Consider the following 57,671-nt stretch of genomic DNA (forward strand, 5'->3'; position numbering starts at 1 on the left):
GAACTACGCCGGCGCCATCAACCTCGCCGCACTACTCACATGGCTCCCGTGATCCGCCAGACACGTCCTAGAACCGGTCGCGCCCACCGGCGTCACGAGCGTGCGGCGCCGGACCCGCCGCTGCCACGCCACACCGTCCAGACGAGGGCCAGTGTGCTCGTGGTCAGGGCGGCCGTTCGCAGCAGGTTTGCCCGTAGCAGGCTGTCGATCGTGGCGTCGGACCGTCCGACGTGGTCCAGCCGGTCGTGCATGGGGATGGCCCAGAGAACCGTCGTCGCGATCGACACGACTCCGGCGACGCTGACGATCGCAGCCACGGGCCGGCTCACATGGGCCGGCCTGGTCCAGTAGAAGACAGCGCCGCTCAGGAACGACGCAAAGCCCGGCGCAATCACCACAAGCGGTATCGCCTCGTTGTACTGCCGGTGGTAACCGGCGAACTCCGCGTCCCCAACGGCCCGGTAGAGCGGGTACGAGGCGACCTGCGCCAGCCCAGCGCAGCCGAGTAGGCCGTGAGAGCCGTGAGAGCGGCGAGGTTCAGCTGCCGCCACCCATGAGGAAGGACGGCGCCGAAGCGCGGACGGACGGGCGCGATGTCCGACATGAGGACTCCAGCGGGCGATGAAGCGGTCCGGTCCCAGTCCCGCGGATCCTCCTCCCCCGCCCGCCGCGGGTCATCCTCACGTCACCTCGTCGCGTCGGCGTTCGAGCGCGTGCGAGCCCGGCTTCTTCGCTGTCGTGACCGACACGGTCCCCCGGGTGACGGGACTGCTTGCACGGACGCTGGAGACCTTCTTCGCCGACTCCGGGCCGACCGTGACGCGCGTAGCTGACGCCTGTCCCGATGGCGGCCCCCGGTGCGCTGGACCACTCCTGAGGTCCGACGATCAGAGCTGCAAGACCGATGCAGCGACCAGGTAGGCCGCCGACACGGCTTCCGGGTCGTGCAGATCTCCTGGGTCCTCCAATGCCGTCAGCGAGCGTGCGCGCACCGCGGCGCCAGGATCCTCAGCAACGAGATCGAGGCAGAGCCCAGCGACAGCGGCACCAGCGTCGTGGTCGTCCAGACCGTCGAGGGCGAGGCCGTCGTAAAGCAGGGTCGCCACCTCCTGGAAGACCTCGCGAGCCATCTCGAGGTCCACCTCGGGCCGTGCCTGGGCCACTGCCTCTGCGGTGGCCAGGAACTGATCGAACGGTGGACCGACGCTACCGGGCGGCATACCGCCAACGTCGCAGTGCGCCCACGTCCCGGCAAGGCAGATATGCGCTTGGCCTGCCCAGGCGGCTCATGCCGTCGTCGCCAAGCTGGCTCAGGACGGCGGGAAGCTACCATCACGGCGGAAGGCGTGTGCGTATGTAGCGTGTCGCCCCTCGGACACCGCGTTTGCACACGCCTCGGCCGTGCTCACCTCCGCGTCCACCTCGCCGCTGTCGGGGTGGCAGGTCAGGCGCAGACCCAGGTCGCGATAGAGGTCGCCGGCGTGGCCGTCGCCGTCGACAGGCTGCTGACCAGCGCGGACATGTCGGTGACGACCGATGGCGAGATCACAGCGGCCGAGCTCGGCCGGGACCTCGTTGTTGAGCAGCGCCAGATCGGTGCGCGCCTTGGCGAGATCGGCCTGGGCCTCATATGATCCAGGTGCTGACCACCGCCGGATCGGCGCCTTGGGCCAGCGCCGCCTTGAACCGGTTCAGCCGCTGATCCGCATCATCGATGCGCGCCGTGATCGCGTTTCGCCTGTTGCCCTCGGCGAGAGGGCTCTGGCCGTTGGTGCCCAGGCGTTCGACGGTTGCCTCCACCCGGTCGGGATCGAGGACGCTGTGCAGCCAGGCGTCCGTGGCGGCCACGAGGCCGTTCTCGCGCAGATAGGCGGTGCCGGGATGGTCGGCCGGCTGGGACGGGACGAGGTCGGTGGCGCGGCAGCGGTAGTAGAGGGTGGGGCCCGCGCCGGTGGCCGGACATGCGGCGGTCGCACAGTCCGCAGTGCAGGCCCCCGCGCAGTTGGTAAGGGCTCGTCGAGCGCCGGACGGTGCGGGGCCTGTCCAAGCCGCGATCAGGCCCGGCGGCGAGCACGGCATCAGCCTGGGCCAGTGCGGACGCGGCCGTGCGCGCCGCCAGCCAGCCGGCTGAAGTGGGCCTGGACCGCCTCAGAGGGTGTTGGGTAACCGACCCGGTGCGGTCGGCGACGGCCTGACTGATGGTGCTCGTTGACCGGCGTGGCGGCGGGGTGAGCTCCTTGGCGGGGTGATGGTCCGCGGGGATGTGCGTCTGTTCCTGCAAGCCGGTCTACGAGACCTCGCTGACCGATCGGCAGTGGGCGGTGATCGAGCCGCTGCTGCCGGTCCGGGATCCGCGGCACGGCGGCCGGCCGTTGAAGTTCGATCGCCGGCTGATCCTGGACACGATCTTGTACGTGCTGCGCACCGGCTGCGCCTGGCGGCATGTTCCGCATGATCTGGCGCCGTGGGACGCGGCCTACCGCTGGTTCGCCGCATGGACCGCCGATGGCACCCGGCGGCGGGTGCACGAGGCGCTGCGCGACCGGGTCCGGCAGGCCGATGATCGCGACCGGCAGCCCACCGCGGCGGTGCTGGACTCCGCCGAGGGCGGCGAAGCGATCGGCTACGACGCCGGCAAACGGGTCCGCGGCCGCAAGAGGCACCTGCTGGTGGACACCAACGGGCTGCTCCTGCACCGGGTGGTGCACTCCGCGGGCGTGCAGGACCGGGCCGGCGCCCGGTTGGTGCTGCGGGGCCTGCATGGCCGGTGCCCCGGCGTGCGGCTGGTCTGGGTCGACGGCGGCTACGTCAACGTCGTCGACGCCCGGCCTGATCTCCTGGGCCCGCAGCGAGGAGAACCTGGAGCTGGTGGTCGTGCCGCGCAACGCCGACGTGCGAGGCTTTCAGGTGCTGCCCCGCCGGTGGGTGGTGGAACGGACCTTCGGCTGGTTGGCGAGGTGCAGACGGTTGGCCCGCGACTACGAACGCAAGACCGCCCACGCCGAAGCGATGATTGACGTGGCGATGATCCGGCTGATGGCCGCCCGTCTGGCCGGCGAGGACGTCCAACCCTCCGGCCCCATCGAGACCGAAGCCGCTCGACGCCTCGCCGAAGACCTCAACCAGAACGAGTAGTCAGCCGGTTACCCAACACCCTCTCAGCCGACCCTCATCGCATCAGACAAGACGAGCGACGCTTCTCGACCGGGGCGCGGCGACGCCCACCTGACTTCGCGCAGGGAGACATCCTCGTGACTGGCGGGCCCGACCGGACGTCGGCCGGCACGGCCCCGGCGTGGGTGGTCGGGGGTAGGTCGTGACCAACGGGCGGCGGGAGCGGTCCCGCCCGGCGCCCTCCTCGCCGTTGACAGATCGGTGACATTGGTCGTGCCGTCCTGCACGAGGCGCTGCCACAGCCCGGCAGGCGCGGGGTCCCACCACGGAGGAGGAACGGGGACGGGAACCACCTCGCCGGTCGGCCATGCCTCCACGCAGGAAGGAGTGCGCCGTGTCCGAGCCCAAGAGCCCTGCGTCGGGCCTGGAGTACATCGACCTTGTCGCTGAACTGTGCTCGTTCAGCACGGATTTCGGCTGGGGGCTGGCGACCCAGGCTGCAACGGCGAGCGAGCAAGAAGACAGAACCCATAACAGCCCGCGGCCAGCGAGGGCGTGACGATTCTATCCGTAGGGCGCTGTCGCGGCGGGCGGCGCGGCGAGCGGCGTGACCGGCCCTGCGACTAGCGACGCCTGCGGCGTGGTGCTGACCGGTTCCTTGCTGGGCACCTTGTTCAGGATCTCTTGGGCGTTCTTGTCGACCGCACCGGTGATGACCTGCTGGGCTACGCCGAACAGGAACGCATAAGCCAGAATTTGCGGTTGATTGTCGAGCTGGGACAGGCCGGGGATGAACTCGCCATGGACGAAAAGCAGCCCGACCAACGCTGACAAGGCGCCCGAAGGAAGCTTGAGGAGGTTGAGCGCAACCGGGACATCGTACGGCGTTGAGGTTCCTTGGAGACCGCGGAGAAAGACAGCGGCCGACAGTCCGCCGCCGAGCATGCCGAGGAGCGCCACCAAGGTCACGTCGCCGGGGGCGGGGAGGCGGCGAACCTCCGTCCCAGGGGACGGCGGGGCGTCCTCGGACGGGCAGGCCACCCCGCTCGGCCCTTGCACGGGCTCAGGAACGCCGCCCGGGGCGGTCATCGGTTCTGGGCCGAAGCAGAGCGGGAGCGCGTCCGGTCGCCAGGCACCGACCAGGCACACGACGGTCACCAGAACCCCCAGCCCTATGGCGGTGGTCAACACGATGTTCCGGAAAGCCCGGAGGCGGTCGTGCTGGAGGTCCTTGAGTTCCATGCCCATCCTGGTAGCGCTCTGGAACTCGGCCCGGCGCTGGCTCTCTGTCAGATTTAAGGCCAGCTGCGTCTCGGCGGCCCGGCGCCGTGGGTCGGTCACCTCCATTGTCTGCAGGCGGGCGAGCGCCTCTGGGATACGCGCTCGGATCTGATCGTCGGGAAGGATCTGGGCCAAGGCGATCTCGGCCTCGTGGACGTTGACATAGGCGGTCTCGCAGGGGGCGCCGGTCCACCAGTCCAGAAACTGCGCGCCGACCGTCAGCCGTTTCTCGTCTGCCGGCCAGGCGGCCTTGCGGGCCACGCACAGATGGTGCTCCACCGCTTCACCGACCGATCGCCTGAGAGCCTCCTCCTCCGGCCTGGCCTCGGCCAGCAGCGTTTCGAGCTCGTAGTGAAGGGCGTCTGCGGCTGCGAGGATCCTCACCCGCCACGGTGCACCCCAGGGGCGCTGCAAGAGCTTGTTGAGCAGCCAGAGCATCAGGATTGCGACCGCGACGATCCCGGTGAGGACCAGCCACCACCGGTAGTCGAACACGGACGACTTGATCGTGCGCCATTGAGCCGGCCAGGAGATCGCCGTGAAGACAGCGGCCGCGAGAAGCGCGGCCACCGTGATGATATTGACCCAAGCAACGCCACGACGACCATTATTCTTCGTCTCGGGTGAACGCATATACTCCCCCTCCCACATGCTCAGCGATTGCCGCACGCAACCAAGATGGCCACTTCGGGCGCCCCGCCCATGAGCCATTTCCAGGAGCCCGAGACCGGCCGTCAGAGACAGGCCGAGGGCGGCGAGTTAACCCCGAAGAGCCCAGGGCCTCGGCATGAGGGACGTCCTTCCACAGATGTCCAGCCGCACCGAGGTCCTGCCGTGTCCGATCCTGTCGGTTACACAACGGCACTCCCGGTCAGGGAGTCCACCGTGTCGTTCGTGTCCGGCCTACTGACCGGCGAGCGCCATCGTCGAGGCACGCGAGGCCGACGGCGGGCGCTGGGCTGCGATCGGCAGGCGGTACTGGTGGTGCGCTGGTCCCTCGACGGCACCCGGCTGGCCGCCGACAACCGGATCGGCCGGTCGGCGGCCACCGATCTGCACGAGGGCATCGACGCCCTCGCCCCGGCGGCGCCCGGGGGCCGGGGCTGTCGTGCACCGCCACCGACGCCGTCAGCGCGTCCTCGGCCGCCGTCGTCGAGACCGCGTACAGGTTCGGCCCCAACGTCAGCCGATCGACCACCTCGAGGCCGTTGTCGGCGAGCTCGCGCTGCACGCGTGCCTCGGACACGTCCGGCCGCAGCTGGATGTTCAGCCGATCGGTGCCGATGCCGATCCGGTTGCCGGACCGCCGGATCACCCTGCCGGCCTGGTCAGCAGCCGTGAGCCCCCGAGCTCCGCCGGGACTCGCGTCGGTGCCCGGTCGGGACATCACTATCAGCCAACCGCCACGTTCATACGCCCCGGCCGACTCCTGGTCGAACTCGACGTCGTCCTCGATGAGCGACCCGACGGCGCTCTCACCGAACTCGCTGAGGTCCGCCCCCTCGCCGGAGGGTGAGCCCGGATCCACCTGGACGGCGAGCAGCGCGTCCATCTCCTCGACCTCGGACAGTCGGCCGCGGTGGTACTGACGCTGCACGTGAGGTCCTCTCGGCGGTGGCGCGCGGGCAGTCGGTCAACGCCCGGACGTGGCCGCGCGACGGTAGGACCGGGCCCGTCACCGTGGCGTCACATGCCCAACACAACACCCGCCTCCGCCTCCTTCCCCCGCACCTCGACCTGGGTGACCAGGGCGTCAATCACGGCGACCAGGGAGCGAACCGCGGCGGCGTAGCGGCCGACCACGCGCGGGTGGGCCTCCAGTTGCGGGGCGCGCACGCGGCCTGGATCCGCTCGGCCGGAGCCTCGATGCCGCGCTGCTGGCCGGCGCGGCGCAGGGGGTGCGGCGATCTTGTCCTGGGAGAGCCCGCGGCCCGCCTCGGGTGAGGAAGCGAGCGTCAGGATCGCCTTGGCCTCCCGGCTGGTCAGGTGCTCACCCAAGGGGGCCGACGCGGCCGAACAGGACTCGCGCAGCATCGAGCCGTAGCGCGTCGGTCTGCCGCTGCCGGGACCGGATCAAGGACTCATGGGGTGCGGGTAAGCACCTTGATGGTCGGCGAGCGCCGGGTCTCCGGCCACCGGGCGGTATGGCTCGGTCCGCGCGCACCACTTCGCCCGGCCCGACGCCGAGCACATGCGCACCCAGATCGACGTCGTCGCCGGCATGTTCTGCCGCCAACGCCCCAAGGTGGAGCCGATGCTGCGGAGGCCGAAGACGACCTGTTCGCCTTCACCGGCTTCCCGATCAGCCACTGGAAGCCAATTGGCCGGCCAATCGCTGGGGTGGCTGACCAAGGAGGTCCAGCGCCGAGCCAACGTCGTGGGCACCCCTCCTGACCCCTGCGGCCCTGGTGCGCCTCGCCGGCGCGGTCTTCGTCGAGGCGCACGACGCAACGGGGGTCGGCCGGCATCGCCGCGACGGCACGACACGGGCTCCTGGCGGGCGACGGCTGCGGCGGGGGCCGCCGTCGCCCGGCGCGGCCGCCGCTCATCCCGGCGCCATCCAACCAGGCAGCACCACGACCGCCGCACCGGCGACGACGGCCGCGCCGGGCCCGGCGAGCCTGCTCGCCTGCGCGGCCAGCTTCTCCGCGGTGACGAGCACGGTGAGCATCACCATGAGCCACAGGTTCGTGGACGCCGTCGCCATCGCGGCCATGACCGGCCAGCAGGACGCGACGCACCAGCGCCCGTACCGCAGCGCCGCGCCGGCGCACGCTGCGTCGGCCCGGACGCCGCGGGGCGGCAGCGGCCGGAGGCGGTGGCACGCGCGCACGGCCCGCCACTTCCACGGCGACAGTTGCCACAGCGCTGCCGCGGCAAGGAGTCCGGGGAGGACGAACGCGGCGTCGATGCCCAGCCCGCGCTCGGCCAACCACGCCGCGGCGTGCGCGACCGCCCCGAAGGCGGCCCACACGCCGACGTACACGCACAGGAAGAGCACCGTCGTCCGCTGCCGCCGGGACCACGGGCCCCCCAGCGCGAGCTCCCGGGCGGCCGGCAGGGCGCCGGGCAGCATCATCGCGGCGACCATGACCAGCCAACCGGCGGTTGATGGGAGGACCGGCATGGCGTGGTGCTCGGAACCGTGTGCCGAGCCGGCGCCCCCAGCCGTGGGCACGAGGAGCCACATCCAGGCCAGGACCACCACCCCCGCGGCGGTGGCCTCCGGGTGCCGCCACAGACGCCGTCGAAACGCGGCCGCGCCGATCACTCGACGAAGAGTCCGACGCGCCCGACCCGCACCGCCGTGACCTCCCGCTGGGCGTCGTCGGCGGCACGACGCCGGCCCCGCCGCAGCGGCCGGAACGAGACGGTGACCGACCCCGGGTCCCAGCGCCCCTCCTCGCGGAGGGCCTCGACGAGGTCGGTGACGTCGAAGGACCGGCGGAGGTCGTGTCCGGTCGTGTCACTGCCGAGGCTGCCCACCTCCTCGAGACCGAAGAAGTCAAGAGTGCCCGCGAAGAACTGCTCCGGATCGGCGTCGGGGTCCTCGTCCCCGGGCGGGTTCAGGTAGACGGCGTAGGTCACGTCGGCCGACCGGCCCGGCTCCACGCCCTCGATTCCCTCGACCGTGAGGATCACCCGGCCGGGAGCGGCGTCCCGCTGGTCCGCGGCAGGGCCGCGCGGGCGGTCGATCCGGAAGGAGACGTCCTGGGTACCGCCGGAGAGTTCCACCGCGTCCTCGGTGGCGCCGACCAGTTCGGCGGGGGGCCCGTCGTTCCCGGGAGGCATGCCCTCCGAGCGACCGGTGGCGGAGTCCTCGCTCGCGGACGGTGGTTGCACGCGGCCTCGCCTCCCCCGGCGGGTGGGCGCGGGCACGATGATGTCCTCGTAGGTGTAGTCGAGGTCGGCTGCCGTATCGAGCACGTCCGCCGCCGTCCCGCTGGTCTGGTTGCCCTTCTCGTCGTGGAAGCGGAACCTCGTCGTCCCCCACGCCGACACGACGTCCGGGTCCGGACGCCCCAACTCCAGCCGCCACGACTCCCACAGCCGGTCGATGTTGGCGTGGTGCAGCCAGAAGACCGGGTCGAGCCCGGCGGTGCCGAAGCCGGCCATCAACCCGCCGACCTCGACGTGCACGGACCCGTGCGGCGTCTGCTCCAGGGAGCCGGGCATCCTCCTGACGTCCTGGTTGAAGTGGTTCCAGCCCGTCTCCGCTCCCCCGAAGCCGCCGTCCGGGCGCGGGCGGGAGAAGACCGTCGGCGCGAGCGCCCGGTCGATGAGCACCGCCCGCGGGTCGAGCTCCTCGCCGTCGTTGACGAAGTCGTTGCGGTCGGCTACGAACAGCGGATTCGGTGATCCGTCGGGCATCGCGGCGTCGCGGAACGCCGCCGGGAGCGTCGCGCGGGTGCCGCCGGGTGAGTAGTTCCAGTAGGGCAGGGCCCAGCCGGCCCTTACCTCGTAGTCGATGGAGGAGTTGGCCTCCACGCATGCCTGCACGACCCTCTCGAACCAGTGCAGGTACAGCCGGTGCCACGACAGGAAGAACCACGTCTGGTGCTGGCACTGGCCGCGGAAGTCGTCGGGCTGCCCGCCGTCGGGCATGCCGTGGATCTGCGCCTGGTATGTCCAGCTCGTGGGGTCCGAATCGGCCCTCGACTGCATCTCCCTCACCCCGAGGGCGTACGCCCGGGTGATCGGGTGCCAGGGCTGCTCCTCCTCCAGACTCCAGATGTCCCTGCGGACGCGTGCTCCCCTGCGACCGCCGTTTCCAGACGTCTCCGACATGGCCTGCTCCCCCTCGAACCTCGGTCAAGGCGGTCGGCACGGTAGCGACGGCCGCGTCACAGATGCGTCAACGGACCGTCGTGCGGCCGTGGGCCCGGCCGTGCCCGTCGCGGGCGCAGCCGCCGAGACGGTCACGTCGGCGACGGGCCAGTGACGCTCCCGCTCCACAGTCCTCATCGGGCGTCGCCCGAAGGAGCTGGAGATGGCCGTCCCGCCGACCTCGGATCACGGCGATCCCCGGCAACCGGACGGCGGTGGACCGACGGTTCCGTCCCGCCGGACGAAGCGGGGGGACGACCCGGCGTTCATCCTCCAGGCCCGGCGCCTTGCGGCGACGAGCGTCACAGGCCCAGTGCGCGCCGCATGGCAGCTCTCGAGGCGGAGCCGACGATTCCGTCGATGGCCAGCCCGTGCGCACGCTGGAAGTCGCGGGTCGCCTGCTCGGTGACCGGCCCGAAGTGCTCGTCGACGGCGAGCCGGCGGTCGAGGGCCTGGACAAGACGCCACTGCCAGGTCGCGACCGCGGCCCCGACGTCCCCCTCGCGCAGCAGTTGGTCGCCCGTGCCGGGTTCGGCGTGCACCACGTCGACGGCGATGCGGCTGGGGCCGGTCAGCCGGGTGGCGCGCAGCCCCGTCCGCGCCGCCACCCCGATGCCCCAGGTGAGCACCGCCTCGAAGTCGCCTGCGTCCGCCACCTGGCGGAAGGCCGCGAACTCGGTCACGTCCGGCAGGGGGCCCGTCACCGACGGCGCCCCGTCCTCGTGGTGGGCGACCGCAGGTCGCATGACGATCTGCACGACGGCTCGGCCGCGGAGCGGAACGGGGTTCCCGCTCCCGTCCGCGATGAGCTCGCGCACGTACGCCACATCGACGCCTGGCACCGGCCCGTCGAAGTCGAACACCAGCCGATCGAAGTCCTTGTTGCGGCCGGCTCGGACCCGCCGCAGGCGGGCCTGCCCCTGGGTGTCGGCCGGGTGGCTGATCGGCTCCGTCGACAGGCTCGTCGTCAGGTTCTCGCCCATCACCTCGGTCATGGCCCCACTCCACGCGGATGTCGTCACCGTGCCGTCACGTACCCGTCAACGCGGACGTCCGTGCCCTCTCGACCAGGCGCCGCAGAGCGGGACGGTGTCCGCGCGACGGCCCCGGGCAGACGAGGACAGCACTCCCCGGCGCCGCGCACAGGGCCGCGTGGCCATGCCGCAGCGCGGTCGGGCGTCCCCGATGCCGCGAGGCGGCGGTCAGCCGGCGACGGCCGCGCGGGGCTCCACCCGCCATGTGTCGGACGCGCGTGTCCCTGTCGGTCGGGGATGCACCAGCGCGGTCAGGTCGGGCGCCGGCTCGGCGCCGAGATCACGCCGCAGGATCTGCCGATAGGCCTCGAAGCACCGGCGCCCCTCTACCCGGTTGCCCTCAGCCAGATGAGCCGCCACCAGGGCCCGCTGCGCGCTCTCCCTCAGCGGCTCGACCGCCACCGCCACCATCGCGGCCTCGACCGCCTCGGCGAAGCGGCCCGCCGTGACCAGGTGGCGGCTCAGCGCCTCCAGCCCGTGGAGGACGCGGTGCCTGAGCCGTTCCCGCTCCAGGAGCACCCAGTCGTCGTACCAGCCCGGGAGCAGCTCGAGCGCCTCTGCCCACAAGGGCATGATCGTCAACTCGTCGGGGCGCATGGTGCCGCCGATGAGCCGTGCAGCCCAGCCGCCGACGAGGTCGGCGTCGACAGCGACGTCGTCGCGCAGGCGCAACGACCACTTGTCGACGACGAGCAGATCCACGTCGGCGCTACGCAACCGCCACAGTGCCGAACGCAGGTTGCCGGCCGCACGCTCGTCGCTGCCCACGGGCCACAGCAGGCCGGCCGCGTGTCGCCGCTCCACCCGCTGGCGCCGCAGAGCGATGAATGCGAGCAGCCGCTTGCTGCCCTCGGGCACCTCCCGGCGACACCCGTCGACACAGACATAGGGACCGCCGAACAGGTGCAGCACCGACCCCGCCACGGCCGGACCCGGGACGGTCTCAGATCTCGACACCAACTGAGCTGTCATGGCCTCCCCCTTGCGATCGAGCGCGAAGACCGTAGGGGGCCACCCGTCACCGATTCGTCACATCACGAGCGAGGTCGACGCTCACGCTCCCCGGGCGAACGCCTGGAGGAACTCGCGGACGGACGCGACCGCCGTCGCCACGCTCGTCGTGACGGTCCTGCGGTCGCCGGTCGCGTCCTCGACGTCCAGGCGCGCGGTCACGGTGATCCGCAGACCCGTGCAGCCATCGGTCTCGGCGCGGACCACGCAGGCGCCCGTCCGCACCTCCTCTGGAGCCGTCACCTCGGCCACGTCCCCTCCTCGGGGGGCCGGACATGGCGGAGCCAGACGTCCGGGGTCGGCTCGACGACGCCGTGTCGGTGCGACGCGAGTGCTCGGTGTCCGGCCATGTCATGAGGCTGACGGGTCCCCGTCACCGGACCGTTGCGACGCCGACGGCGCCCAGGCTGTCCGAGTGGCGGTGCCGGCCGGTGACGCACCCGTGACGGCGGGGCCTCATCGTCCTCAGGCTCCGGCCCCCGAGGGCGGCCCGGGGCGCCGCCGCACCGGGGATCGCGTCAGGGCGAGCACGGCCCCGACGGCGAGGCGAGCCCGGCGACGAGCCCGAGCAGCAGCAGCGCCCCCACCGCGCCGCCACCGCTCGCCCCGGCAACCGCGTACAGGAAGGCAGGCGCGACGGAACCCAGGACGCCGGCGCCCGTCGCCACGTACCAGCGCATCGACGAGGTACCGGCCAGGACGGCGACGGTCTCGGCGAGGACGGGGACGGGGCGGGAGACCACCACCGCGAGCACGCCCCACCGGGTGAGCAGGCGATCGGCGCGCCGGCGTTGCGCCGACGTGGTCACCCGCGCCACCACACCCCGACCCCGCCGGCCCAGCACGAAGCCCACCAGCGTGGCACCCGCCCCTCCCAGCATGGACAGCACCGCCCCCGGGAGGACGCCGAAGATCGCGCCGTGCGCGATCATCACCAGGCTGGACGGAACGGGCAGCAGGACGTCGCCGGTGAGCAAGCCCACGCCGACCAGGGCCCCCCACGCGCCTGCCCGGCGCATCCCGGGGACGGGATCGGTGAGGACCGGGAACGCCGCCCACTCCGCGAGGCCGAACAGGAGCAGTGTGGTGCCCACCAGGACGGCCGTGACCAGCAGATAGCCGCCCCTGGGGCGCCGGGCCATCGCGTCGGGCCCCGTGGCCGGGCCGGTGACCGCGGACGGGTCCCGCTCGGCCCCGGGCACCCGGGTGAGCCGGAGCGGCAGAGCTCGGCGGAGCCTCACCCGGGCATGGTGCACCCAGCGGGCCGGTCTCGCGGCGCGGACGACGGAACCGTGACGCACGGGTGACGGCGTCCCCCTAGCGTGCGGCACAGGGCCCCGGCCACGGGGGCGCACGGTCTCCCGAAGGCCTCCGCCACGACGGTCGTCCGGGCGGAGGCCCACGCTCCGGACGCCGCCGCCGGTCGCCTGCCGCGAGGGACGAGGAGGTCGGCGTCCGCGTCATGGAGGAGGTTGTGGGGATCGTGTACGTGGTGCTCGAAAGCCCGGGGCGGGCCACCCCCGCAGGCGCCGGGGCCGACGTCCTCCGTCCGCCGGCGCGGGTCGCGGTCCGCGAGCCCCGCCTGGGCGGCGTTCCCCGGCCACTGCGATGAGCGCCCTCCACCTGCCCCGCCTCGTCTTCTCGGGCGACTTCCAGGCCGACGTCTCCACGGTGAACAACGACGTCCGCCACTACGACACCGCGACGTTCGAGCCCCGCTTCCAGCAGCCGGCGTCCGGTGCCACGCGGAACGGCTGGTGGAACCCGTCGGGCAGCGGGGCCTTCCGGCTGATCGGGTGCGCCGTCCGCTCCGTCGCCTCCCGCCGCCCCGGCGCTCCGGGCGACGAGGACCCGGTCGCCACCTGCTCCGTCAGCGGCTCGTCGTCCTCCGTCAGCGGCAAGCTCGTCGACCTCGACCCCCAGTGGCAGATGGCGTCGGAGATCTGGGGTCTGACGATCCGGCTCGCCGACGCCCGGGGCGGCACGGTCCTCGAGGGCACCTTCGAGCCGGCGCCCTTCCGCGACATCCACTTCGGCCGCCAGTCCCCGGCCACCCCCAACGGGCAGGCCGCCTCGGCCGTCTACACCTCCCGCCTGACGGCCGTGCGGTCGCACCTGCCGCCGGGACGGTCCCCGGTCCTCGACGACCTGCTCGCCGCCTCCGACGACGGCACGCTCGCCGTCCGGCTGACCACGTTCGGCTACTCCACCAACCCGCGGGACCCGCGGTTCACCCTCGGCCGGGTGGTGGGCGCCCTGGGCCCCGCACGCCGCGGGGAGCCCCACCGGTTCGTCCTCGGCCGGCGGCTGGCACCGGCGGCGAACGGCGTCACCGCTGCGAACCTCACCTTCGCCGACGCCGTGGTCGATCCCGAGGCAGGGCTGGTCACCCTCGACCTCGGCAACGCCCTGCCGATCACCGACCCTGTCGGCACCACGGCCGCCATCGGCCCGCTCGCCCTCGCGGTGCTGCGGACGCCGGACCGGCCCGACGGTGCCCCCGGCGTGCGCGAGGGCGACGTCGTGCCCCTCGGGGACCTGCTGATACTGGGACGGATCGACCACAGCTCCCCCGACTGGCTGTCCCGCACCGCGGGCATCGTGGACCTGGCCCTCGACGAACCGGCCGCCGCGCTCGCCGCCGACCGCCCGCTGGCGCTGGTGCGCCCGGTCGGCAACGAGGCGCAGGTCCTCCTCCGGGAGACGGCCGGCGGGCTGCTCGCACGGGCCGACGACGTGGTCCTCCGCGTCGACGCCCGCAGCGACGGGGCGGTCGCTGCGACGGCCCGGTTCTGCGCCGCCCGGCGGGGCCGGCCGCTGACCGCCGCGACCATCCGGACGCGGCTGGAACTGCCGATGTCGGGCCTGGGCGGCGGTCCACGCAACGACCCGGACCCACCGACGGCGCCGATCCCCGACATCGGCGTCCCGCAGGAGGCCGTCGAGCTGCCACCCTCGATCGCCACCGACGACGACGGTCGCGCCGAACTGCCGCTCACGGTGCACGACCCGGGACGTCCCCGGGGATACCTCGACGGTCAGGTGTACGTGATCACCTACTCCCTCGACGGGCAGCCCCGCGAGCAGCAGCACCGCTTCGACGTCGTCGTCCTGCACGTCCGGGAGGCCTACGCGGCGCCGGCACCCCCCACGTGGGTCGACGACGTCCGGCCGGTGCTCGTCCAGTACGGGGACCTCTACCCGATCATGAGCCGGCGGCTGGTCGACCTCGGGGACTACGACGCCGTCCGCGAGCACGCCGCGATCATCGAACTGGCCTTCTCCCGGCCGCTCGACGACCCGAACCACATGCCCGTCACCAGGGAGCTGTCCGACGCCCGCCGGGAGACGCTGCTGACCTGGCTGCGCGACCGCAACGGGTACGGCGAGCGCCGTCTCCTGCACGGTCCACGCCCGAGCGCCGCGGCCCCCGCCGCACCCGCACCGCGGGCGGCATCGGACTCCGCCGCCGCCCCGCCCGACGACGGGCGCGGCACCGGGGACGTCGACGAGATCGGCGGGAAGGCCGTGGCCCTGCCGCAGGCCCTCGAGCAGCTGCTCCGGGCAGCCGGGAGGGACGACTGATGCTCGCCGTCGACAGGACGCTGGTCTCCGGTGTGCGGGATGCCGCGGGCCGGGCGGATCTGCACCGCTTCGTCCAGCTGGCGATCGAGCTCGAGCACTCGACCGTCCCGCCCTACCTCACGGCGTACTACACGCTCCGGCCGGCGACGAACGAGGGGATCGCGGCGGCCGTCCGGGGCGTGGCCGTCGAGGAGATGCTGCACCTGACCATCGCCGCGAACCTGCTGGTGGCTCTCGGGGGCCGGCCTCGGATCGCGGCACCCGACTTCGTCCCCGACTACCCGACGGTGCTGCCGATGAACGTCGGGCACTCCGTGGTGGTGGGCCTGGCCCCCTACTCGCGGGAGCTCGTGCGCGACGTGTTCATGCGCATCGAGGAGCCGGAGCTGCCGCTGCACCTCCCTGGCGGGTCGGCCGACCGCGCAGCAGACCCGGAGTTCGCCACGATCGGGGAGTTCTACGCAGCGCTGCGCGACAAGCTGACGGAGCTGGGCGACTCCGCGTTCGTGGGGGACCCCACGCGCCAGGTCGTCGACCGCGACTGGTTCCCGCCGGACCAGCTGTTCCCCATCCGCGACGTGGCCACCGCCGTCACCGCCCTGGAGCTGATCGCCGAGGAGGGCGAGGGCACGAGCAGCAGCCCGCTCGACCGGGAGGGCGAGCCGGCCCACTACTACCGCTTCGCGGAACTCGTGCACGGGCGGCGGCTGGTGACGGACCCGTCGGTGCCGCAGGGCTTCTCGTACACGGGCGCCCCGGTCCCGTTCGACCCGGAGGGCGTGTGGCCGATGCCGCCGGACCCCCGCCTCGAGGCTCACCCGCCCGGGAGCAGGTCGCGGTTCGTCGCCGAGCGGTTCACCGACTGCTACACCAGGCTGCTGCAGGCCCTGCAGCTGACCTTCGACGGTGCACGCGGCGGCCTGCGGCCCGCCCTCGGCCTGATGTTCGAGCTGCGGCTGCTGGCCCAGGACGCCCTGGCCACACCGGACGCCGACGGCCGCCCCACCGGCCTGTGCTTCCGGTACTGCCCCACCCTCCGGACGACGCAGGGCCACGCTCCGGTCCTCAGCGGACCCGCCGTGACGCCGGCCGAGCGGTGACCGACGCGGTGGCCGCGAGCTCAGGAGTCGTCCGGCCCGTCCGCTGACCGGCTGCGCTGCCGGGCCTGGTACTGCGTCGGCGTGCCCCAGCGCTCGACGGAGGCGAGCCGCCGCCGCTCCAGCTCGGCGAGCCGGCTCTCGGGCGCGGCCACCACGAGCGCGTCGGCCTGTCGCTCCCAGACGTCCAGACCGAGGGACAGTCCGAGCAGCGTCGCGACGCTGTGCCCGGCCGCGGGCGTGACGCGCGCGACCAACGTCTGTTCGCTCCTGGGCACGTCGGCCTCCCGCAGCTCGCTCCCCCGCCGTCTCCATCGTGCGTCAGCGGGCCGGCCCGCCGAGGACGTGGTCGATGAAGTGGAGCGCGGCGGGACGGTTCTCCTCCCAGCAGGGCTGGATCTGGTCCGGCGGCAGGACGAACCCACCGTCGAGCGCGGACGCCGGGCGCAGCTCCACGGTCAGCGACGGGGCGTCGTACTCACCGTAGGTCCAGTCCGTGGTGTCGCCCGCCGTGGGGTACAGCTGCGAGGAAGGCTGCGGGGTGTACGTCGTCCCGTGCACGTCCTTGATCAGCCGCTGCATCTCCTCGGCGAGCTCTCGCATCTCCCCCAGGTCGGCCTCGTCTTCGACGGGCTCGGAGGTGTAGCCCCACGGGTACAGGAGCAGCTGGGAGTAGCTGTGGTAGGTGAGGACACCGCCGAACAGCTGCCGGGCGACGAGGTCGCGCACGGCACGCACCTCCGGCTCGGAGAAAGCCCGTGGCCCGACGTAGGTCTCGTCAGCGGGGACGTGGCTGGAGGTGTTCACGTCCAACGTGCCCCACATGTAGCCGTAGTTGCGGTTGGGGTCGACGCCGATGCTGCCGTCCCGGTTCCGGCGCCGGTTCTTGCGCCAAAGCCGGTTCTGGGTCCGCGTGTACTCGTACCCGTCCGGGTTGACCATCGGGGCCACCCACACCTCCCCCTGTTGCAGCCACCCCTGCACCGGGTCGGACGACGAATTCTGGAGCAGGTGCTCGGCCAGCAGGTACGGCACCTCGACGGAGATCCACTCCCGGGCGTGGTGGCAGCCGAGGAAGGCGACCTTGCGGGTGCTGCCGCGGCGCTCACCGATGCGCAGCGCCCACAGCGGCCGGTTCTCGACACTGCGCCCGATCTCGTGGAGCTCGGCGATCCCCGGGTGCTCCTCGGCGAGACGGCGCAAGTCCTCCTCCAGGGTCGCCACGGTGTGGTAGCCGGCCGCGGCCTCGTCCGTCGCGAACGCCGACAGGTACTGCTCGGTCATCCGCAGTTGCTCGACGTCGTACCCCATGGCCTGCAACCGCCCGACCTGGGCCTCGTCCGCCTGCAGGACCAGGTGGTCGGCCCCCACCTCCCACACGTCCAGCCCCAAGGGGCTCGTGAGCAGGCGGGCGAGGGGAGCCCGGGTGCTCGTGGACGTGACTCTCGCGATCAGACTCGCCATCGGACCCTCCGTACGAAGTGTCGGACGCCGGTGCTCATCCGGCGCCTCCCTGAAGTAGTGCGAACCGCGCGCGTTGCTCCGGGGTGAGCAGCGCCAGGAGCCGTGCCGAGCCGGCCTCGTCGACTGCCCTCGCGCGGCCCTGGAGACCGGACGAGTCGCTGCTGCGCCCCGCCCCGCGGCCCCGCTCCGCGCCGGCCTCGGCCAGCACGCGGGCGTACTCGGCCTCGTTCCCCTCGGCGACCGTGGACACTCGCCGGCGCTGCTCCCCCGTGAGGCCGAGGACGTCGGCCACGTCCTCGTCCAGCAGCGCGTCACCACCCCTGGCCCGCCACGACAGGCGGCGCAGACGGGCGGCGCGCTGCTCCCCGAGCAGTCGTCCGACCTCGCGCTCGGTCGCCTGCCGCGCCGGCAGCGCGGCGGGGTCGACGTGCGGAGGGCGCCACTCGCCCGTCGAGTAGAGCTGCCTGAGTGCGTCGCGGTAGCGCCGCTCGATCTGTGCCGCCCGGGTCACCTCCTCCCCGGACATCCCGAGGAGGAGGTGCACGTCCGGGCTGACGAGCAGGGTCACCACCTCACCGGCCGCGGCGTAGCCGTCGCCCGACACCCGCAGCTCTCCGGCCTCGGGGTCGTCGATCCGCAGCTCGCCGGCTCGGTAGGCCATGCCGTCCCGGTCCCGTCAGAAGGTGCCGGTCTCGAAGTCGATCCCCGCTCGCGCCGAGTCCGCGGCATCGGCGAGGCCGGCGCCGAGCAGTTCAGGCCGGTAGAGCGTGACGTGCTCCTTCATCCGGGTGACCTGACCCGCGGAGAACTCCGTCATCCCCGCGTCGTCCGTGTAGTCCATGTAGTTGGTGGTCGGGTCGTTCCCGCTGTCGTTGGGGCACGTGTCGCGTGTCGGGTCAGCGGGTCCGAAGTGGGGGCTGGCCTCGAACGGCGTGTCCGCGACCTCGTCGCCCGGGGGCGTACAGCCACCCTGGAACGTGTGGTAGAGACCGAGCCAGTGGCCGACCTCGTGGACGGCGGTCAGGCCGAGGTCGTACGGGCTCGACGAGCCGCCCGGGAGGGTCGAGTAGAGGATCACGACGCCGTCCCTGACCGGGTCGCCCGCGAAGTCGGTCGGGAACGTGGCCCACCCGAGCAGATTGTTGCCGATGCCGGCGGTGTAGAAGTTGAGCGCCCGGTGCCGGTCCTCGCCGAGGGCCGTCTTCGCCTTCCGTTCGGCCGGACTGTTCATCGTCATCCTGAACCACACGGGGTCGTCGGTGCGGTCCACCGACGCCCGGGTGAACACGATGTCGTGCGGCTTGAAGGAGTCGTTCAGCACGTTGAGCTGGGCGCCGAGCTCCTGGTCGCTCAGTGCGCCGGTCGCGCCGTCGTGGATCACGTGGAAGTGCACCGGGATCTCCAGACGCGTCACGGCGGAGGCGTCCATGCCGTTCGCCCGGGCGGTGCGGAGGTGGGCGCGGACGCGCTCCCTCTGGAACTCGTTGAGCTCCGGCGTCCCGCAGCGCCGCCCGCCGCGGACGAACGCCTCCTGGCTGTCGTACTCCCGGTCCCCGATCACCAGCTTCTCCATGACTCTCCTCCCTGTGGACCCGACCGTGCCGGAGGGCGGCGACGTGCGACCGTCCGGCACGAGGGGTCCGTCTCCGGCACACCTCGTGGCGATGGCGGAGATGCTCGCGGTCGGCCCGTCACTCCCCCATCACCCCCGCATCACGTGTGCGGTCAGAGTCCCGGGTCCGGCCCGCACGTGACACCGCAGTGACGCCGTGGTGATGCCGCACGGCCAGGCTCCGCTCCGTCGGGATGCCGGCAACGGCGGAGTGCGTCCCGCGGAGCCGCTGACGGAGGTCGACGATGATGCACGCGGACCGTCGACGGACAGGTCGTGCTCGATCCGCTGTACCGACCGGTAGTCGTGGCCCCGTGGCTGATCCCGACGCCGGCAACGCCGGCGGTCACCCGCCCGTACCGCGCGTCGACCGTGCGGCCCCGTCCCGTCCCAGGTGGATGCCATGACCGCTCCCTCCCCGCGCTCGTTGGCCGGCGGCGCCGCCGCCTACTCCGTCGACGTCGGCCGCGTGCCCGACCCCCAGGGGCCGCCGCCCCCGCTGCCGGATGGGCTGCCGTTCCTGGCGCGCGACTACCGCGCCGGGCTGGGCGACACGAGCGACAGCGGACCGATCACGCCGACCCGCACGCTGCGGGGTGGTTGCTACTACGTGCGTTACACACCGCTCCAGACCTCACCGACCCGCCCCGGCGCGATCTACTACCTGGGGACGCTCCGGGTCCAGCGCGTGGGGACCACCCTGACCATCAGCGGCGACCTGTACCTCCGCCACGTGTCCAGCGGCCCCCCGGCGGACGCTGCAGGTGAGCCGGAACCGGCCGACGGCATCCCGGTCCTCCCCCGCGCCGACTACCGCTACTACGTGCGCGCGACCAAGGTGTCCGATTCCCCCGGCGCACGGGAGAGCTTCACCCTGACGTTCGAGCTGTTCCGGTTCAACGCGGCGATCACCGCGTGGACCAACGAGGGCGTCTCGACGGTGCAGCTCTCGTGGACGACCGCGCCGCCGGGCTACCCGTCCGGCGCCGACTACCTCACCGGGGACGTCGAGAACGCGGCGGGCTCGGTGACCGGGACGCTCTCGCTCGGGTGGATCTCCCCCTTCCTGCGCCGCTCGACCCTGGAGGTCGACCGCGTCCCGGGAGGTGTGGCGCCGAGGACGAACGGCTCGGACGGCTACGGCTGGCGGCAGGTGTTCGAGCCGGTCGGCTGGGACCTGACCGTGGTGGAGAGCGACGACGCGGTCGCCGAGCCCAGCGGCGAGTCGTGGGGCGACGCCGAGATGCACGCGGCCATGCTCGAGTACCGCGAGCGGCGGCAGGCCCTGCTCGATGTGGAGTGGCGCTATCACCTGATGTGCGTGCGGCGCCTCGACGAGACCGAGCGCGGGATCATGTACGACAGCGCGGCCGTCGACCTGAACAGCACGGCCCGGGAGGGTGTCGGGATCGCCTGCGACTGGGTGTACGAGCAGGACGAGCCCAGCTGGGGAGCCCTCCGGGGCACGCGGTTCGGTGACGACCCGCCCACCTACTTCCGGACCGCCGTCCACGAACTCGGCCACGCCATGGGGCTCTACCACAACGCGTCGGACAACGGCTTCATGAACACGACGGACGTGATCGCCCGGCGCGCGCACGCGGGGCGCCCGTTCCCGCAGAACATCCGGTGGGCGTTCCACCCGGACGACGAGAAGCGGCTCCGTCACATGCCGGACGTGTGGGTGCGCCCCGGTGGCATCCAGTTCGGCGAGGACTACTCGGTGGCACCCATCGCCGCCGACGACCTGGTCGAGCGGCCTCCGGGGTTGCGGCTCGAGGTGTGTCCCGTCGGGGAGCTGCTGCCCCTGGGCGCACCGGCGCGGGTCGAGTTCGCAGTGGTCAACGAGTCGACGGCGCCGGTGCTCGTGCCTGCGTCACTCGGCCTGCGGGGAGGCACCGTGCGAGGGAAGGTGATCGACCCGGCGGGGACGGTGCGGACGTTCCTCCCGCTCGTCCCGTGCATCGAGAGCCAGCCGCTGCGCGTGCTGGAGCCGGGCGAGCGGGTGTCCTCCTCGGCGACCGTCACGCACGGACCGCAGGGCGCGCTCCTCCCCAGCGCCGGGCTGCACCGCATTCTCGTGGAGGTCCGCTGGGACGAGGGCGGCGCGCCGCGTGCGCTCAGCGGCTCGGCCACCCTCCTCGTGACGGCGGCGACCTCGGCCGAGCAGGAGCGGGCCGCCTACGGGATCCTGTCGACCCCCGACACCCTGCTGGCCATCGCCGCGACCGCCGACATCGGGAACGGCTTCACGGCGATCGAGCAGGCAGCGTCGGACCCGACGCTGGGCCGGCACTACGCGTGGCTCGAGGCGAAGCGCGCACTCCGGAGCGGGGCGACGACCGACGAGCCGTACCGGCGGGCGCTCGAGCGGCTCGCCGACGCCGACGTGGTCGTGAGCTCCGCGGAGCGCCGCCGCGCCGTCGAGGCGCTCGACCGCGTCGAGGCGCGATACGCGGTGCACGAGGAGGCCATCCGCCACGAGGGGGTGGCCGGGGCGGAGGACGCACCGGACGTCAGATCGCTGCGGAAGCTCGCCGCGGCCGCTCGTCGGAACATGGACGAGGCGAGACGGCCACGGTGAACGGCGCCGGACGGCACAGACTCTCCTCGTGAGCGGCACCGGCGTCACCCTCGGCGAGATGGTCGGGCGGTGGGCCAAGATCGACGACGGCGGGTCGACGACTCCCTTCCCGCAGGAGATCGAGTTCTTCGCGGACCGCACGTACCGCGCAGTCGGCGACGGGGTGCGCCGGCCGGTCTGGGACGAGGCGTCGTTCGACGTCCTGCGCGACGGGTCGGTGCGCATCCGGACGGCTGACGACCGCAGGGAGACGTACTCGGCGAGCCTCACGGGCGAGTTGCTCACCCTCTCCGCCGGCGACGACCGGGTGACCTTCCGACGGATGCCGTCCCGGCCGGACGACCGGTGAACTGCAGGCGGGTGCCGCACCACGGTCACCGGCAGGCCGGTGGCCCGTGCCTCGACCAGGCGTCCACGGCAGCCACGCTCGACCCGCGGTGGTCTTCGCCACGCGTGGCGAGGACGCGGTCCTCTCCCGCGACAAGGACAGGTGACGTTCCGGTGACGCCGGAACTGCAACCTGGGTCGTGACGTCGGTCGGACCCGTCAGGGGGTGTCATGCCGAACTGCGCCACCTCGCGGGCTCCGGTGTCCGTCGTCCCCGTCGTGACCGTCATGGCGACCCCGAGGTCGGGCGGCGATGACGGGGAGGCCGCCGTCCCGCACGCCGTCACCTCTGCCGCTGGAGGCTCCTGTGCTCTTCCGACACGCCACCGCCGTCCAGGACGACGTCCTCGACGAGCGGGCGCTGCAGCGCATGGACAACCGGGAACTGGATCTGCTGTTCCGCAGCAGCCCCGCGGGGGACATCCCGCGCGGACGCCTGCCCGGCACGGGGTTGCTGTTCCCGGGAACCCCTGCCTGCGGTCCACTGGCCCGGCTGGTCCACCTGCTGGTCTGGCAGGGCAAGGAGACCGAGGCCTCGGGGCGGTCGCTGAAGAACCTCGTCGGACCGCTGCGCATGCGGACGATCCGTGCCCGGCTGTCCCACGACCGCAGCTGGGTCGACGACAGGGAGTGTGTCCTCATCGACTACTCGAGGACGTCCATCGTGGCCCGGATGGTCCGCGACGAGGTGCGTCTCGTGGGCCCCTCCCTCTACCTCGGCGTCGTCTGGCTGTGGAGGCGCCGAGTCGGGTGGTTCACCCTGCGCCAGCGGTAGACGTGCCGGCACCAACTGTCGCCGGTGACGGGTGGTCGACGACTCTCCCTCCCGGCCGATCGACCGCCACCCGTCCGCCCCGACCTCCCGATGCGAGGGCCGTGCCGTGAACCCCGGAGGCCCGTTCACGTACTTCGTCCTCCGCCCGCTCAGCGACCTGTTCCTCTGGGCGTGGCGGCTGGAGCGGCGCCTGGAGTTCCTCTACCGGGCGCACTTCGACCGATGGTTGCGCCCACCGCTGTTCGCCCTGTTGCAGGCCCTGCAGAACCGCCTGCGCGAGGACGAGCACCTCGCCCTGGCGCAGGAGAAGCAGCTGCCGGACGAGGAGCGGTACACCCAGGAGATCATCGACGAGATCAGCGCGTTCACCCGCGAGAACTGGCTGCCGGGCGCGGCTCAGCGGTTCGGCAACACCAAGACGTTCGGGGTGCTCCGGGGAGAGTTCACCGTCCTGCCCGACCTGCCGGAGCACCTGCGGGAGGGGCTGTTCGCCGCGCCGCGCGAGTATCCCGCGTGGGTCCGCTTCTCCGGGCCCGGCCCCTTCGCGCCACCCGACCTCGAGGACCTGGGCCAGTGTTCGGTGGCGATCAAGGTCATGGGCGTGGACGGCCCGAAGCTCATGCCCGACGAGGAGCGGACGCAGGACCTGATCCTGGTCTCGCCCGCGAGCTTCGTCACGCCGGACATCCGGGAGAACTCACGGATGCAGAAGTGGGTGCGCGCGAAGGCACCCCTGGGCTACCTGCTGGACCCCCCGGGCCGCCACCTGCTCCACCTCGCGATGCAGCTGCTGTACAGCCCCATGCACGCCAACCCGCTGGAGGTCCAGTACTACAGCAACGTGCCGTTCCTCCTCGGGGAGGGCCGCGCCGTCGAGTACTCCCTGAGGCCCAAGCGGAGGGGAAGGACCAGAATCCCGGCCCACCCGACCGAGAACTACCTGCGGGAGGCCATGGTCCGCACCCTGGCCCGGGGCGACTGGGAGATGGACTTCATGGTGCAGGTGCAGACCGACCCGCACCGGATGCCGATCGAGGACGCCACGGTCAAGTGGCCGGAGCGGCTCTCGCCGTACGTCCCCGTGGCGCGGCTGCGGCTCCCGGCCCAGCGCTTCTACTCCGACGCCCAGCTGGCCTTTGCCGACGTTCTCCGCTACAACCCGTGGCACAGCCTGCCGGAGCACCGGCCCCTCGGTAACTCCAACCGGGCGCGGCGCCGGATGTACGCAGAGCTGGCCCAGCTGCGCCAGTCGATGAACGCCGTCCCCCACGTCGAACCCGACGGCAGCGAGGTGTTCCCCGATGACGCCCGGGGGCCGGAGCAGCAGCGCCGGGCCACCGTGGTCGGTCGCCGTGCCGTCCCTGAAGGCTGATCGGAGGACCCCGTGCCCGAGCAGTCCGCAGTGACCGTCCTCGCACCGCTCCCGGCCGGGCACCACGACCGTGCGGCGACCGCCCTGGCGGACCTGGCCGGCCCCGACCGGATGATCCTCCCCTTCGACCGGCTCGCCGGCCTGCACTTCGCCCGGCTGATGCTGCTGGACGACGCCGTGAGCCCGTCCGGCACCAGGGTCGGGGCCAGCCTGCTCTACACCGCCGACCTCGACGGCTCGGCTGACGCCCACCTCCAGGCGCTGGCCGACGTCTCCGGGCCGGGCCTGGACCGCGCGTTCTCCTGCTGCACCGACTACCCGACACGGCCGGATACGGCCAGCCGGACGGCGTGGCTACGGGCACACCGCGTCCCCGAGGCCGCCTTCTACGTGAACACCGTGGGACGCGGTGTGTCGCAGGTGCGCGCCGAGGCTCGGTTGCGGAAGGGCCTGGAGGCGTACCTGGACGAACACCGGGACGGTCTCATCGACCTCCCGCCGGCGGAGATCCACGCCGTCCTGCGCCGGCACGCGCTCACCGACCCGGACCTGCGTATCGGTGTCGTACCCGCGCGGCGTCCTCCGCTGTGGTGGCGGGCCAGGGAGCTCGTCCACCTGCTGGCGGTCCCCGCGGTCCTCCTGCCGCTGCTCCCGGTCATCCTCCTGGCCCTGCCGTTCGTGGCCGTCGCCCTGCTCATCCACGAGTTGCGGGACGTGCCCGGCCGGCAGCGCCCCGACCCGGCCACGGTGGAGCGCCTCCGGGCGAGTGAGGACCACGTCGCGCACAACCCGTTCGCCGCCGTGGGGTTCCTCAAGCCCGGACCCTTCCGGGCCGCCCTCACCCGGACCGTCCTGTTCGCCATCAGCTACGCCGTCCGGCACGTGCTCAACCGCGGCAGCCTCGCCGGGGTCAAGACCATCCACTTCGCCCGGTGGGTCTACCTCTCCCCCGATCGGATGATCTTCCTCAGCACCTACGACGGCAGCCTCGAAAGCTACATGGACGACTTCATCGACAAGGTCGCCTGGGGTCTCAACGCCATCTTCAGCAACGGCCTCGGCTACCCCCGGACCATCCTGCTCCTCTGGCGCGGCGCGCGGGACGAGGAGCAGTTCAAGAACCACCTGCGCACCCACCAGGCCCTCAGCCACGTCTGGTGGTCGGCCTACGAGGACCTCACCGCGCTCAACGTCGGCGCCAACGCCGCGATCCGCCGGGGGTTGGCCCGCCGGACCCTCTCCGACGACGAGGCACGCGACTGGCTCGCCCTGCTCTGACCACCGCAGCACCCGCACATCCGGAGGTGACGGACATGGCACCGACCCGCAGCGCGGCGCCTCCCCGGGTCGACCGCGGCGCCCGGAGGCCGGCCCCGCCGGGAGCCGGCCCCGCTCCCCGCAGTGGACGCGGCGTCGACCGGGCCGACGTCCAAGGGATCGTGGGGAGCGGGTACGGGCGGCTCCCGGAGGCGCTGTTCCTGGGTTTGCGCGTCGACGATTGCGCCGCAGGACGCGCGTTCCTCGCCGGCCTCCTCCGCCTGGTGACCAGCATGGCCGCCGACCACGGCACCCGGGCCCTCAACGTCGCCCTCAGCCACTGCGGCCTCGCCCAGCTGGAGCTGCCGCAGGCGGCCCTGGACCAGTTCTCGCTCGAGTTCGCCGGCGGGATGACCACCCCCACCCGCAGCGCCTTCCTGGGAGACGAGGGTGAGCACGCCCCCTCCACCTGGGCGTGGGGCGGCCCCACCAACCCCCGTGTCGACGTCCTGCTCCTCCTCTACGCGGCGTCCGACCCGGAGCTCCGAGCGCACACCGAGGCGGTCCGCCGACTGGTCCCCGCCGATGGGGTCGAGGAGGTCGTCACGCTCCCCACCACCACCCTGGCGCAGCGTGACCACCTCGGCTTCGCCGACGGGATCTCGCAACCCTCGGTGGCCGGCCTGCACGGGGAGGGCGCCGACGGCGACGTGGCCCTGGGCGAGTTCCTCCTCGGGTACCCCAACGCCTACGGCACGCGCACCGGACGCCCCCTCCTGCCCGTGGCGGCGGACCCCGGCCAGCTGCTGTTCCCCGCCCCCGACGCCGAGACGCCCAGCGTCGATCTCGGGCGCAACGGCACATACCTGGTCGCCCGCACCTTCGCCCTCGACGTCACCGCCTTCTGGGACCACGCCCACCACTGGGCGGCGCGGACCGGGCTGCCGGCCGAGCAGGTCGCGGCGAAGATGGTGGGACGGTGGCCCAGCGGCACGTCCCTCACGGTCAGTCCTGACCGCGACGACCGGGCCCATCCGGTGGACAACGCCTTCCGCTACCACCGGGACGGCGACGCGCTCGGCCTCGGGTGCCCGATCGCGGCGCACGCCCGCCGAGCCAACCCGCGGGACTCGCTGGACCCGCGCCCCGGCTCGGAGGCCTCGGTCCAGGTCAACGACCGGCACCGGCTCCTGCGCCGCGGCCGGCAGTACGACGTCCTGCCGTGCGACCAGGACGCCGGCAACGGAACGGAGGCGGACGCCGGGCGCGGACTGCACTTCCTCTGCGTGAACGCCAACCTCAGCCGCCAGTTCGAGTTCGTGCAGCACACCTGGCTGAACAACCCGGCGTTCGCCGGCCTGCAGGACAGCCCGGACCCGATCGCGGGGGCCCACGCCCCGGACAGCGGGGTGTTCCCCCTGCCGGCCGACCCCGTCCGCCACCGCCTGCTCGACCTGCCCCGGTTCATGCGGGTCCGCGGCGGCGGCTACTTCTTCCTCCCCGGCGTCCGCGCCCTCCGCTACATCGCCTCCGGCCCCTCGGCCGACAGGGAGGTCCCCCGATGACGTCGAGCGCCGATCTCGCCCGCGTGCTCCTCGCGGGCGTCCGCCTGACGATGGGGACGGCGGGCCTGCTCGCCCCCGGTCTCGTCATCCGCCGGCTGGCCATCGACCCGGCCACGCAGCCCGGTATGCGCTACCCGCTGCGGATGTTCGGCATCCGGACCGTGCTGATCGGCGCTGAGCTGCTCGATGGCAACCCGCGCCGACGGGAGCACGCCGAGCAGCTGGCCCCTGTCGTCCACGGCAGCGACACGGTCTCGGCGTTCCTCGCCTGGCGCCGGGGCGACCTGCCCCCGCGTGCCGGGGCGATGGCCACCGCCATCTCCGCGGCGAACCTCGTGCTCTCACTGGTGAACCTGGGCGCGCGACGCCGCCACCCACCCCGCCGCCCGTTCTGTTCCCGCTGATCCGCCGGACGGCTCAGGAAGTGTTCGGAGGTGCACGTGGAAGCACAGGTCCACGGGGAGGCGCGACGTGAGCCAGCCTGACCCCGGGCGACGTGGCGACCCGGCCCCGAAGCGGGTGGGGATGGTGATCGCCGGTGCCGGTGCCCGGGGGGCGTACGAGGCCGGCGCCCTGTCCGTGATCGTCCCGCGGCTGGCCGCGGCCGGTGCTCGTCCGCGAGTGTTCGTCGGCACGAGCGCCGGAGCGATCAACGCCACCGTGCTGGCCGCAGGCGCGCACCTGTCGGCCGACGAGCAGGCTGCGGCGCTCCTCCGGGTGTGGCGCCGGATCGGGCCGCGCGACGTGTTCGGCCCCCTCCTGGTCTCCACTCCGCGGACGGCCGGGACGTGGCTCGGGCAGCGGCTCGGCATCAGGGGCGTGCGGCTGACCGGCCTCGTGGACACCACGCCGTTGTCCCGCACCGCCGACGCGGCCGTCGACTGGGAGCAGCTGCGCACCAACGTCGAGCGCGGGGACTGCCAGGCGCTGGCCGTCGTCGCCACGTCCGGACGCACCGGCCGCACGGTGGTGTTCAGCGACCTGGCGCCCGGCTCGACACTGCCGCCGGCCGACGAGGACCGGGCGCTGGACTACGTCGCCGCCTCGGTCGGCAGCGCGCACGTGCGGGCCTCGGCGGCCATCCCGGTCGTCTTCCCCCCGGTTCAGGTCACGGAACCGCCCGAGGGGACCGGCTGGTACCTCGACGGCGGGGTCCGTCTCAACGCCCCGCTCAAGCCGGCCCTCGACCTCGGCTGCGACGCCGTGGTGGTAGCTGCGACCCACCCGGACAACCACGCCGTCGACCCCCGCACGGCCCAGGCCCCGCACGACCGGCCCGACGTCGACGACGCGCTCGTCATGCTGCTCGACGCCGCCTTCGTCGACCGCATGGTCGAGGACCTGCGGACGCTGACCAAGGTCAACGAACTCGTGGCCGCCGGCGGCGCACGCAGGCGCACCGGGCGGCCGATGTCCGTGGTGCCGTACCTCTTCGCCGGTCCACCGGAACGGGCCACCCTCAGCCGGCTGGCCGCCGACGTGTACCGGGACCACTTCACGGGGCTGCGGGGCGCGCTGCGCAGCCTGCTCGAGCCCGACCTCCCGCTGCTGGCCCAGCTCCTCGGAGGGGACGGGCCCCGCCGCGGGGACGTGCTGAGCTACCTGCTCTTCGATCCCGAGTTCATCGCCCGGGCGATCGCGCTCGGGCAGGAGCACGCCACCGCGCTGTTCGCGGCCGCCCCGGGGACGCGCGTGCCGTGGCGCACCGAGCCGGGGGCGCCACCGACGACCCCGGCACCTCCCGGCGGTCACGGCACGGGCGCCGGCAGCGGGGACGAGGGTCCCGTCCCGCAGCCGCGACCGGCACGGTCCGGCGCATCGACACTCCCCGGAGGTGGCACGTGAAGGCTCGCTCTCGCCGGCTCCAGGCGACACGCTCCCCATCGGCTCGGTCGACGCCGTCACCGGCCTGTCGGACGTCCTCGACCGGGTCCGTGACGGGACCGCGGTGCGGGCGGAACAGACCGGCAGCCCCGGCGTCGCAAACCAGGACCCGCTGTCCCGTATCAGCGGGCTGGCCGCGCAGCTCTGCCAGGAGCCGGCTCGGTTCGGCCCGCTGGACGAGTGAGACACCACGGCACCGCACGAGGCAACGCGCACGCCCGAGGAGGCACCCATGACCAAGGCGTCCACGACCGAGCTGCCCAGGCGCAAGCTCGCCGGCCACGGGGCACCCCGGAAGACGGTGCGGCCCGGCGCCGCCCCGTCCGGGAACGGCTACCGGCCGGGCTTGCCGTGGCGGGTGTACCGCGCGGTGGCCCAGGCACTGGATCGGGTGGTCGGCTGGGACCGACTGCCCGTGCCCTTGGGGCTGGCGGTGCTCGCCGGCCTCCGTGACGCGCTGCGCCGGCACAACCTGCACGACGCCGGCGCGCTGCCGACCACGCAGTCCCCGGCCGTACCGCCGTTCGACCCGCAGGTCCTGACCTCGCGCACCGTGGACGGCAGCTACAACGACCTCGCCGTTCCGTCCGCGGGGATGGCCGGCTCACGGTTCGGGCGCAACGTGCCGCTCGTCGCGGCCGGCCGGCCCTCACCGGCCGAGGTCGTCGAGCCCAGCCCCCGCGAGGTGAGCCGGCAGCTGATGACCCGAGACGAGCTCATCCCCGCGACGTCGGTCAACGCGCTCGTCGCCCCGTGGCTGCAGTGGATGATCCGTGACTGGTTCAGCCACGGGAAGAGCCCCACCGAGGACCCGTGGCGGGTCGAGTTGGCCGACGACGACCCGTGGCCCGAGCGGCCCATGCTGATCATGCGCAGCCCCGAGGACCCGACCCGCCCGGACACCTCGTCGCCGCGGACGTCGGTCAACACCTGCACCCACTGGTGGGACGCCTCGCAGATCTACGGCGTCACCGCCGAGCAGCAGCGGGAGGCCCGGGCCTTCGAGGGCGGCAAGCTGCGCGTCGAGGCCAACGGGATGCTGCCGACACCGAGGAGCAACCACCCCACGCTCGAGGAACCGGGGTTCTGGCTCGGCCTGGTACCACTGCAGACCCTCTTCACCCGCGAGCACAACGCCGTCTGCGACATGCTGGCCGACGAGTTCCCCACGTGGGGTGACGAGGAGCTCTTCCAGCGCGCCCGGCTCGTGGTCGCTGCGCTGACCGCCAAGATCCACACCGTCGAGTGGACCCCCGCGGTCATCAGCCACCCCACCACGGTCACCGCGCTGCGGGCGAACTGGTGGGGCCTGGCCGGAGAGCGCCTCAGCACGGTGTTCGGCCGGCTCAGCGACAGCGAGCTGGTCAACGGGATCCCGGGGTCGCCGACACGGGACTACGGCGTCCCCTACTCCCTGACCGAGGAGTTCACCGCCGTCTACCGGATGCACCCGCTCATGCCGGACCTGTTCGACCTGCGCTCGCACGAGGACGACCGGCGGTACCGGACGGAGCCCTACAGCCTGCGCGAGCTGGCCGGCCCCGGGTCCCTGGCTCTGCTGGACACCGTGCCGGTGGCCGACCTCCTGTACTCCTTCGGCACGGAGCACCCCGGGGTGGTGACCCTGCACAACTTCCCGAGGTCCCTGCAGGAGTTCGTCCGGCCGGACGGGAAGATCATGGACCTCGCCGCCGTCGACATCCTGCGCCACCGCGAGCTCGGCGTCCCCCGCTACTGCGAGTTCCGGCGACTGCTGCGGCTGCGGGCGCCCGCCGACTTCGAGGAGCTGACCGGGGGCGATCCCGACCTCGCGCGGCAGATGTCGCAGCTCTACGGCGGGGACGTCGAGAAGGTCGACCTCATGGTCGGGCTGTTCGCCGAGCGCCTGCCCGAGGGCTTCGCGTTCAGCGACACCGCGTTCCGGATCTTCATCCTCATGGCGTCGCGCCGGCTCAACAGCGACCGGTTCCTGGCCGAGGACTTCACGCCGGCGGTCTACACGGTGCCCGGCCTGCGCTGGCTCGCGGACAACACCATGGCCTCGGTGATCCAGCGGCACTATCCGCAACTGCGACCGGCGATGCGCTCGGCGCCCAACGCCTTCCTGCCGTGGCAGCGTCCCGGCGTCCGGAGCTGAGGAGGACACGACCATGGTGACGACCGGGGTGGACGACAGGGTCCGGGAGATCCGAGAGCGGTGGGACGCGAGCGAGGAGCAGCGCGCGGACGCCCGGGCGGCGATCGACCGGCGGGACCTGAGTCTGGCCAACAGCCCGGCGGACCTCCAGGAGCGCGAGGACCGGCTGCGGCGGCGGCACCTGCGGCTGGAGGGCATCGTCGAACAGGACGACTCCGTCTGGCTGAGCTTCTTCGACTGCGGGCTCCGGGCGGCCCGCTCGGTCGGTCGGGTCGTCGAGGCGCCGCGGCGCCAGCCGGCCGTGCCCATCGGCACGGGTTCGCTGGTCACCGACCGCCTCCTGCTGACCAACCACCACGTCATCCGGACGCCGGACGAGGCCACCGGGATGGCCGTGGAGTTCGCCTACGAGTACGACGAGGACGGCGAACCGCGCAAGGAGGACCGGTGGCCGCTGGCCCCGGGCGACTTCTTCGTCACCGACCCCGACCTGGACTACACCCTCGTCGCGGTTGCCCTGCGGGACGGCCGGCCGCCCGGCGAGACGCACGGCTGCATCGCGCTCATCGGACAGACAGGAAAGGCCGTCATCGGCGAGGTGCTCAACGTGATCCACCATCCCGCAGGCGAGCGCAAACGGGTCAGCCTCCGGTTCAACCGCATGGTCGCCGAGGACGACCTCTGGCTGCGCTACGAGAGCGACACCCGGGCGGGCTCGTCGGGCGCGCCGGTCTTCAACGACCAGTGGGAGATGGTCGCGCTGCACCATGGCGGGGTCTCCTCGACCGACGACGAGGGCTTCGAGCTGACCCGCGACGGACGGCGCTGGACACCCGACATGGGTGAGGACGCGGTGGCCTACGTCGGCAACGAGGGGGCCCGGGTCAGCCGGATCGTCCGCAGCCTCCGCGGCGCCGACGTCCCACCGGAGCAGCGCCGCCTGCTGATCCCGGTCCTCGGTGAGGAGCAGTGAGATGGCCGCACCCACGCTGGTCTTCCTCCACGGTCGCGGACAGGAGTTCAAGAAGCCAGATCAACTGCTCCGCAAGTGGTTGGCGGCCCTGAACGCCGGGCTCACCGCGGCCGGCGCCGACCCGCTGTCCGCCGACCGCGTGGTCCTGCCGTTCTACGGCAACGTCCTGTACCAGGTCACCGCGGCGTCGGCGGGCAGAGCCCTCAAGCTGGAGTCGACGCGGCCGACGGACGAACCGGCGCCGTTCTCCCCCGCTACTGCGCCCGAGACCGGCGCGCTCGAGCGTGAGCTGCTCGTCGACATGGCTCGGGCTGCCGGTATGGCGGTCCCCGACCCGGACGAGCCGCCACCGCCGGTCGGGCGGACGGGGGGTGGGGGGCGGCTGCGCGAGGAGGGCTTTCGCGACCGGATCCTCTCCTGGGGCCCGGCGCGCGAGATCCTCGTCTCGCTCGCCAAGCGGTCGCGGGTCGATCAGCTGGTGATCACCGCGCACCTGCGCGACGTGGCCATCTACCTCAGCGATGGCCGGGAGGAGGTCCTCGAGGTGGTCCGGAAGGCCGTTCCCGCGGAGGGGCCGCTGCTGCTCGTCTCGCACAGCTTGGGCACGGTGGTGGCCCGGGACCTGCTGCACGACGACGACGTCCGCGAGCGGACGACCCTGTGGGTGACGATGGGGTCACCGCTGGGTCTCGAGGCGGTGCAGAAGAACCTGATCGACCCGAGCCACAGGCACCCCGGGGTCGAGTGGCTGACCGCCTACGACGTCAACGACGTGGTCGCCCTCGGGCACCCCCTGGTGAAGTCCTGGGGGGCGCCGCTCACGGACCTCGAGGTGGAGAACGACACCGACCCCCACGCGGTCTCGCGCTACCTGGCGCACGGGGATGTCGCCGGCCCCATCGGGATCGCGGCGGCCCGCTCCCACTGACGCAGCCCCCGCTGCCTGCTCGGGATGGGCTCCCGCAGGCGCCTGCGCCGTCCGGGACCGCGAACCCCACTCCCGCGGCCCGGGAGCTACTCGCCTCGTGCACTCCGGACGGAAGCGCGAAGACCTGGCTGCTGGATCCGGACCTCGTCTGGATCCGGACCTCGTGCTGCCGCCACTGGACTCAGCAGCGGATCGGGCCACCGGGGAGGGAGGGACGAGTCGGTCTGTGCGCCGGCGGCGCAGGGGGCCGGTGAGCTGGCGATGCTGCTGGGTCAGCGGCCGAGCGTCGTCGTCCTCACCCACCGAACTCCTGAGGGACGCGGAGGATCTGGCCCACCAGGATCCTGTCCGGGTCCGGGAGCTCATTGGCGACGGTGAGACGGCGTACATCGGTGCCGTACTGACGGGCGATCGCGTGGAGGGTGTCCCCCCGGACGACCTGGTGCACCAGGTAACCCCGCATCCCGGCGATGACGATGACGGGCACCGTCTGGGTGTCCAGGCCCGGGGGCCGATGCCCGGAGGGACCGTCCCCGAACAGTTGGAAGTCGGCCGGCCCGATGTGGTCGGTGGCGACCTCGTCCTCGTGGACGAACGACTCCAGCAGCGCCATCGAGCCGGCCTGGAAGAAGCCCGCGGCGAGTTCGTTCCCGCCATGAACGAGGCGCCAGCCGTAGGACGCCTCGAACGCGGTCCCGATCGCGGCGATGGCCACCCGATAGCCGATCAGGTCCTTGGGCAACGGCTGACGGAGCTGGATGCCGTACCGGTCCACGAGGACTCCCCTCCTGAGACCAGCGGTCGACGCTGTTCTCCGTTGCGGTGGAGCTGGCCAGGTCATCTGTCGCCGGACTGGCCCCGTTGCCGCTCGACGCTAGAGGCGGTGCGTCACCAGGACGTCAACGGTCGCCCTGAACCGGATCGGTAGGCGGAGCTTCTTCGCGCTGAACCCGCCCGTCGCTGCACACCCGCATCCGCTCACCCTCACGGCCGACGTCATCGGGTGGCCCGCTCGCAGGATCCTCGCCGTTGACGGCCCGGTGACGCCGGCCGTGGTGTCCTCCACCGGACGCTGTCCGGGCCTGGCGGTGTCGCTGGTCGGCCTGCTTGCACGAGACCGGGGAGGTTGGTGTCACCCGTCGGTCAGACGCCCTCGAAACCGGGAGGACTTCCATGGTCGACGTATCCATCCGCATCTGCAGGACAGCGCAGACGGGACAGGTATGAGTCGCGCCGACAGAACTCCCACGCCGAGGGGTCACCGGGCGCCCAGCGGGATGCCCTCTCGCGGCCCGGTTGCCGCGGGCGGCGTACCCGGACATCGCGGCGCTCGTGCCGCCCCTCCCATTCTGCCCCGGACCCACGGTCCGCCCGGTGATCCGTCAGCCGGCTTCCTCGGTGCGCGCGTAGCTACGCGCCCCCCACCAGTCCCACTCCTCCTCGTTGGGTGGCGTGCCCATGAGCTCGTCCATCTTCCAGCCGTAGAGGCGGAACAGGAACCACTTGATGTCGTGGGCGTAGCCGGTCAGGTTGGCCGGCCGGTCGCGGACGTCATAGGAGACCCACCACAGCCGGTCGAGGTCGTCGTCGGCGAACGCCAGCACCGCCTCTGCGCCGGCGTAGTGATCGGGATGGTCGCCGGGGTTGAGCGTGCGGTCGTGGTCGGCGGTGTTGACCCACGGGCGCATCGATCCCCGCTCCGAGGCGACGATGCCGCGGAGGGTGGCCACCAGGTCGTCCCAGCTGTCGTAGGTCGTCGACTCGTCGATCGCCGGCAGCGAGGAGATCTCCCCGCTCTGCAGCTTGCCGAGGGTGCGGTGGTCGGTGGAGTCGAACCCATCGCCGTCGACGTTCCCGTCGGGCAGCCGCAGGGCGTAGAAGGCCCAGGTCGGCCCGGTGTAACGCTGGATCGAGTGCCCACTGACGGTGAGCTGGGTCGACGTCGGCGGGCCGGGGGTCAGTGTGCCGGCCATCGACTCGATGCACGCCGCCTCGTGCGCCTCCCACCAGCCGTCAGTGCGGCCTGCGTCGTCCGCTGTAAGCACGATCTGCACCGTCTTCACGTCCGGGGTGTGCAGGTCGGTGAACAACCCCTCGCCACGGAACAGCAGGGCATCGTCGGTGTGGGCGCAGACATAGAAGACCACGTCGGACACGGCCGCCTCCTCTGCTCGAGCCTCCCCCTGGAGTCACACGTGGAGCCTGCTCGCGTCGTCGGCGACACGCCCGGGCCCGGCGTGTGTGGCGCCTTCCGGGAGATCGAACGGCGCCGATGTGCGACCCCCGACGTCGGCGGCAGCCACGAGACACGACTCGGGGCGCCCCGGACGCCCCGACCACACGCGGAGCCACCACCACGTCAACATGGGCCGGATCGGACAGCTGCGCTCTGGCAGCACATGGGTGCCCGTGGCACACCACCGGACGTCGCTTGCCTTCCTGAGAGGAGAGCCGAGTGCCTGAGCTGAGCATGGGCCAGTGGGCGTCGGTGACGCCGGCCGCCGGGTGGGTGATCGACGCCGGGCCCTTCACCGACGCAACCGGGTGGGACCTCTTCGGTTACCACCCGGACAACGGGACCCTGTGGGTCGCGGAGAACCGCGGCGACCAGTTCGCGTTCTCGCACCCGTGGGCCGCCGTGACACCCTTGGACGGCTGGCAGTTCGCCGTCGCGGACGTCACGGGCGACGGCCGGGCGGACGTCGTGGGCTACCACCCGAGCAACGGTGCCGTGTGGGTCGGCGAGAACCGTGGGGGGACCTTTGCCCTCACCCCGTGGGCGACCCTGACCCCGGCGGCCGGATGGGTGGTCGACTGCGGCTTCTTCACGGGCCGGGCGAGAGCCGACCTGCTCGCCTACCACCGCGACAGCGGCTCGCTGTGGGTCGGTGAGAACACCGGCTCCGCCTTCGTCTTCCGGGGCACCTGGGCCACGGTGACCCCGGGCCAGGACTGGCAGTTCGCGACCGGGGACGTCATCGGCAACGGGACGACCGACGTGGTGGGGTACCAACCGGACGACGGATCGGTGTGGGTCGGGGAGAACCGCGGATCGTCATTCGCCCTGACCGAGTGGGCGACGCTCACACCCGCGCAGGGCTGGCGCATCCGCACCGGCCTGTACACCCGACGGGACAAGGCCGACCTGCTCGGCTACCACTCCGGAAACGGGTCACTGTGGATCGGGGAGAACGCGGGCGACAGGTTCGTCCTCACCGAGCAGGCGCCGCCCCTGCACCCGGCCGAGGGGTGGCAGGTCGTCGCCGGCAGCGTGAACGGCGACCTCTGGGACGACGTCATCGCCTACCAGCCAGGCAACGGGTCGGTGTGGGTCGGGGTGTCACCCACCCGGCCGATCGAGGGGTACTGCTGGCCGCTCTCGGCGCGTCCGGGCGAGTCCATCTCCTTCCACATGTCGCACGAGGGAGCAGCGGTCGCCTCGATCCGGCGGCACACCTCCACGTCGGGGACCGTCGACTCCCCCGAGGTCTCCTCGGTGGCGTTCACGGCACAGCACCAGGCGGCCCCGGCGACGGCGTGGCGCGACGGGTGCGGCTGGGACCAGACCTTCAGCCTGACCGTGCAGCCGGAGTGGACCTCGGGGATCTACTCGGCCGCCTGCACGGACTCCACCGGGGGCCGCTGCGACATCACGTTCGTGGTGAAGCCGGGCGACGACCGGCGCTCGCCTATCGCGGTGCTTGCGAACGTCAACACCTGGCTGGCCTACAACGGGTGGGGCAGCCGGTCGAAGTACTCCGGAGCTGCCCGCACGAGCTTCCTGCGCCCGATGCCCAATGCCGCGCCGGACGGGGACGCCCACCTCACGCGCGGCGAGCTCTGGATCCTGGGCTGGCTGGAGAGCCAGGGCCACTCCCCCGACGTCTTCACCGACATCGACTTCCACGACAACGGGTGCGACCCCGAGCAGTATCCGCTGCTGGTCGTGGGCACCCACCCCGAGTACTGGACGCCGCAGATGTACGACCAGCTGGTGTCCTACCTCGATGCCGGCGGGAGCCTCGCCTACCTCGGTGGCAACGGCGTGTTCGAGACCGGGGAGTACGACGCCGACCGGACGGCCGTCGTCTTCCGGCTGGGCGAGGAGGGCGGGGACCGCGAGAAGGCCCTCTTCCGGGTGCTCGGCAGGCCGGAACGCTCCCTCCTCGGCGTCGCCACCGAACGGTGCGAGGTGCCGGGGTCGCCCTACGAGGTGCGCGCCGCCGAGCACCCGATGTTCGCCGGGACGGGCCTGTCGAACGGCGACACCATCGGCGACGTCGGCCTCAACCGGGGACACAGCGCCGGCAAGGGCAACGGTAAGGCCAGTGGTTGGGAGGTCGACACCAGCCGCGGCCACGGCGCCACCGGCATCCCGACAGACTGCTTTCTCTCTCGAGCGGTGACACCACCCTCTGCACTACCCGACGGCCTGGTAGTCCTCGCCGAGGGTGTGCCGGACGGCACTGCCCCCGGGGCGGACATGACGTACTACGACCATCCCGGCGGCGGTTTCGTCTTCGCCGCCGGATCGCTCACCTTCGGTGGCAGCCTCGTCGTCGACCCCGTGCTCACCAGGCTGATGCACAACGTCCTCGGTCAGGCCGGAATCCCCTGACCACGGCGCCGGCAGCTCCATGGCGTTGTCACCACTGGCTGGAGTAGCTGCCTTGGGAATCGCATATCGCAAAGTCGGCCGGGATCATGACCGTCCGTGACCGTTCCGGCGGGGCGACAGACAGACGACGAGTCGAGTCAGTTCAGCCGTCAGATGCCGGGTCGAGGATCCGTACGACCACCTGCTCGTTGTTGATCGTGTACGCCTCGTAGGACACCTTCGCGCCCGTTCGGTCGAGCCACTCCTGCCACGCCTTGAACTCGTGGCGCTGCCAGTCAGGAAAATTGAAGAACTCGTCGAAGGCGACGATCGACCCCGGCTGCAGGCGAGGCCCCACCTGATCGAGCACCGTGACCGCGGAGGAGTACAGGTCGCCGTCGATGTGCAGGAAGTCCACCGGCCCGGCATGTGTGGCGAGGAACCCGGGCAGGGTGTCCTTGAACCAGCCGACGACGAGCTCCGCGCCGTCGACCTGTGGCAGCTGCCCGACCGCGAATGCACCTCTGCGGACGTGCGGGCGAAAGTCCTCGGGCAGGCCCTCGAAGGCGTCGAAGCCGTAGACCTCGCGCCCCTTGCGGACCTCGGCGATGACGCGCAGGGAACGACCGGCGAACACCCCGAACTCGAGCGCCATGCCGCGCTGGGGAGCCATGTCGAGCCCGCACCGCAATGTGTCCTCGGGATCGGTGAACCACCGCCCCGTCGGCATGAATTCCGCGGCCCACAGCGCCGAGCTGCGGGCCGCGTCCCGCTCCCCGGCCGCGAGCAGGTCACGCCGGGCCCGAAACTCGGCATCGACCACCGCCTGGACCGCGCGGTCGACCTCCGGCCGCACGGCAGTGGCGACGGCTGCGGCCAGCCTCCGCTGAGCCGGCGCCGCGACGTTGTCGGCCAGCCATCGACGCAGGAGACCACCGCGTCGGCCGCCATCCTCACCGCGAGACAATGTGCCGCTCCCAGGTCTCCCGGCCGGACAGCTCCGGCAACCGCCGTCGCCATTCGTCACGGGCCGCCCGCCCCTCGCGCCACAATCTCCCGAGGAGCACGGCGCCGCGACGGGCCAGGACGCCCGCCTGGTCAAGGTCGAGCTGCCGGACGCGCACGCCCTCCTGCGACGGGTCGGTGACGACCGCCGTGTCGAACAGGGACACGTGCCACCAGTGCGCATCGGCACTGGAGACCGCCGCGATCCCGCCCGGGCGGCGCAGCAGTTGGCGCAGCAGCCGCTTGACGAGTACGGCGCGCATCATGGACGGCGTCCCGGCGGCCGCAGTCATGGACATCGCTGTGTTCGGCACGCCCGGAACCGCCGAGGCCGGGTAGTTCTGCGTCTCGGGGTGGTCGCACCAGGCCTTGCGGACCCCGGCGGAGGTCTCGGCCCCGGCATCGGCGAGCACGTCCGGCCCCCGCAGGAAGTCCTGGACAGCTCGCAGCATGAGGTCGGCGAGGCCATAGCGCATCGACACGAGCGCGTCGACGAGCTGACCCGCCAGGTAGCCCACGATGCTGCGCCGATCGAAGTCGCTGTGCAGCGCGCTGGTGATGAGGGCGTTGCGGAAGCTGAAGTACCGGGACCAATCGTCCCAGTTCTTCCACGCGAAGTCCGCGTGCCAGACGCCGGCGCCGGCGAGGGTGACGGTCGGGAAGCCGTGTTCGCGCGCCCGCAGTCCGAACTCTATGTCGTCCCACTGGAAGAACAGCGGCAGTGGATAGCCGATGGTCTCGACGACCTCCGACGGGATGAGGCAGGTCCACCAGGCGTTGTAGACGGCGTCGACCCGCGGGTGCTGTTCCGCCTTGGTGAGGTCTTCTCTATCGGTCAGATCGGCGTTCGTCATGGCACCCTCGACCGGCTGCCCGGCCCGCAGGATTGCCAGGTCCGCGGTCTCCGCACCGACGTGCAGCCGGTTCGGGTGGAGGAGGTTGAGCATCTGCGCACCGACGAGGACGGATTGGTCCGCCCGGTCGGCGAGCCCGCGGAGCCGGAGCACCGTCTCCGGTTCCAGCCGGATGTCGTCGTCCATCAGCAACAGGTTCACGCCCTCGGGTGCGTGGTCCCGCATCGCCTCGTACATCCCACGGGTGAAGCCCCCCGCGCCGCCGAGGTTCCGCTGGCGGACGTAGCGCAGGGTGGCCCCCATCTCCCTGCGGAGCGCCTCGAACTCCCCGTAGGCGTCCAGTGTGTCGCTGCCCTGGTCCACGACGTAGACGGAGTCGAGGTCGGCAAAGACCTCCCTGTCCCCCACCAGCGTCCCCAGGGTGGCCACACAGTCCTGTACCCGGTTGTACGTGCAGATCACCACTGCCGTGGGACGGCGAGAGCGGAGCCGCCCTACGGACCAGCGCACTCGTTCGACCGTCAACTCGCCCTCGTCGGTCTCCATCTCGAACCAGAGGCCACCGCCGTCGACGAACCTGTCCAGGCGCACCGAGAGACGGACCGTCTCGGCGTGCGCGTTCACGACCTCGCGGACCACAACGGTGCGCGGGCCGCCCGTCGCGTCGGACGCCATGATCCGCACGATCCCGTCGCCAGTGACGACGAACTCGATGGTGACGGCAGGGGCGGACGTCCAGCGCTGCCAATACGTGGCGGGGAACCGGCCGAAGTAGGTATTGGTCGTAGCGCAGGCGTGACGGTGGAGCATCAGCCGGCCCCGCTCCCGGACCACGACACCTCGCGTCACGAGGCTGTACAGATCCTCCGGCGCCTCTGCGGTCGGCCCGACGAACAGGGTGCGCTGCACCACGATCTGTTGGGCAGTTCGGTCGGCACCGTCCTGACCTACACGTGCAGTCTGATCGCCAATAGATGACACCATCAGTGCACGGCCTCCGAATTTCGCCCCGACTCCTCCGCCGCATGGCACCCGTCGCCACGAACGGTAACGGTGGTTCTCAGGTCGAGATCGCCACAATGTCGGCGTCGCGAGTAGCCGGCGACGCTCCGTGTCACGGCGTCGGCTGCGTGTGTCATAGCGCTAGCGCTCGACCACTCTGCGCTATGCAGGCTTCCACGCACCGACCCTCCGCATGGAGCAGGGGGACCGCAGCTGCCGCCACGCCGGAGGACATGTGAGCGCAGCGGGAGGTCCGGCTCCGGGTCACGGCTCGCCGCGACCGCACGTGGACGGTCGAGCCATCAAGGCCGCCGTCCCGGCGGTTGCCAGCTCCACCACGGTGAACGAGAGACGGGAGACGACGGCGAGCGCGAGCGCTTGCCCGTAGGGCAGAACCGCGGAGAGCGCCGCCACGACGATCAGCTCACGGGCGCCGATGCCGGACGGCAGGATGAAGGCCACCAGGCCGGCGGTCATAGCCAGGCCCATGGCTCCCACGCACAGCAGCAGCAGGAGCCCACCGTGCATATGCCGCGTCGCATCCAGGGACCCGGCCAGTACGTACAGATGCAGGCCGTAGCAGACGTACACGAGCAGGCAGACACCGGTCGCCCGGCCGATGGCCCGGCCGCTGAGCCGCCGGGACAGTGGCTCGCGGCGCAGCACCGACAGGAGCGTGTCGACCACGAACGTCAGCAGCCGGGGGTGCAGCAGCACCAGCCCGATCGGCAGCAGCATGAACAGCCACAGCACCGTGCGCTCGTTCCGGACGAGCGCTGGCAGGGCGAGGGTCCCGGCGAGCAGTGACGCGATGACGGCGACACCCGCGGTCAGGACGGAGGCGATGAGGCTGCGGGCCCGGCTGACACCGAACGACCGTGCCAGCTCCATCTGGAGCAGGAGCGCCATCACCGACCCGGGGACGTACTTCCCGAGCTGACCCACCAGGTAGATCTTGGACGCCTCACGTACGCGGACGTGCGAGCCGAGGTCGTCGAGCATGGCCTGCCAGACGAGCGGGCTGAACAGGACCCCGGCTGTCACAGCGGCGGAGGACAGCACCAGGCGGAGCCAGGGCAGCTGGGACAGCGTGTGTGAGACCTGGTGCCACTGGCTCACCACCTGGTAGGTCGCGTATCCGACGATCGCCAGGACGACCAGGCGGCGGCCCCAGGAGATGAGACGGGCTCGCCACGTACCGCGTGCGGACACTGCTCCGGGGAAGACGCCGGCAGTGGCGGGCTGAGGCGCCGATCCCGTGGCGCCCTCGGTCACTCGCTGCCACCTCCCGATGGCCCAGTCCGCGACAGTGGGACGTCCTCGCGGACCCGACCTCACCGTCCCGTCGCCCCGGTCGGGATCGGGACGACGTCCGCCTGGTCCGTCCCGACTGTCCCGCCGGGCGGACCGGATCGACCAGCCGACGGCGCCGGGACCGGCTGCCTTCGTCGAACGACCCTCATGATCCACAGGACCGTCTGTCCGAGGCTGACGAGGACCGCGACGGCGAGGATCCCGACGCCCAGGGACAACCCAGGCGACTCGAAGTGCAGTGTCAGAACGTGCCGACCGGCCGGCACGTCGATCCTCAGCAGCCCGGCGGGACCGGTCCGCACCGCGATCGGGTCGCCGTCCAGTGTCGCGCTGTACCCGGGCCAGTTCAGCCGCGCGAACGTCAGGGTGCCGTCGTCGGCAGCGTGGAAAGACACCGACTCGGTCTCGGCCCGGCTCCGGTCCGACCGGACGTCGATGCCCGGTGAGGCCCATGACAGCCGCCCCTCGTAGGCGCTGGGCCGATCCCGGACCCAAACGGTCCGCAGGTCGTCGCGGGCGGCGACGGACCAGCCCCCGGGGGGTGGACCGGCGGCCGGTCCGGGGAACATCCGAGCGTCGAGCACCAGGGTCTGCACCTTCAACAGGTCGATGAGCGGCACGCCGGCCTCCCCGACCGGAGCCCACACCCGGTCGAACGCTTCGAGGCAGAACTGCCCCCGGTAGTCCATGCACAGAGCGCCGGTGAATTCCTCGAAGCCCATGCCGCTGTACCGCACGAGCGACTCGTGCCCGGACATCAGGCCCTCGTTGCCGAACAGCAGCTCGCCGGTCTGGGCCGGCGACGCCACGCCGAGGGAGGTCTCGGCGGACAGCTGCAGCACCGGTCCCCGATAGGACGACGTGGCCTCGCGCACCTCGGCGATCGAGGAGGGGGGCTGCCCACCGGTCGCGGTCGTCGACTCGATCCCCACCGGGAGCCGACTGGTCTGGTAGGTCACGACCACGGCCGTGCCGACCACCAGCAGCGCACCCCCGGCGACCGGTCCGCGGCGGCAGGAGACGTACACCGCCGCGAGGACCAAGCTCAGGACGCCGAGGCCGGCCATGACGTGCATCCGGTAGACATCCGGGCGCAGAGCGAACGAGAGGTAGGCCCCCGCCGCCACGATCCCGACCGTCGCGAGCAGGCGCTCCCGGACGTGGTCCCGCGCGAAGCCCCGCGAGAGGACGAGTGCGAGCAGCACCGCGACGCCGACGTAGAAGTACTCGATCAGCCGGATCGGCCAGCGGAAGAGCCACACGTTCGACGGTCCGAGGCTCAGCGCGCCGTAGATGGTCGTGATGACCACCAGACTCGTCAGCGAACGATGCGCGCGGCGCAACCCCTGCCACCGCAACCACGGGAGCACCGGCATGGCGAACCACAGGAAGTAGGTCGAGGGCAGCTGCTCGAGGACCGCCCCGTTCCAGTTGATGATCCCGGGCAGGTACGTCGGCGCGCTGGAGAGGAGCATGTCACTCAGGTGGGGCACCAGGAACATGTCGTTCGAGAGCATGGCGGTCTGCTGACGGTCGGTCACCGAGAGCGTGCCGACCATCGGGAGGAACACCGGCGCCGCTACCGCCCCCACGCAGGCGCCCGTCAGGACGAGCCCGCCGAGCAGGCGGTAGGCACGCCGGACGAGCAGCTCGACCGCGATGCCACTCAGGACGACGACGATGCCCAGCGCCGCGTACGGGTTTCCGGTGGTCATCCCCAGGGCGCCGACCAGGAACGGCACGAACGGCCAGAGGTGGCCGCGGGCCTGCCGGCGGGCCGCCCACCAGAACCAGATGACCCACGTGAACGCCATCAGACCTGCTGGCCAACCGGCCGCCTCGTAGTACATCGTGAACCCGGTGGCGGGAACGCCCACCGCGACGGCGACCGCGGCGATCCGGCCGGCCCCGTACTCCCGGCTCAGCAGGTAGGCGGCGGTCCCGAGCAGGGCCAGGAACCCGATCTGCACGACGGCGGCCGCGGTGGCGAGGTCGTCGAACAGCGAGACGACGACATAGGCGAACAGCTGGACGGGGTTCCACAGCGCGTACGTGCCCTCGGCCGCGTAGTTGCCCCCGGCCCAGCCGGACGGCTCCATGGTCGGCCAGTGGCCAGCGCGCAGCTGCTGGCCGAAGTGGTGCCACAGCGGGATGAACGACTCGGGGTTGTCGCCGCGGTAGTAGAAGTGATGGTGCTGGAGGAACGGAATCGTCATCACCGAGGTGACCGTGACGCCGACGCCGACGGCGACCGCCCACTCGGGGATTCGGCGTGAAGTACCCCCGATCGCCGACCGGTGGGCCGACGTCCCCGCTGTCGTGGTCAACGGCCGACCTCCTCGTTCATCGGCGCGCCGGGCTCCCGGCCACGCTAACGTGTCGGTCACCGTCCTTGCGCGACGACGATGCTCACGATGCGACGAGCAGGAGATGCCGACCGGTGATGGGGGCGGCCGGAGGCGAGCCGGCGGACGAGCGCGCGGAGCTCGGCGCGGTGGCGCTCACCTACGTCGTCCCGGCGCACAACAGCACCGCTGTCATCGAGGACACCCTCCGCGCCCTCGCGACCCGGTTGCAGGGCCGGAACGCAGAGGTGATCGTCGTGGAGAACGGCTCGAACGACGACACCTGTGGCCTGCTCGGGTGCCTCCAGCAGACCTGGCCGTACCCCGGCGTTCGACTCGTCGTCCTGCGGTCGGCCAGGGGTCTCGGCAACGCCTACCGCACTGGCATCGCGGCGAGCCGCGGGGCCCGGGTCCTGCTCACAGCAGACGATCTGCCTTTCGGATTCGACGACCTCGACGCCGCCGACGGCATCGATCCGGCCGCCCATCCGGTCATCATCGGCTCCAAGGGCCACCCGGAATCGGCGGTCGACCGCGGCGGGCTGCGGCTCGTTCTCAGCTGGGGCTTCTTGCTGTTGCGCCGGGTCGTCCTGGGTATGCGGACAGTGGATCCGCAGGGCACGTTCATCCTCGCGGGGGACTGGGCCCGGCAGGTCGTCGACCGGCTGACCGAGCCGGGCTACCTGATGACGACGGAACTGTGCCACCTCGCCGAGCTCGGCGGCGTCCAGCCGGTCGAGGTGCCGGTGCGGCTGTCCGCCCAGCACCGGGAGCACCGCAGCCGGGTCACCGTGCGAGACGTGTGGCAGATGGGAGTCGGGCTGGCCAGGATTCGGCGGCGGCACGCGAGTTCGCGGCGGCCGGCACCCGCACGAGGGTGGAGGCAGAACTGAGCCGGCGGGCAGGGGCGCTCAGGGACGCCGGCCGTTTGCGGACTCCTGGACCGCCAGTGCCAGCTCCAGCGCCCGGCGCCCCTGGAGTCCGGTCACCCGCGGGGAGCAGTGGTGCGCCACGCACTCGAGGAAGTGGTCGAGTTCGAGGGCAAGCGGCTCGCCGCGGTTCTCGAGGAACGGGATCTCCACAAGCCCGGTCTGCCGATAACGCGCCCCGCCCTCGGACAGGAACTCGTGGTGATCGACCCGGTGGATCGTCACGTCCTGGCGGATCAGATCGGCGACCACGTAGCTCGTCCGCCGTGTCAGCTCGATCCGGCGGATCTTCGTCTGCCCGACCCGACTGGCTGTCACGGTTGCGGTGACGCCGTTGTGGAACTGAAGCAGCGCGGTGGCGAGATCCAGGGAGTCGGTCCGCACCTGGCGGCCGACCGCCTCGACCCTGGCGACCTCCGAGCCGGCGAGGGCCAGGGCGAGCTCTAGGTCGTGGATCATGAGATCGAGGACGACGTCGGCGGTGACCCGCGGTGCGAACGGCCCCATGCGGACCAGCTCGATGTGCAGCAGGCCGTCGAGCAGGTGGTCCAGTTCCAGGACAGCCGGGTTGAAGCGCTCGATGTGCCCCACCGCCAGCACGCGCCCGTGGTCCTGCGCCGCCGTGATCAGGCGGTCGGCGTCGTCGACGGTCGTGGCGATGGGCTTCTCGACGAGCAGGTCCACGCCCGACTCGAGCAGCGGGACGCCGATGTCGGCATGTGACTCGCTGGTGCTCGCGACGACCGCGGCGTCGGCGCGCTCGGGCACCGCAGCCGGATCATCGCTGTACTGCGCGCCGACGGAGGCAGCGAGAGCCCGGCCGGGGTCCTCGTGCGGATCGACGACCAGGGTCAGCTCGGCGCCGGGCAGCCGGTGCAGGACCCGGGCGTGGTGGGCGCCCATGATCCCGGCGCCCACCACCGCAACCCGGGTCACTGCAGGACCTCGCTGACCGCCTCGACGATGCGTTCCAGGTCGTTCGGGCTCAGCTGCGGGTGCACCGGCAGGGAGACGGTCTCGGTCACCACCCGAGCGGCGACCGGGGTTTCGTCCACCACCACCTGGGGGTTGTCCCGAAAGCAGTCGTAGTCGTGCATCAGTCTCGGGTAGTAGATGCCGGTGGTGATGCCCCGGTCGGACAGGCCTGCCACGAAGCCCTCCCGGTTGACCGCCGCGTCCGGGGTGATCCGGACGGTGAACTGGTGGAACACGTGGGACCGGCCGGCCGGCACGGATGGGAGCCGCAGGCCGGGGACGTCGCGGAGGTGTTCGGAGAGGAAGGCGGCGTGGCGGCGGCGGGCGATGTTGACGTGATCGAGCCGCGCCAGCTGGGCGAGGGCGATCGCGGCCTGCAGATCGGTGAGGCGGTAGTTGTGGCCCGCGGCCTCGTACTGGTAAGGCGCACGCATGCCCTGGTTGCGCAGCACGCGGAGGCGGTCGGCGAGGGCCGCGTCGTCGGTGGTGATCATCCCGCCCTCACCGCACATGATGTTCTTGGTCGCGTAGAACGAGAAGCAGCCGACGCCCCAGGAGCCGACGGCACGCCCGCCGATCCGGGCGCCGGGCGCCTGGGCGGCGTCCTCCACCAGCGCCAGCCCGTGCTTCCGGGCGAGCTGCGCGAACCGGGGCATGTCGGCCGGGAGCCCGTAGAGATGCACGGGCAGTAGAGCGCGGGTCCGCTCACCGATCAGCGCGCCGACCGCGTCAGGATCGAGGCAGAAGTCCTCGTCGATGTCGGCGAAGCGCACCGTGGCGCCGGTCGCGAGTATGGCGTTCAGCGTTGCCACGAAGCTCAAGGGGGTGGTCACGACCTCATCGCCTGGACCGAGGGACAACCCGCGCAGCGCCGCGACCAGCGCGGTGGTGCCGTTGTTGACGGCGACCGCGTGCGCGACGTCGTGCGCCGCCGCGAACTGCTCCTCGAGCTGCCGGACCTTCGGTCCCTGGGCCAGTTGCCCTGAGCGCAGGACCTCAAGAACCAGCCGCTCCTCCTCGGGGCCGAGGGTGACGGCCGAGATGGGGATCGTCGGGTTCACGTCACCGCACCCTCCCCGGAGGACGCGGCTCGGTGCTCGGTGCACCGCAGGTCCGCCGGTCGGGCGGGGTCCCGGCTGACCACCTCGCCGCAACCGCACACCCATCCGACGGGCCGGGCGGGGTTGCCGGCCACCAGTTGGTGAGCATCGACGTCCCGGGTCACCACCGCCCCTGCCGCCACCATGGAGAACCGGCCCAGCACATTGCCGCAGACGATGGTGGCGTTCGCGCCGATCGAGGCCCCGTCGCGGACGGCAGTCGGGGTGACCGACCACTCGCTGGCGGACGCGCGAGGCCGGAGGTCGTTGGTGAACGCCGCACCCGGGCCGACGAAGACGTCCGACCCGAGCGTGACCCCGTTGTAGACGGAGACGTTGTTCTGGATCTTGCATCGGTCGCCGACCACGGCACTGGCGTCGATGAAGACGTTCTTGCCGAGCACGCAGTCCGATCCGACGGTCGCTCCAGCACGCACGTGCGCGTGATGCCAGACCCGCGTGCCGGTCCCGATCCGCGCGCCGTCCTCCACGACGGCCGTCGCGTGCACTGCAACGGAAAGCCGCGACGGGCCCTGCGGTGCTGTCATCGAACCCCGCTCGAGTCGTGGGCAGGCGTCACACGTTAGCGCCGGGCCGGTGCCGGGACCATCCATCCTGGAGCCGGCAGCGCGCTCCAGGGGTGACCCGCCTCGGGTCCAGTGGAGGCTGGGTTCTGCCGTCTCGAGTGCTCCGTCGCGGTGTTTCTTGAGGTCATCCCTGGTTCGGCGGCGTGTCGTAGGAGTCCCCGCGCGAGCCGACCAAGGTGACGCGCCGATCTTGGCCGGCCGCTGGGTGTAGCGGATGGCCAGGTACTCCGCGGTCGGAGTGATGGACCAGCCCTGCAGACACCGGCGCCGTCCAGTCCTCGACACGCCCCCGCACGTCACGCCGTGATCCTCGAGGCCCAGCTTTACGCGGAGACCGCGAACAACGCGTCGCACGTGGGCCGGTAGCGGGCCGCGCATTCGTCCGCGAGCAGGTAGAGCAAGGAACCGCAGGCGCTGTAGGCGCCGTGCAGGTAGCCGGTCACGGGAACGGTGACCTCGTCGTCGCCCAAGACCTCTGACGGTCCGCTACTCCAGGCTCTCGGCATCGACCTCACCCCCGTCCTGCTGCGGAGGAGGGGGCGGGTCGGTCATGGAGATGTACGTCCCGCCGCCACCCGCATCGCCGTTCTGGCTCAGGAACAGCCCGCCCGCCGATCACGGCGGTGACGAGCCCCCTGACGGCAGCGAGGCCCGCGCAGGTTGGTCATGAAGTCCAGGACCGCCGCGCCGCGTCGTCCCGTCCGCGGTACGCACCACTTCGGCCAGGCCCTCGACCTCTGGCACAGCCAGCAGCTGCCTTGGGACTTCTGCCTGCAACGTCGACCCTGGACGATCATCGGTACTTCGCGACGGCGAGGGGGCGCGCGACCTGGGCTCTTCAGCCTCCCGGCAGCCTCGTTCCTAGAAGTGGGAGGCAGGATGAAAGTCAGGAACGGGTAGGCGGTTGACGAGATCGCGCATCAGTCTGCTCGGGGCGGCGCCGAGCTCGTCCGCGAGCATGGTCCGGAACGACTCGTAGGCATGCATCGCCTCGATGAGATTCCCTTCGGCCAGGTGCGCGCGGATGAGAGTCCGGTGGGCGCTCTCGCGAAGCGGCTCTGCTTGTACGGCGACATAGGCGGCCTGCACAGCTTCCGAGTGGCGACCGGCCGCCGCGAGCCGGTCGGCCAACGCCTCGAGTGCGTGCATGCGGAGTTGCCGTAGCCGTTCCCGTTCGAGCAACACCCAGTCGTCGTACCAGCCGGGCAGCAGCTCGCCTCGAAGTCGTAGACGGGCCGCCACCAGGTCGTCGACGCTAGCCGTCGGGTCGAAGATCCGTTGGGCCCAGCAGGTGAGCTCGCGGACGTCCACCTGGACACCGTCGGCGAGCGACAGGGTGTCCCGGCAGGTGTGGATGAGTCCCGGTGCGATCCGATGGAGTCGCCAGAGCGCCGAACGGAGACTGCCCTGCGCATGGACCTCGGGGACGTCAGGCCACAACAGTCCCGCGACCGCGGTCCGTGGTGGCCGACGGGACACCCCGAGGAGGGCGACCAGCCGCTGGACTCCGCGAGGCAGGCCGTCGGACACCCTGCCACCACACCGTTCGAACTCGAGACTGAACCCTTCGAGCAGTTCCACACGCGCGACCGGTGCTGGGTCCACGTGAAGTCCCCCCTCCGAGTCCTCGCGTGCCGGCGCAGAGGACGGGGATCCGGGCATCAGCAGTGTTGCAAGGGTCCTGGCGGGACTAATCCGTGTCAATCGGGTCCGATGCCCGGCGCGTGAAATCCTCGAGCCATCGACGGACGGCATCGAGGACATCGTCGGTCGACGAGGCCACAGCAACCGTGATCTCACCGGTGTCCTCGCCGCCGGAGGTGTCGATCGAACTGACCCGGCTCCGGAAGCCGCCAGTGCCCTCCTCGACCCACACGCGGATGAGCAGCGCAGCGCTCCGGTCGTCGTTCAAGGTCACCATCCATCAATAGGTCACGCACGGTAGTAGCCGCGGCGCTCGTGAGCGCACATTGCCACCTCCGTATGGGCACGGTGATCCTCGCTGGTAACCCAGAGTGATGCACTCACCCAATGTGGTGAATGGACCGAGCCCCGGTGCGGATCCCCCGACGTGCGCGCGTGCGCGTGGGACGCGCAGCGTCGTCGCGACCACATCCGGCGGAACTCGCCCTTTCGCGAGCGCCGCTGTATCGCCACACATCTCTTGACGGGGCGCTGGCGCTTGCCGGCAGGTCCGCTCCCCTCGGCGTGCCGGACGACAGCGAGGGGCGGGTGCCTCAGCGGACGCCAACGCTCCAACAGCCCCTTCCCGGCCGTTCTCGTTGCTCTGTTCGGACACATGGGAAGGGCACCGGCGCCGTCCCTCGGCCGTGCATCAGTTCGAGGCGCCTGCCCAGCGGAGCGCGGTCGTAGAGGTGGTCGGCGGCAGGACGGTGGCGCTGCTCGACCGCTACGACACCTTCCTGGCCGTCTCCGTGTCCGTACTGGCGGTCCTCGTCCTCACCACGGGCTGCGGGCTCCGGGCGCCGGAGACCTCGCGGATTCGACCTGCACGCCGACCCGGCCACCAGGGGCTGGACGGACCGGGACTATCGGTAGGCCGCGAGCCGGCCCACCCCTCCGGCACCGGGAACTCGGCGTCCCCGGTACTGCCACTTCCAGCGGCAGTACAGCGCCACGGCGTTCCGGATCTTCATCCTCATGGCATCCGCCGGCTGAACAGTGACCGGCTCCTCACCGAGCACTTCTCCCCTGCGGTGTACACGTCCGCCGGCATGCGGTGGCTGGCCGACACCACCATGACCTCGGTGATCCTGCGACACCACGCGGACCTGCGGCCGGCGATGCGCGCGGCCACCAACGCGTTCCAGCCGTGGCAGCGTCCTGGGGTGACGGGTGGAGCGCCGTGAGGCCGTTCCGGCCGCCGACCGGCTCGTCCCATGTATCAGCCGGCATCGCGAGCCCCTCTTCCCGGTACGGGCCCCACCGGGAGCCCGTCGTCGGCCGCGCGCGACGGGTTCGCGCACGGACTGACGCTCGACCAGCGAGCGACGGCACCGTAGAAGGGTCCGGCCATGCCTCCGCAGAAGGCGACCGCGAAGTCCGCCAAGAAGACACGCAAGGACGACAGGGCGGCGGACAGGGAAGAGGACCTGCTCGCCGCGCTGCGACGGTTCATCCGGGTCAGGGGTGAGGACTACCTGCGGGACCCGAACATCACCTCCATCGGCATCGGCTACAAGGTGACCGACGGTCGGCGGACGCCGGACCTCTCCGTGCAGTTCACGGTCAACGAGAAGCACTCGGCGCCGGACGCGCTCGAAGCGCTGGGGACCGCAGCGGTACCCAGGTCGATCACGGTCGACGGCGTGGAGGTCCCCACGGATGTGCTCGAGCGACGGTACGAGCCGGCCTTCAAGGTGGTGCCCGAGCCGGTCGCAGTGCAACGCAAGGCCCGGATCGACCCCATCGTGCCCGGCGTCAGCGTGGGCAACGTGCGCGTCAGCGCGGGCACCATCGGCGGCATCGTCTACGACCGGGCCGACGGCACGCCGTACGTCCTGAGCAACTGGCACGTCCTGCACGGCCCGGACGGTGCACTGGGCGACGACATCGTTCAGCCCGGAACGCACGACGACAACCGCACCGACCGCAATCGGCTGGGCCGCCTCGTCCGCTCGCACCTGGGCATCGCGGGAGACTGCGCCGTCGCCGACATCGAGGACCGCGAGTTCGACCCCGCCACCATCGAGCTGGACGTGGTCCCCGAGCAGTTGGGCGAACCCGAGCTCGGCGACACCGTCGTCAAGTCCGGGCGCACGACCGGTGTCACCCACGGCATCGTGCGGCGGGTCGACACCATCGTCAAGATCGACTACGGCGGTGACGTGGGCGTCCGCAACATCGGTTGCTTCGAGATCGGGCCCGACCCCGATCATCCGGCGGCCGCCGCCCAGATCAGCCGCGGCGGCGACTCCGGTTCACTGTGGATGTTCACCCGAGCCGGCCAGACACAGACGGTCGTGGCCGGGTTGCACTTCGGCGGGGAGAGCGACACCAGCCCGGACGACCACGCGCTGGCGTGTCTTCCGGCGTCGGTGTTCGAGAAGCTCGCGATCTCGCTGCGACCCCCGACCGTGCACGAGGTCGAGGAGACCGGCGGCTACGACCGCGACTTCCTCGGTGTGCGGATCGACGTCCCCGTGCCGGCCGCGTCCCTGCGCGACGACGTGGCCGTCACCGTCGACGGGCAGGAGATCGTCCGGTACACCCACTTCTCCCTGCAGATGCGGGCATCCCGGCGCTTCCCGTTCTGGGTGGCGTGGAACGTCGACGGGGGCTCGCTGAAGGGGCTGAGCCGCAAGGGCATCAAGTTCGTCAAGGACCCACGGATACCCGAGGACCTCCAGGTCGGCGATGAGCTGTACTCGGACAACGACCTCGACCGGGGACACCTGGCACGGCGCGCGGACCTGCTCTGGGGCAGCCTCCCGGTCGCGAAGAAGGCCAACACCGACTCCTTCTTCTTCACCAACATCACGCCGCAGATGGACGACTTCAACCAGAGCGCCCGCGCCGGGGTGTGGGGTCAGCTGGAGGACGCGGTCCTCGCTGACGTCGACGTCGAGGACCTGAAGATCAGTGTGTTCGGTGGGCCGGTCTTCCAGGACGACGACCGCGTCTACCGCGGGGTGAGGCTGCCGCGCGAGTACTGGAAGGTCCTCGTCTTCCGCGAGGACGGCGAGCTCAGCGCCCGCGCGTTCCTGCTGACCCAGAACCTCGTCCAGCTCGAGGCTCTGGAGCTGGACGAGTTCCGGGTGTTCCAGACCTCGGTGCCCGAGCTCGAGGAACGCACCGGACTGCGGTTCTCGGACGTCCTCCGGGACGCCGACACCCTCGCCGTGCCGGAGGCGTTGGAACGGCGGACGCCCCTGGAGGGGACCGACGACATCCGCTGGTGATCCTGCCCGCTCACGGCCCTCCCCGGGCGAAGAGCCGGACGTGCAGCACGTGGTCGGCACCGGTCTGCCGCAGCGGGCCGGTGTCGGTCACCGTGTGGTCCTCCGCCGGGTCCCGCGTCTCGATGAGGAGTCGGTCGAAGGCAGCGGCCTCGTCGTCCGCCAGTGGCGTGGGAGATCGTTCGTGTGGTTCCACTGGACCTTCTCCGCCTGGGTCAGCGGCAGCAGCCTGATCCGAGGTCCTGTCGCTCTCGCCAGCACCAGCTGCCCCTCCCGCAGGGCGACCTCCCCCGGAGCGTGACCTCGACGCCGCGGAGCTCGTACGTCCCCGTTCATGATGCGCCCGAACTCCTGACGGCACGTGGCCAGCTCGGGCAGCTCCTCGTCGCCGAGGCGGACCTCGGCCGTCGAGTCCGCCGCGTTCGGGACCGGATGGACCAGCGCGACGCCGGTCAGACCGAGCGCCTCGTGGGCGCCGCCCCAGCACGCCCCGATCCCGTAGGGGCAGGTCGCGGTGATGCCGACCACCACACGGGTGCCCGGGGCCGCGCTGACGGCGGCCTCGCGAGTCGAGAGCCGCAGGTACACACGGGTGCTCGACGGCGCCGGCGCTGATGGCTGCGCCTCGACGACCACGGGCGGGGCATCCGCGGCGAGGGCGTCGCGGGTGGCGGCGGGAGGGGCACCGATGCGCACGGTCCGCGCCACGGTCGGCACACCGGCGCCGTCCACCAGGAACAGCATGTAGTGGCCAGGCGGGCAGCTGTTCGGCGAGGGCGGGGCGGTGACGACCAGCCGATCGAGTTCGGTCCGGCACGCGGGGAAGCAGGCCTGCTGGTCCTGGTTGATGGAGAGCGTCACGGACGGCAAGCGGATCAGGCTCACCCTCGCGATCGCGTCAGGCGCAGTCGAGCCGACGTGGAAGGTCTCGGCGTGGCCCACCGACTCCACTGCATGCCCGCGCTCGCGCAGTCGATGGGGAACGGGCATCGACCTGACGTGAGGCGACTACGGCTTCGTCCCGGGAGCTCCGGGACGGAGCCGTTGCAGCGGCGGCGATGCGCTGGCGAGCAGAGCCCTACTGCGGCCCGCCGACGCGTGCTGGGCCGCGATGGGCCGGACGGTGGCGCGGGCCTTCCGAGAGGGCACCGCCGGGAACCCGTGCCGGAGCCCGCGACGACGGGGAGCGCCGGAGACCGAAGACGAGCTCCTCCATCTGCGGTGACGGTGCGACGCCCAACTCGTCGAAGAGGAGCGCACGGAAGGACTCGCAGGTGCGGATGGCCTCCGCGACGTTGCCCTGCGCGAGGTGGATGCGCATGAGCGTCCGATGAGCGGTCTCCCTGAGCGGCTCGGTCCGGACGGCGGCGTGGGCGGCCTGCACCGCCTCACCGTGGCGTCCGGCCGCGGTCAACTTGTCGGCCAGGGCCTCGAGGGCGTGCAGGCGCAACTGGCGCAGGCGCTCTCGCTCCAGCAGCACCCAGTCGTCGTACCAACCCGGCAGGAGGTCACCGGACATGCCGACCCCGGCCGAGATGACCGGGTCGGCGTCGCCCCGCGGATCGAGCGCGCTGTGCGCCCACACGTCGAACTCCCGGACGTCGACCCGGACGGCGGGCGCCAGCGCGAGCGCCCCACCTGACACGTCCACGAGCCCCGGCGCCACCTTCTGCAGCCGCCACAGGGCCGACCGCAGGCTGCCGTGCGCCTGCGACTCGGGGACGTCGGGCCACAGGAGGCCGGCGACCGCAGCGCGAGCCGGACGATGGGAGAGGCCCAGGTGGGCGACCAGCCGCTGCACTCCCCTCGGCAGGTCGTCCACCGCTGCACACGACCGTGAACCGGTCAGGTACAGCGCGAAACCACCCATCAGGTCCACCCGCGCCGCCGCAGTACCCATGCCGCGTCCCCTCGACAGCCTCGCCGTGCCCAGTACCACCTGCTCGCACCTAGGAGGCCCGGCGCCGGGCGGTGATACCTGCCGTCCCGAGGACGGTCACCGGGCTCGGCATGCCCCGGTATCAGCCACCGCTCCACCGGCTCTGTAGCTGCGCAGCAACACCCGCACGCGCGACCGGGGAGGGCTCGTGAGTATCGGCCGGCCCGTCGTGCCTGACTGGGTGATGGGCGCCCATCTCGCCCGTGAAGTGGCTGAGATGGCCTGGGCCGTGCTGCTCCTCCCGTGGGGGGCCACCGTCGTGGGCGACCCGGCCCTGCAGCCGGTGCACCCCGAGCCGGCGGAGGGCACCACGCTCCGCTCCGCCCCGGTGGTCCTCGTGCACGGGTACGCGGGCAGCCCCGCTGCCTGGTGGCCGCTGGAACGGGAGCTCCGGCGGGCCGGCTTCACGAACGTCCACGCAGCTGCCTACAACGCGATGACCACGAGCCTGGACGACATCGCCCGGGGGCTCGTGGCGCAGTGCCATGAGGCGATGCGGGCGGCCGGGACAGATCACCTGCACGTGGTCGGGCACAGCCTGGGCGGGGTCGTCGTCCGCTACGCGGTCCACCGACTCGGACTCGCGAGACACGTCGGCACGGCCGTCACCGTGGCGGCTCCGCATCGAGGGACGCACGTCGCGTCGCTCGGCTGGGGAGGGGTGGCTCGCGCGCTCCGGCCCGGGTCGCCGGTCCTCGAGGACCTCGAGCGGCCGGGCGACGCCGTCGGCGTCCGATGGGTGGCGTACTACTCCGACCGCGACCTGATCGTCGGCCCGGACTCCGCCCGGCTCGACGAGGACGGGGCGAGGGTCGTGAACGTCGCCGTCCCCGACGTGGGACACCTCGGCGTTCTCCGTGCGCAGGCGTTCCTCGGGTCGGTGGTGCGGCAGCTGCTGGCGGCCGAGGAGGAGGCGGGGAGGCCCGCCCCGGGGCTGGTGGCCGCGGATCCGTCGGCCGCGACCGTGGCGTGAGCCAGCGGCTGCCTCGCGTCGACCACCGTGGGCACGCCCGAGCACGCGGGACGGCGGGACCGGCAGCGGCCGGGCGGGGCCGAGGGGCTCACGGCGCGTCGAGGACCTGCGCGACGAAGCCGACGTTCATCCGCAGGATCTCCAGGGCCAGGTCGACGTCGCACGACTCCGGCGTGTCGAGTTCGGTGTGCACCCTGACGTTCGCCCCGTCGGCCCCCTCGATGGTCAGGACGGCCGGGATCCCCTGGTCGAGGAAGGGGACGTGGTCGCTGTTGAACGGATCGAGGCTGGTCTGGACCACCAGGGAGGTGTGTGCCTCGGCCGAGGCCGCCAGGGCCTCGATCACGTGCTGGGACACCGCGGCTCCCTCGAGGAGCACCGTGCGGGTGGCCGTGTTGCGCCCGGCGATCATGTCCATGTTGACGACGGCACGGATCCGGTCGCGCTCTCCCGCTGACAACCCGGCCACGTAGTGCCGGCTGCCGAACAGGCCCTGCTCCTCCCCGCCGAACAGGACCAGACGCAGGTCGTGCCTGCTGGTGTGCGGGGCGAGCGCCCGGCCGATCGCCAGCACGCCCGCGGCCCCCGACGCGTTGTCGTCGGCGCCCGGTGCGTCCGCCGCCGGGCCGCCCCGGCTGTTCACCGAGTCCAGGTGGGCGGTGACGATCACGACACCGCGCTCGTCGCCGCCTCCCGGACGGTCGGCGATGAGGTTCCGCGTCGTTCCGGCGCCCACCGGCAGCGTCTGGACCTGCGTGGCGTAGCCGTGCCCGGCCAGCGCGGTCCGCACCCATTCGACGGCGGCCAGAAATCCGGTGCCGGTCGAGTGCCGGGTGCGGAAACCGACCAGCGCGGCCAGGTCGGCCTCGAAGGCCGCGCGGGACAGGTCCTCGGCCCGACGTCGGTCGATGACCGCGGGGCCACCCCCGTGCCGCCCCGCGGCAGCACGCTGGTCGAAGACCACGGCGTCGGCGGGCAGCGGACGGACGGCGTGGCAACCGCCTCCCGATCGGTCGCGGAGCGCGCCGGCGCCCGGTTCGAGCGCGACGACGAGATAGCGCCCCTTGTCCACGATCACCGGCACCTCGGGATGCGTCTCCTGGAACAGCCGGCCGATCTGGGTGACGAGGTGCAGGTGGTGCGGCGGCACGGCCCAGCGGCGCAGCGGTGCCGCGCCGGTCGCGTCGACGAACTGCTGGACGCCGGCGGGCGAGCCGCTCAGCACGAGGACGTCGCCGAGCACCGTCCACGTCAGGCCGGCGGCCGCGGCCGATCCTGCCGCACCTGACGGCGCCACGACGACGACGCTCTCCGACCGCTCGCCGTCACCGCTGACGAACGCCTCCACCACGGGGACGAGGTCGGTGAGCGTGTCCACCTCGCCGTCGATCTGGCCGGGCCCCCGCACGTGCACGGCCGCCATGCCGAGCCGCCGGGCGGCCAGGACGTGGCCGCGGTTCTCGGTCACGAAGAGCACGTCCGAGAAGTTCAGGGCCGGCCCGGCCTTCGTCACCGCGGTGCGGAACACCGCCTCGTCGGGCTTGAAGACGCCCACCTCGGTCGACAACGTCACGCGCTCGGCGACGGGTTCGAAGAACGACCGGATGCCGAGGTGGTCGAGCAGCCTGTGGTACCGCTGCTGGATTTTCGGCACGTCCGACGGCTCGGCGGGCATGTCGAAGTCGGAGACCAGTCCGAGCAGCGCGGCCGGCCCGTCGCCGTCGCGGTCGCGGAGTGCGTGGATGGCCTCGAGCGTCTCCCGCGCGCCCGGCAGGAGCACGTCCCCGTCCTCGAGCGTCTTGCCGAGGTCGAACAGGACGAGTTTCACGAGGTGCCCCCCCGGAGGGTTCCCGGAGTGGTGAAGTCCTCGACCACGCCGGCGAGGGACGACGACGTCGAGGGCGGGGACACCGCGCCGACGCCCATGCCACGCTTGGCGAACCCTCGCCACACGTCGGGCAGGTCTCCGGGGTCGAGTGCGCCGACCGCGCTGAGGATCCCGTCGCGGGCCTGGGTGAAGGTCGGCATCGACGGAGTGAGCTTGAGCCCCCCAATGACGTACTCGAGCATCCGCCGCTCCGCGTCGGCGTGACCGTGGGAGTTCACGAGGTTGACGAAGACCTCCCACAGAGCCGCACACCAGACCTCACCGGCGTTGTGCACCGCGTTGTTCCCGCCGCCCACGTTGGGGTTGCGCGGCGGGCCGACCGGCAGGACGACGCCGCTGCTGATGTGGCGAAAGGTC

Annotated in this window: 53 protein-coding genes and 1 pseudogene (1 of these 54 running past the window's edge); 23 read left to right on the forward strand and 31 right to left on the reverse strand. The window is 72.0% G+C overall.

The features are described 5' to 3' along the window. Nucleotides 1-92: 92 nt before the first annotated feature. Both HK417_RS01935 and HK417_RS01940 read right to left on the reverse strand, forming a co-directional pair. Nucleotides 93-317, reverse strand: coding sequence for a hypothetical protein (locus HK417_RS01935; protein WP_222262780.1), 225 nt, complete (start codon nt 315-317; stop codon nt 93-95). 570 nt (nt 318-887) lie between these two features. After that, nucleotides 888-1,220, reverse strand: coding sequence for a hypothetical protein (locus tag HK417_RS01940; protein WP_222262782.1), 333 nt, complete (start codon nt 1,218-1,220; stop codon nt 888-890). A gap of 261 nt (nt 1,221-1,481) precedes the next feature. Here HK417_RS01940 and HK417_RS01945 point away from each other — a divergent pair, with 261 nt between their 5' ends. Then, a complete protein-coding gene (locus tag HK417_RS01945) occupies nt 1,482-1,634 on the forward strand; it encodes a hypothetical protein (RefSeq protein ID WP_222262784.1) in 153 nt (50 codons plus the stop codon). Here the strand turns inward: HK417_RS01945 and HK417_RS01950 are convergent. Further along, nucleotides 1,627-1,848 carry a hypothetical protein gene (locus HK417_RS01950; RefSeq protein ID WP_222262785.1) on the reverse strand — a complete coding sequence of 74 codons (222 nt, stop codon included), beginning with the start codon at nt 1,846-1,848 and terminating at the stop codon, nt 1,627-1,629. The two genes, HK417_RS01945 and HK417_RS01950, sit on opposite strands and share 8 nt — an antisense overlap. A gap of 413 nt (nt 1,849-2,261) precedes the next feature. Here HK417_RS01950 and HK417_RS01955 point away from each other — a divergent pair. Beyond that, nucleotides 2,262-3,135 (forward strand): IS5 family transposase gene (locus tag HK417_RS01955; protein WP_222262788.1). Its coding sequence is split into 2 segments (ribosomal slippage): nt 2,262-2,825 and nt 2,827-3,135, totalling 873 coding nucleotides; the frame shifts between segments, so codons are not numbered across the junction. A 373-nt stretch (nt 3,136-3,508) separates the two neighbouring features. Beyond that, a complete protein-coding gene (locus HK417_RS01960; protein WP_222262789.1) occupies nt 3,509-3,673 on the forward strand; it encodes a hypothetical protein in 165 nt (54 codons plus the stop codon). Between the two features lie 5 nt (nt 3,674-3,678). On the opposite strand, the gene HK417_RS01965 is transcribed toward HK417_RS01960, so the two are convergent. After that, nucleotides 3,679-5,028 carry a hypothetical protein gene (locus HK417_RS01965; protein WP_222262792.1) on the reverse strand — a complete coding sequence of 450 codons (1,350 nt, stop codon included), beginning with the start codon at nt 5,026-5,028 and terminating at the stop codon, nt 3,679-3,681. 175 nt (nt 5,029-5,203) lie between these two features. Here HK417_RS01965 and HK417_RS01970 point away from each other — a divergent pair. Then, a pseudogene (locus tag HK417_RS01970) lies at nt 5,204-5,499 on the forward strand (IS5/IS1182 family transposase); the annotation flags it as partial. 582 nt (nt 5,500-6,081) lie between these two features. On the opposite strand, the gene HK417_RS01975 reads toward HK417_RS01970, so the two are convergent. The 7 genes from HK417_RS01975 to HK417_RS02005 all read right to left on the reverse strand — a co-directional run bounded on the left by HK417_RS01975 (nt 6,082) and on the right by HK417_RS02005 (nt 12,508). Beyond that, on the reverse strand, nt 6,082-6,231 hold the full coding sequence (locus tag HK417_RS01975) for a hypothetical protein (protein WP_222262793.1): 150 nt from the start codon (nt 6,229-6,231) through the stop codon (nt 6,082-6,084). A 709-nt stretch (nt 6,232-6,940) separates the two neighbouring features. Continuing rightward, nucleotides 6,941-7,666 carry a copper chaperone gene (locus tag HK417_RS01980; RefSeq protein WP_222262795.1) on the reverse strand — a complete coding sequence of 242 codons (726 nt, stop codon included), beginning with the start codon at nt 7,664-7,666 and terminating at the stop codon, nt 6,941-6,943. Further along, nucleotides 7,663-9,183, reverse strand: coding sequence for a tyrosinase family protein (locus HK417_RS01985; RefSeq protein WP_222262797.1), 1,521 nt, complete (start codon nt 9,181-9,183; stop codon nt 7,663-7,665). Before HK417_RS01985 ends, HK417_RS01980 begins: the two co-directional genes overlap by 4 nt. A gap of 341 nt (nt 9,184-9,524) precedes the next feature. Then, the gene (locus HK417_RS01990; RefSeq protein ID WP_222262799.1) at nt 9,525-10,217 is read right to left on the reverse strand and encodes a peptidoglycan-binding domain-containing protein; all 693 of its coding nucleotides are present in this window, start codon (nt 10,215-10,217) and stop codon (nt 9,525-9,527) included. 207 nt (nt 10,218-10,424) lie between these two features. Further along, nucleotides 10,425-11,228, reverse strand: coding sequence for an AfsR/SARP family transcriptional regulator (locus tag HK417_RS01995; RefSeq protein WP_222262801.1), 804 nt, complete (start codon nt 11,226-11,228; stop codon nt 10,425-10,427). Nucleotides 11,229-11,309: 81 nt separating this feature from the next. Further along, a complete protein-coding gene (locus HK417_RS02000; RefSeq protein WP_222262803.1) occupies nt 11,310-11,519 on the reverse strand; it encodes a hypothetical protein in 210 nt (69 codons plus the stop codon). 266 nt (nt 11,520-11,785) lie between these two features. Next, the gene (locus HK417_RS02005; protein ID WP_222262806.1) at nt 11,786-12,508 is read right to left on the reverse strand and encodes a TVP38/TMEM64 family protein; all 723 of its coding nucleotides are present in this window, start codon (nt 12,506-12,508) and stop codon (nt 11,786-11,788) included. 367 nt (nt 12,509-12,875) lie between these two features. On the opposite strand from HK417_RS02005, the gene HK417_RS02010 reads away from it, so the two are divergent. Both HK417_RS02010 and HK417_RS02015 read left to right on the forward strand, forming a co-directional pair. Further along, the gene (locus HK417_RS02010; RefSeq protein ID WP_222262808.1) at nt 12,876-14,852 is read left to right on the forward strand and encodes a hypothetical protein; all 1,977 of its coding nucleotides are present in this window, start codon (nt 12,876-12,878) and stop codon (nt 14,850-14,852) included. Next, nucleotides 14,852-15,952 carry a ferritin-like domain-containing protein gene (locus tag HK417_RS02015; RefSeq protein ID WP_222262809.1) on the forward strand — a complete coding sequence of 367 codons (1,101 nt, stop codon included), beginning with the start codon at nt 14,852-14,854 and terminating at the stop codon, nt 15,950-15,952. Before HK417_RS02010 ends, HK417_RS02015 begins: the two co-directional genes overlap by 1 nt. A gap of 20 nt (nt 15,953-15,972) precedes the next feature. Here HK417_RS02015 and HK417_RS02020 read toward each other — a convergent pair whose 3' ends face one another. The 4 genes from HK417_RS02020 to HK417_RS02035 are packed head-to-tail and all read right to left on the reverse strand — an operon-like array spanning nt 15,973 to nt 18,986. Then, nucleotides 15,973-16,227 carry a hypothetical protein gene (locus tag HK417_RS02020; protein WP_222262810.1) on the reverse strand — a complete coding sequence of 85 codons (255 nt, stop codon included), beginning with the start codon at nt 16,225-16,227 and terminating at the stop codon, nt 15,973-15,975. Between the two features lie 43 nt (nt 16,228-16,270). Beyond that, a complete protein-coding gene (locus tag HK417_RS02025) occupies nt 16,271-17,413 on the reverse strand; it encodes a M14 family metallopeptidase (RefSeq protein WP_222262811.1) in 1,143 nt (380 codons plus the stop codon). Between the two features lie 34 nt (nt 17,414-17,447). Beyond that, the gene (locus tag HK417_RS02030; protein ID WP_222262812.1) at nt 17,448-18,074 is read right to left on the reverse strand and encodes a hypothetical protein; all 627 of its coding nucleotides are present in this window, start codon (nt 18,072-18,074) and stop codon (nt 17,448-17,450) included. A gap of 15 nt (nt 18,075-18,089) precedes the next feature. Continuing rightward, the gene (locus tag HK417_RS02035; protein WP_222262813.1) at nt 18,090-18,986 is read right to left on the reverse strand and encodes a zinc metalloprotease; all 897 of its coding nucleotides are present in this window, start codon (nt 18,984-18,986) and stop codon (nt 18,090-18,092) included. Nucleotides 18,987-19,428: 442 nt separating this feature from the next. On the opposite strand from HK417_RS02035, the gene HK417_RS02040 reads away from it, so the two are divergent. The 12 genes from HK417_RS02040 (at nt 19,429) to HK417_RS02095 (ending at nt 32,887) form a co-directional block, all read left to right on the forward strand. Beyond that, on the forward strand, nt 19,429-21,609 hold the full coding sequence (locus tag HK417_RS02040) for a hypothetical protein (protein WP_222262814.1): 2,181 nt from the start codon (nt 19,429-19,431) through the stop codon (nt 21,607-21,609). 28 nt (nt 21,610-21,637) lie between these two features. Then, on the forward strand, nt 21,638-21,958 hold the full coding sequence (locus HK417_RS02045) for a hypothetical protein (protein ID WP_222262815.1): 321 nt from the start codon (nt 21,638-21,640) through the stop codon (nt 21,956-21,958). 345 nt (nt 21,959-22,303) lie between these two features. Beyond that, on the forward strand, nt 22,304-22,771 hold the full coding sequence (locus HK417_RS02050; protein WP_222262816.1) for a hypothetical protein: 468 nt from the start codon (nt 22,304-22,306) through the stop codon (nt 22,769-22,771). 106 nt (nt 22,772-22,877) lie between these two features. Next, a complete protein-coding gene (locus tag HK417_RS02055) occupies nt 22,878-24,143 on the forward strand; it encodes a catalase family protein (RefSeq protein ID WP_222262817.1) in 1,266 nt (421 codons plus the stop codon). A gap of 12 nt (nt 24,144-24,155) precedes the next feature. Then, nucleotides 24,156-25,421, forward strand: a complete 1,266-nt coding sequence (locus HK417_RS02060; RefSeq protein WP_222262818.1) for a hypothetical protein — start codon at nt 24,156-24,158, stop codon at nt 25,419-25,421. Between the two features lie 35 nt (nt 25,422-25,456). Continuing rightward, complete coding sequence (locus tag HK417_RS02065) at nt 25,457-26,965, forward strand: Dyp-type peroxidase (protein ID WP_222262819.1); 1,509 nt, start codon at nt 25,457-25,459, stop codon at nt 26,963-26,965. Then, a complete protein-coding gene (locus tag HK417_RS02070; RefSeq protein WP_222262820.1) occupies nt 26,962-27,369 on the forward strand; it encodes a hypothetical protein in 408 nt (135 codons plus the stop codon). Before HK417_RS02065 ends, HK417_RS02070 begins: the two co-directional genes overlap by 4 nt. Nucleotides 27,370-27,436: 67 nt before the next feature. Then, nucleotides 27,437-28,810 carry a patatin-like phospholipase family protein gene (locus tag HK417_RS02075; protein WP_222262821.1) on the forward strand — a complete coding sequence of 458 codons (1,374 nt, stop codon included), beginning with the start codon at nt 27,437-27,439 and terminating at the stop codon, nt 28,808-28,810. Further along, the gene (locus HK417_RS02080; protein ID WP_222262822.1) at nt 28,800-29,033 is read left to right on the forward strand and encodes a hypothetical protein; all 234 of its coding nucleotides are present in this window, start codon (nt 28,800-28,802) and stop codon (nt 29,031-29,033) included. The genes HK417_RS02075 and HK417_RS02080 overlap by 11 nt, the downstream gene beginning before the upstream one ends. A 48-nt stretch (nt 29,034-29,081) precedes the next feature. Continuing rightward, nucleotides 29,082-30,986, forward strand: coding sequence for a peroxidase family protein (locus HK417_RS02085; RefSeq protein WP_222262823.1), 1,905 nt, complete (start codon nt 29,082-29,084; stop codon nt 30,984-30,986). 13 nt (nt 30,987-30,999) lie between these two features. Continuing rightward, on the forward strand, nt 31,000-31,959 hold the full coding sequence (locus HK417_RS02090) for a trypsin-like serine peptidase (RefSeq protein WP_222262824.1): 960 nt from the start codon (nt 31,000-31,002) through the stop codon (nt 31,957-31,959). A 1-nt stretch (nt 31,960) separates the two neighbouring features. Then, nucleotides 31,961-32,887, forward strand: coding sequence for a hypothetical protein (locus HK417_RS02095; RefSeq protein WP_222262825.1), 927 nt, complete (start codon nt 31,961-31,963; stop codon nt 32,885-32,887). Nucleotides 32,888-33,182: 295 nt separating this feature from the next. On the opposite strand, the gene HK417_RS26045 is transcribed toward HK417_RS02095, so the two are convergent. Both HK417_RS26045 and HK417_RS02105 read right to left on the reverse strand, forming a co-directional pair. After that, a complete protein-coding gene (locus HK417_RS26045; protein WP_222262826.1) occupies nt 33,183-33,662 on the reverse strand; it encodes a LysM peptidoglycan-binding domain-containing protein in 480 nt (159 codons plus the stop codon). Nucleotides 33,663-34,269: 607 nt separating this feature from the next. Further along, entirely contained in the window at nt 34,270-35,043 is a 774-nt protein-coding gene (locus HK417_RS02105; RefSeq protein WP_222262827.1) for a hypothetical protein, read from the reverse strand. A 299-nt stretch (nt 35,044-35,342) separates the two neighbouring features. Here HK417_RS02105 and HK417_RS02110 point away from each other — a divergent pair, with 299 nt between their 5' ends. Next, entirely contained in the window at nt 35,343-37,505 is a 2,163-nt protein-coding gene (locus HK417_RS02110) for an FG-GAP repeat domain-containing protein (protein WP_222262828.1), read from the forward strand. Nucleotides 37,506-37,647: 142 nt separating this feature from the next. Here HK417_RS02110 and HK417_RS24885 read toward each other — a convergent pair whose 3' ends face one another. The 4 genes from HK417_RS24885 to HK417_RS02130 form a co-directional block, all read right to left on the reverse strand. Beyond that, entirely contained in the window at nt 37,648-38,340 is a 693-nt protein-coding gene (locus HK417_RS24885; RefSeq protein WP_308123323.1) for a class I SAM-dependent methyltransferase, read from the reverse strand. Nucleotides 38,341-38,437: 97 nt separating this feature from the next. After that, nucleotides 38,438-40,255 (reverse strand): glycosyltransferase, encoded by a 1,818-nt coding sequence (locus tag HK417_RS02120; protein ID WP_222262832.1) that lies wholly within the window; start codon nt 40,253-40,255, stop codon nt 38,438-38,440. A 354-nt stretch (nt 40,256-40,609) separates the two neighbouring features. Continuing rightward, the gene (locus HK417_RS02125) at nt 40,610-41,557 is read right to left on the reverse strand and encodes a lysylphosphatidylglycerol synthase domain-containing protein (RefSeq protein WP_222262834.1); all 948 of its coding nucleotides are present in this window, start codon (nt 41,555-41,557) and stop codon (nt 40,610-40,612) included. 122 nt (nt 41,558-41,679) lie between these two features. Then, entirely contained in the window at nt 41,680-43,986 is a 2,307-nt protein-coding gene (locus tag HK417_RS02130) for a YfhO family protein (RefSeq protein WP_222262836.1), read from the reverse strand. A gap of 116 nt (nt 43,987-44,102) precedes the next feature. On the opposite strand from HK417_RS02130, the gene HK417_RS02135 reads away from it, so the two are divergent. Further along, nucleotides 44,103-44,897 carry a glycosyltransferase family 2 protein gene (locus tag HK417_RS02135; RefSeq protein WP_222262838.1) on the forward strand — a complete coding sequence of 265 codons (795 nt, stop codon included), beginning with the start codon at nt 44,103-44,105 and terminating at the stop codon, nt 44,895-44,897. A gap of 18 nt (nt 44,898-44,915) precedes the next feature. On the opposite strand, the gene HK417_RS02140 is transcribed toward HK417_RS02135, so the two are convergent. From HK417_RS02140 to HK417_RS02165, 6 genes are all read right to left on the reverse strand, one after another. Then, the gene (locus tag HK417_RS02140) at nt 44,916-45,869 is read right to left on the reverse strand and encodes a Gfo/Idh/MocA family protein (RefSeq protein WP_222262840.1); all 954 of its coding nucleotides are present in this window, start codon (nt 45,867-45,869) and stop codon (nt 44,916-44,918) included. Continuing rightward, the gene (locus HK417_RS02145; RefSeq protein ID WP_222262842.1) at nt 45,866-46,969 is read right to left on the reverse strand and encodes a DegT/DnrJ/EryC1/StrS family aminotransferase; all 1,104 of its coding nucleotides are present in this window, start codon (nt 46,967-46,969) and stop codon (nt 45,866-45,868) included. The genes HK417_RS02140 and HK417_RS02145 overlap by 4 nt, the downstream gene beginning before the upstream one ends. After that, a complete protein-coding gene (locus tag HK417_RS02150) occupies nt 46,966-47,517 on the reverse strand; it encodes an acyltransferase (protein WP_308123324.1) in 552 nt (183 codons plus the stop codon). Before HK417_RS02150 ends, HK417_RS02145 begins: the two co-directional genes overlap by 4 nt. Nucleotides 47,518-47,918: 401 nt before the next feature. After that, the gene (locus HK417_RS02155; protein WP_222262845.1) at nt 47,919-48,065 is read right to left on the reverse strand and encodes a hypothetical protein; all 147 of its coding nucleotides are present in this window, start codon (nt 48,063-48,065) and stop codon (nt 47,919-47,921) included. Between the two features lie 391 nt (nt 48,066-48,456). Further along, nucleotides 48,457-48,906 (reverse strand): AfsR/SARP family transcriptional regulator, encoded by a 450-nt coding sequence (locus HK417_RS26295; RefSeq protein ID WP_308123326.1) that lies wholly within the window; start codon nt 48,904-48,906, stop codon nt 48,457-48,459. A 379-nt stretch (nt 48,907-49,285) separates the two neighbouring features. Further along, a complete protein-coding gene (locus HK417_RS02165) occupies nt 49,286-49,516 on the reverse strand; it encodes a hypothetical protein (protein WP_261325726.1) in 231 nt (76 codons plus the stop codon). A gap of 409 nt (nt 49,517-49,925) precedes the next feature. Between HK417_RS02165 and HK417_RS02170 the strand changes: the two genes are divergently transcribed. Continuing rightward, on the forward strand, nt 49,926-50,465 hold the full coding sequence (locus HK417_RS02170) for a hypothetical protein (protein ID WP_222262848.1): 540 nt from the start codon (nt 49,926-49,928) through the stop codon (nt 50,463-50,465). A 165-nt stretch (nt 50,466-50,630) separates the two neighbouring features. After that, nucleotides 50,631-52,517: a DNA/RNA non-specific endonuclease gene (locus HK417_RS02175; RefSeq protein WP_222262850.1), complete on the forward strand. Its 1,887-nt coding sequence runs from the start codon at nt 50,631-50,633 to the stop codon at nt 52,515-52,517. An 87-nt stretch (nt 52,518-52,604) separates the two neighbouring features. Here HK417_RS02175 and HK417_RS02180 read toward each other — a convergent pair whose 3' ends face one another. Together HK417_RS02180 and HK417_RS02185 are read right to left on the reverse strand one after the other, a co-directional pair. Beyond that, nucleotides 52,605-53,504, reverse strand: coding sequence for a galactose oxidase early set domain-containing protein (locus tag HK417_RS02180; protein ID WP_222262852.1), 900 nt, complete (start codon nt 53,502-53,504; stop codon nt 52,605-52,607). A gap of 88 nt (nt 53,505-53,592) precedes the next feature. Continuing rightward, nucleotides 53,593-54,414: an AfsR/SARP family transcriptional regulator gene (locus HK417_RS02185; protein ID WP_222262854.1), complete on the reverse strand. Its 822-nt coding sequence runs from the start codon at nt 54,412-54,414 to the stop codon at nt 53,593-53,595. 187 nt (nt 54,415-54,601) lie between these two features. Between HK417_RS02185 and HK417_RS02190 the strand changes: the two genes are divergently transcribed. Then, a complete protein-coding gene (locus HK417_RS02190; RefSeq protein WP_222262856.1) occupies nt 54,602-55,426 on the forward strand; it encodes an esterase/lipase family protein in 825 nt (274 codons plus the stop codon). A gap of 88 nt (nt 55,427-55,514) precedes the next feature. Here the strand turns inward: HK417_RS02190 and HK417_RS02195 are convergent, their stop codons facing one another. Together HK417_RS02195 and HK417_RS02200 are read right to left on the reverse strand one after the other, a co-directional pair. Next, nucleotides 55,515-57,254 (reverse strand): M20/M25/M40 family metallo-hydrolase, encoded by a 1,740-nt coding sequence (locus HK417_RS02195; protein WP_222262859.1) that lies wholly within the window; start codon nt 57,252-57,254, stop codon nt 55,515-55,517. After that, on the reverse strand, nt 57,251-57,671 hold the final stretch of the coding sequence (locus tag HK417_RS02200; RefSeq protein ID WP_222262860.1) for a M36 family metallopeptidase. The gene runs 1,706 nt beyond the window's last position; only the last 421 of its 2,127 coding nucleotides appear in the window; its start codon lies off the right edge, out of view — the gene reads right to left on this strand; it ends in the stop codon at nt 57,251-57,253. Before HK417_RS02200 ends, HK417_RS02195 begins: the two co-directional genes overlap by 4 nt.

The sequence above is a fragment of the Modestobacter marinus genome (genome assembly GCF_019799945.1).
Classification (GTDB): domain Bacteria; phylum Actinomycetota; class Actinomycetes; order Mycobacteriales; family Geodermatophilaceae; genus Modestobacter; species Modestobacter marinus_B.

Bases quoted from the DNA above. Each gene is read 5' to 3' on its own strand.
- HK417_RS01940 (WP_222262782.1), bottom strand. From the start codon at position 1,220: ATGCCGCCCGGTAGCGTCGGTCCACCGTTCGATCAGTTCCTGGCCACC.
- HK417_RS01965 (WP_222262792.1), bottom strand. From the start codon at position 5,028: ATGCGTTCACCCGAGACGAAGAATAATGGTCGTCGTGGCGTTGCTTGG.
- HK417_RS01985 (WP_222262797.1), bottom strand. From the start codon at position 9,183: ATGTCGGAGACGTCTGGAAACGGCGGTCGCAGGGGAGCACGCGTCCGC.
- HK417_RS01990 (WP_222262799.1), bottom strand. From the start codon at position 10,217: ATGACCGAGGTGATGGGCGAGAACCTGACGACGAGCCTGTCGACGGAG.
- HK417_RS01995 (WP_222262801.1), bottom strand. From the start codon at position 11,228: ATGACAGCTCAGTTGGTGTCGAGATCTGAGACCGTCCCGGGTCCGGCC.
- HK417_RS02010 (WP_222262808.1), top strand. From the start codon at position 12,876: ATGAGCGCCCTCCACCTGCCCCGCCTCGTCTTCTCGGGCGACTTCCAG.
- HK417_RS02015 (WP_222262809.1), top strand. From the start codon at position 14,852: ATGCTCGCCGTCGACAGGACGCTGGTCTCCGGTGTGCGGGATGCCGCG.
- HK417_RS02025 (WP_222262811.1), bottom strand. From the start codon at position 17,413: ATGGCGAGTCTGATCGCGAGAGTCACGTCCACGAGCACCCGGGCTCCC.
- HK417_RS02030 (WP_222262812.1), bottom strand. From the start codon at position 18,074: ATGGCCTACCGAGCCGGCGAGCTGCGGATCGACGACCCCGAGGCCGGA.
- HK417_RS02035 (WP_222262813.1), bottom strand. From the start codon at position 18,986: ATGGAGAAGCTGGTGATCGGGGACCGGGAGTACGACAGCCAGGAGGCG.
- HK417_RS02040 (WP_222262814.1), top strand. From the start codon at position 19,429: ATGACCGCTCCCTCCCCGCGCTCGTTGGCCGGCGGCGCCGCCGCCTAC.
- HK417_RS02065 (WP_222262819.1), top strand. From the start codon at position 25,457: ATGGCACCGACCCGCAGCGCGGCGCCTCCCCGGGTCGACCGCGGCGCC.
- HK417_RS02070 (WP_222262820.1), top strand. From the start codon at position 26,962: ATGACGTCGAGCGCCGATCTCGCCCGCGTGCTCCTCGCGGGCGTCCGC.
- HK417_RS02085 (WP_222262823.1), top strand. From the start codon at position 29,082: ATGACCAAGGCGTCCACGACCGAGCTGCCCAGGCGCAAGCTCGCCGGC.
- HK417_RS02090 (WP_222262824.1), top strand. From the start codon at position 31,000: ATGGTGACGACCGGGGTGGACGACAGGGTCCGGGAGATCCGAGAGCGG.
- HK417_RS02095 (WP_222262825.1), top strand. From the start codon at position 31,961: ATGGCCGCACCCACGCTGGTCTTCCTCCACGGTCGCGGACAGGAGTTC.
- HK417_RS02135 (WP_222262838.1), top strand. From the start codon at position 44,103: ATGGGGGCGGCCGGAGGCGAGCCGGCGGACGAGCGCGCGGAGCTCGGC.
- HK417_RS02165 (WP_261325726.1), bottom strand. From the start codon at position 49,516: ATGGTGACCTTGAACGACGACCGGAGCGCTGCGCTGCTCATCCGCGTG.
- HK417_RS02175 (WP_222262850.1), top strand. From the start codon at position 50,631: ATGCCTCCGCAGAAGGCGACCGCGAAGTCCGCCAAGAAGACACGCAAG.
- HK417_RS02180 (WP_222262852.1), bottom strand. From the start codon at position 53,504: ATGCCCGTTCCCCATCGACTGCGCGAGCGCGGGCATGCAGTGGAGTCG.
- HK417_RS02185 (WP_222262854.1), bottom strand. From the start codon at position 54,414: ATGGGTACTGCGGCGGCGCGGGTGGACCTGATGGGTGGTTTCGCGCTG.